Source organism: Lyngbya sp. CCY1209 (assembly GCF_055795065.1).
The window spans coordinates 1-43,148 of sequence record NZ_JAYFER010000599.1; the positions used below are offsets into that span (position 1 = coordinate 1).

Consider the following 43,148-nt stretch of genomic DNA (forward strand, 5'->3'; position numbering starts at 1 on the left):
TCAACCTGGACATCGGCTCAACGGCGCAACCCGACCCCGTGTCTGAGTGATGACAAGATAGAGAACTGTATCAAGGCCCACCGGAGACAGCCACTCAACGCGAACGGTCAACCAAACCGACTGGTGGGGGTCAACAATATCGGCCCCGAACTTCCTCGCTTGAAACGGGAACGGATGCGGATAGAAGCGATCGTCGGCAACCGACTCCGATTCAACGAGATGACCCTGAAAGTGGAGATTGACGGGGAACCGATGGACATGGAATGTCCCGAGATGGAATTGGCCGAGCGGTTCAATATTGAGATGAAGGGGACGGAACGACAGAAGGACGCGATCATCTTGGCGATCGCCAAAAAGAACAGTCATCACCCGTTCCAAAAATATTTACTGGAATGCAATCAGAAGCACAAAGACACCCGCATTTTAGAGGGGATCGCCGAACGGTATTTCGGGACAAATGACCCCATCCATCAGGAGTATGTGAAACGTTTTCTGATCGCGATCGTCGCCAGGGTGATGCGGCCCGGTTGCAAGCACGACACCGCTTTTATCCTCCAGGGGCCGCAGGGGTGGAAAAAATCAACTTGGTTCAGAAAATTGGTTGGCGATCCGAACTTCTGCGACGACATGGGGGATTACACCAACAAAGATGAACTGCTCAAGTTTTTAACCCATGTCCTGACAGAGTGGGCCGAACTGGAGACACAGATCGGGCGAAAGCAGGTCAGCCAGTTAAAGGCTTTTTTGGCAACCGAAACCTTTTCAGTTCGCCCCCCTTACGCCCGACGATCCAGCGAATTTTCGGTTCGGGGGGTGATCGCCGGTTCAACCAATGAGTCTGAATTCTTGACCGACTCAACGGGAAACCGCCGATTCTGGGTTGTCCCCGTGCTAAAACCTATCCCTATCCCCCTACTGGAGTCAGAACGCGATCGGATTTTTGGCGCGGCTGTTGAACTGTTTTTGCAGGGTGAGCGGTGGTGGTTGACCCCAGAGGAGCAAAAGCTATCCGACCTGGCAAACCAACAGTTCACAGAGCTTTCGGTCTTGGAGCAATACGTTGCCGATTACTTGGACGGCAAGACAGAGGCGACGACGATCGAGATACTAAGCTATCTGAAAGAACAAGAAATCCCGGTCAGCTTTGGGGACACTGCAAAAATGGCAGGGCCTTACATCAGGAAGGCGGCGGAAAAGGCAGGGTGGAAGCCAGACAGGTTCTACCGGGGGGGGAAATGGGTGCGCGGGTACAAATGCCCCCAACTTATCTCCACCAACGATCCATCGATCCATCAACGATCCATCAATGGATCGGCGATGGATCGTCCTGAAACTCCCTTGCGGCAGATGGTTCAGGACAACGATCCATCAGATCCATCAAAAACGGCAGACAGTGTAAATTTAAAAAACGATCGCGCCGACACCCCCGATCGTACCGACACCCCCCAGAGTGAACCGACGCGATCGCGGTCCGACGATCCGTCCACTGTTGGGGGCGATCGCGCCGGTGACACCCCGCATCTGATTTCCCGTACCTCCCATGACGAATATGTGAAGGCTTTTCAGGAAATCTTTAAAGACTTGGCGGGACAAGGGAAAAAACGAATCGGACGAAAACAACTGCTGCTCAGATTCAAAAAACCGGGTGACGCAGAAGCCGTCCTAAAGGAACTGATAGACATCTGGCGATTGCAGGAAATCAACGGCTACATTTACCCCGTCCCACCAACAAAACGACGGGATTGGTTCTCCGTTGGCAAAGAAGTTGTCATCATCAAAGACGGTGACAAACTCAAAGGTATAATCGGCGAAATTACCGAAGTCGTCAACGAGAGGACTGTCCGGCTGACAGCAGAACATCAGTCTTTTCAATATCCGGTTAAAGACCTAAAACCCCGCAGCAGTTAACCCCGATACATAACCCCAACAATTATAGCCATGACAAAAACATCTCCCCCTCGCCACAAGGGGAAGGTGAGCGTCAGCTTATCCAACGGTTGCCTCAGACTCTCCCTTCCCCGGTTTCTATTTGACGGAAAACAAAAGTACCTTTACCTGGGATTACAGGACACCCCGGAGAACAGAAAGATCGCCCAAGCCAAAGCCCAGAGAATTGAAAGCGACATTATTTATGAACGCTTCGATTACACCCTGAAAACTTACAAACAACAGGCCCCGACCCCTCCAAAGGAAGTCAAACGGCTGACCCTGGTACAACTGTTTAAGGATTACATCCACGCCCGAAAAAACACCGTCAGGCCCGGAACTTGGAATAACGGCTATCGGGTGATGTGGAGTCATATCAAGCGATCGCCGTTCTGTCATGCAGAGATATCAACCGTCATCGGCCAGGACGTTTTCGACTGGGCGATCCAGAACTTAACCCCCGACACCACCGCCCGACTGATGACCCAACTCAACGCCGCCTTCAAATGGGCGATCGACAAAAAGCTGGTGGATGGGCCGTCACCGTTCGCCGGGTTGAGTGCCAAAGCCAAAAAGCTGAACAGGCTGAACGAAGACAACGACATCAACCCATTCAGCAAAGATGAACGCGATCGCATCATCCAGTTGTTTGAATCGGAGCCACGATTCAGCCACTATGCCCCGTTCGTCCGCTTCTGTTTCTATACCGGCTGCCGTCCCTCAGAAGCGATCGCCCTCCGATGGTCCGACGTTGACCCCGACCTGACCCGACTGACTTTTAGCAGTGCGATCTTGATCGCACAGGGGGGGCGCAAGCGCTGCAAGGGACTCAAGACACAGCCGCGCCGCGAGTTCTCCTGCAACGGACAGGTTCAAAAAATTCTCACAGATGCGCGATCGCGGTGGGACTCAGAGATCGTGTTTCCCAGCGTCACGGGCAAGCCGATCAACACCAGCAACTTCAGAAAGAGGCAGTGGAAAGCGGTTTTAGAAATATTGGGGATTGAGTACAGGAAACCCTACCAGATGAGGCACACCTTTATAACTCTCTGCCTCGAAGCCGGTGTCAATCCCAAAGACTTGGCGGCCTGGGTCGGGAACTCGCCAGAGATCATTTACCGGCACTATGCGGGGAGACAACGAGGCCTGTCCGTCCCCGAATTGTGATGGGTTTTGACGATAATTTGACGATAAATTTACCCCTTGAGTATTGGGAAAAAGCCGGGAGAATTTACGCAGTCGGAAGTGTGGCGGGTGACAGATTACGGATTCGTAATCGAGCGGTCGGGGGTTCAAATCCCCTCATCGGCTTGTGTTTCACGACTTTTGAGGCGATTTTTTGAGGCGATTTTGAGGCGATTCGCCTCAAACGCTGGAAATGCCGTCCTACAGGGATTTACGGCCGACCGACCGATCGCACGATCGCCGAGTCGCAAAAGCGAACCCATTACGTCCACGCCATTGTCATCCCACTTCCATTTGTTGTCTATTCTGTCTAGAGTTTATTTTTTATATCTTGAAATCTTTACGGTAACTGGGTTTCAGCGGAATCATGCGTGTCTAAAGTTAGATCTAGAGTTGTCTAGTATTTCCTGAAACCCTTGTGGCGTATAGGTTTTAGGGGGTCTATAGTTGTTGAGTGCAGCAAAGGCACTGGCTGGCTGACCGATCGCGAATCAGTGAGTGGTGCGGTGAAGTTCACAGCAGTTGGTGTAACCTGTGGCTCCCGACAAGAACTGCCCCAGTGTCAAGACACAAAAAAGCTACTGTGCGAAGTCCTACTTTTCACACACTAATTGCTATCTTACCAGATAAAAAATAAGAACTGAAAGCCCCCTGGAGAGGAAGGTAGGGGTGTATATATTTGCGCTACATATTGATGATTTTAACTGTTGATACTAGAGATTGTGGCGGATTGTGGGGGGAGTTGTGGGACGAAGAAATGGGCATTTCCGAAGCCGTAATACAAATGTAGCACTCCAATTGTGTAACACGGGGGCTGAAACCCCCATTCTTCCGTGACTGATAAGAGTTGTGAAGTTGTCCAAACTGAAATTTTCTCAAAAGCTGGATTTGAGTATTTTTGCCTGATTTCTCTCGGATGCTGGGTTTGAGTGTTTTCGTTGCTCTTTCTCTCAAATGCGGGATTTGGATACTTTTGACTTCCCGAGATTTCTGTTGTGGAGTTAACGCCGTGGAGTTTCACGATCGCACCACTGGTGATTGATTGGTGGTTAATGGTTCACGATCGCACCTCATTGATAGTTGATGATTGATTGGTGATAGCGAACTTGACGATCGCACCACCGTAAATTGGCTGACGTTGATCTGCGAAACGTACCGATCGCGCCATTGGTACTGGTGGTGGCTGACGCCATGCGCCGGTTGGAGACGGAAGACAAATCGCTTTCGCCCATACCGGGGAAACCTGCAAGCCCGTGGGCGATCTTTCCGTCCCCCGGACGGCGTAGCTAACGAAATCCCCGGTGCGGAAGGGACGATCGCCCTCGGATCGTCTCCCCTTCTCCCCTGGAAATCGCCGTTTCGGGGGCCGTTTAAACACTCGTTATACACTGTTGCATTCTTTAATTGAATAAGTTTTGTAAAACAACTGGTAATGTCGTTCGATTTGGGGGTAAGCTGTAAAACAAGGTATTACTTCACCCCCAATCCCATGACCCAAAATACCGTCACCGTCCGCCTGCCGGATGACCTCTACGGCCACCTTCACCGATACGCCCGGGATGCCCACATCACCAAAACCGAAGTCGTCCTCGCCGCTCTTTCCCAGTATTTGGGGGTCGAGCGGGTATTGCTCTCGACGCGGGTGGCTCAATTGGAAAGGCGGGTGCAGCGGTTGGAGTCGAAACTGTAGCGCGATCGCGATCGCCCTCAACCCCGCACCGCGAAGCCTTTGAAAAAACCGAAAACCCCGCCGTCATTTCTCCTCGCCCCTCATGGAAATCAGCCAGCTCAAACCGGATGTCATCGTCACCGGAACTTCGTTTCCCGAACCCGTGCAGATCGTCACCATTTCACAGTTGGGGGCTTCCTTCAAGCTGACGGGCAGGGGGGTACACAGCAACCAATTTTACCAGCCCATCCTCGACGCCGACAAAATCGCCGCGCTGTCCGCGAGTCCGGAAACCGAACCCTTCGACGGCGACCCCCGCCGATTTCGGATGGGGGTCGAAGCGCTGCGCTGGGGACTCGCCCACGAATACGACCCCTACTTTTCCCTGGCGGTCGCCAGGGTGGACCCCCTCCCCCACCAACTCGAAGCCGTCTACCACTATTTCCTCAAACTCGCCCGCATCCGCTTCCTGCTGGCCGACGACCCGGGGGCGGGCAAGACCATCATGGCGGGTTTGCTCCTCAAAGAACTGAAAATTCGCGGCTTGGTGGCCCGGACGCTGATCGTCGCCCCCGCCAACCTGACGTTCCAGTGGCAGCGGGAACTCAAAGAAAAGTTCCGGGAAGATTTTGAAGTCGTCCGGGGCGACACGCTGCGGGCCAACTACGGCAGCAACCCCTGGCAGGAAAAAAATCAGGTCGTCACCTCCGTCGCCTGGGTGTCGCGCATCCAAGATGCCAAGGACAGCCTGCTGCGCTCCGAATGGGATCTGGTCATCGTCGATGAAGCCCACAAAATGAGCGCCTACAGCAGCGACAAAAAGACCCTGGCCTATCAACTGGGCGAACACCTGTCGGAAATGACCGACCACTACCTGCTGATGACCGCCACCCCCCACAAAGGCGACCCCGACAACTTCCGGCTGTTCCTCGAACTCCTCGATCGCGACATTTACGGCGACATCAAAAGCCTGGAAGAAGCCATGCGCCGCAACAGCGCCCCCTTCTACCTGCGCCGCACCAAGGAAGCCCTCGTCACCTTTCCCGACCCCAAAACGGGCCGGTCGAAAAAACTCTTCACCAACCGCAGGGTCGAGACCATCGCCTTCGAGATCGACAGCGACGAAATAGATTTCTACGACAACCTGACCCGCTACGTCGAAGATCAATCCCTGGCCGCCGCCGCCGACGATTCGGCCCGGGGGCGGGCGTTGGGGTTCACGATGGCGATGCTGCAACGGCGCTTCGCGTCGAGCGTCTACGCCGTGCGCCGCAGCCTGGAACGGATGCGAGACAAACGGCAGAAGATCCTCGACGACCCGGCGAGCTATCGCCAGGACAAGATCAATCAGAAGTTGCCGGAGGGGTTCGAGGAGCTCCCCGAGGCCGAGCAGAACCGCATCGTCGGCGAGTTGGAATCCGTCGTCGCCTCCGTCAACCCCCAAGACCTGCGCGACGAAATTGTTCGACTCGACAAGCTCATCAAAGAAGCCAACTATTTGGAAAAGCGGGAAGTCGAATCCAAGCTGGTGAAATTGAAAGAAGTGATCCGGCAGGAGAACCTGTTCTCCGATCGCAAGATGAAACTGCTCATCTTCACCGAACACAAAGACACCCTGGATTTCCTGGTCGGAAAGCTGCGGGACTGGGGACTCTCCGTCACCCAAATTCACGGCGGCATGAAGATCGGCGATCGCGACACCCCCAACACCCGCATTTACGCCGAGCGGGAATTTCGGGAAGAGGCCCAGGTTCTGGTGGCGACGGAAGCCGCCGGGGAGGGCATCAACCTGCAATTTTGCTGGCTGATGATCAACTACGACATCCCCTGGAATCCGGTGCGGCTCGAACAGCGCATGGGCCGGATTCACCGCTACGGGCAGGAAAAGGATTGCCTGATCTTCAACTTCGTCGCCAACAACACCCGCGAGGGCCGGGTGCTGGGGAAACTGTTTGAACGCATCCGGGCGATCGAGGCGGATTTGGACCCGGAAAATACCGGCAAGGTGTTCAACGTCCTGGGGGACATTTTTCCCGCCAACCAACTGGAGCGGATGATCCGGGAGATGTACGCCAGCAACCAAAGCGAGGACACGATCAAGCAGCGGATCGTCGAACAGGTGGACCTGAAGCGGTTCCGGGAGATCACCAATTCCGCCCTGGAGGGTTTGGCGAAAAAAGAACTGAACCTGTCCGCGACGGTCGCCAAATCCGCCGAGGTCAAAGAGCGGCGGCTCGACCCCCGCGCGATCGCGGACTTTTTCCTCCAGGCGGCGCCGGTGGTCGGCATCCGCCCCAAACCCGCCGCCAAGGACGGCCCGGTTTACAAAATCGGCAAAATCCCCCGGACGCTGTGGCCGACGGGCGATCGCCTGGAATCCCGCTACGGGAAGCTGGGGCGGGACTACAAGCACGTCGCCTTCGACAAAGCCCTGCTGCGGGACGACCCGACCCTGGAATGGGTCACGCCGGGACATCCCCTGTTTGAATGCGTCCGCGAAAGCGTCCTCGACGCGGCTCTCGACGACCTGGGCCGGGGGGCGGTCTTCTTCGACCTGCACCGCCGGGAACCCGCCCGGTTGGACATCTTTTCCGCCGCCATCCAGGACGGGCGCGGGCGGACCCTGCACGAGCGCCTGTTCGTCGTCGAGGCGGAGGTGGGGGGCACCCTGGCCGTGCGCCAGCCCACCCTCTTCCTGGATTTCGTCCCGGCGCCCGAAGGCACTCGACCGCCCGAGGGCGAGGAGTTGCCGGGGCGGGAAGCCGTCGAGTGCGCCCTGGTCGAACAGGCCCTCGAACCGTTTTTGAAGGAGGTTCTCGATCGCCGGGAACCGGAAATCGACACCATGTCCCGCCATCTGGAGATCAGCCTGCGGGCGATCATCGATCGCGTCCAGTGCCAGTTCGCCGAATTGATGGCCCAGAAGGAATCGGGTTCCAAGGAGGCGGGACTCGACGGGCGCCTCAAGCAGATGGAAGACCGCCTTTTCACCCTGAACGGGCGGTTGGAACGGCGGCGGGAGGAGTTGAAGCAGGAGCGCAGTTTCACGATCGCCGACATCCGGCTCCACGGGCGGGCCTGGGTGCTGCCCCACCCCGACCGGGCCTCCCCGGAGATGGCGGGGATGGTCGCGGACGCGGAAATCGAGCGCGTCGCCGTGGAAACCGCGATCGCCTTCGAGGAGAAAGAGGGTCGGGCGGTGAAGAGCGTGGAATCGGAAAACCGGGGCTTCGACCTGATTTCCCGCCGCCCCCACCCGGAAGACTCCCAGACCGCGATCGCCGTCCGGTTCATCGAGGTCAAGGGGCGGGCCGGCATCGGGGAGGTGGCCCTGACCACCAACGAGTACAAGACCGCCCAGCGTCTCGGGGAGGACTACTGGCTGTATGTGGTGTTTGACTGCGCGACTCGCCCGACGCTGCACGTCATCCGAGATCCGGCGCGTCTGGGTTGGCGCCCCGTCACCCAAATCGAACATTATCAAATCGACCCCAATCAAATTTTGGAGCTAGAGCAATGAATGACCAACGGAATGTGCTTAAATCTAAATTTAAAGAATCTCACCGTTACAACAATTTCGGCAATGTTTTGATTCAAATTCACGTTCAAGGATTTCGGTGTCATGCCAACACGGTGATCGATATCAAAAATCCGATCACTGCTTTTTGTGGATTAAATGGGGTCGGCAAATCAACTTTAATTCAATTGATAGCTGTTGCCTACAAGGGGAAGCTCACACAAGATACATATTACATCAGCAAATTCATTAATATTCATAAGTTTGACCCCAAACCTTTTCGAGACGATGCGAAAGTTAGCTATCAGTATTGCTCGGCAGACAATAAATCTCAACAGACAACTATTTCAAGGCGAAGAAATGGAAGTTGGAGCAATTACGCCAGAAGACCCTATCGAAAAGTATTGTATGTAGGTGTCGGTTCTTATTTGCCCAAAGTTGACACGTCAGATTTTACCGTCCGCTATCCCCAAGGAATTCAATTGATTGAATCCCAGCCGATCAATAAAGCAATGCAGAAGTGGACGTGTAAAATTTTAGGAAAAAATTATGATGAAATTTTGGCTCATACATTTCAGTTTAGACGAAAACGGGATATTATAAACTCTGTCAAACACGAAGCAATTGAATATTCGGAGCCACATATGGGGTATGGAGAAGCTCGCAGTCAATATCTAGTCAGACATATTGAAGCATTGCCCGAAAAAAGTTTAATCTTGCTCGAAGAACCGGAGATATCCCTGCATCCCAGCGCTCAATATCAATTGGGATGTTATCTTGTTGATGTTAGTGTAAGGAAAGGTCATCAGATTTTTTTGACGACTCACAGCGAATCATTATTGTCGTCACTTTCGTCGGATTCAATCATATGTTTAAAGAAGACGAATGAGGGCGTAAAAACAATCCCCGGATTAACTGCATCACAATCATATAGTCTGATGTCAGAAGGGTACTCAAAAGCTCTGACAATTCTTGTTGAAGACAAAAAAGATCAATCTGTAGCTCAGTGCATATTGACCGAAGTTATTAGAACTATTGACCCGGAATTCTTAAGTTTTCTTGGGATTTTTCCGGTGGGGTCTTGTGAAACTGTAAAAACTGCCATCGAAGCCTTAAAAGATACTAATCATAAGTTTGCAGCAGTATTAGATGCCGATCAAAATCCGACTCCAGATAACAATATTTTTGTCCTTCCTAGCCACAACAAAAAAGCTCCAGAAGTAGAAATATTTTGCGAATCACCACAAGTTGTAGAATATGTATACAAGAACTATGAAGTAAAACTCGATGATTTTCTTGCTGCTATTAAAGGAATCGATCATCACTACTGGTTTGAAAAATTGGCTCAAAAAATTTCTATAAAAGAAATAGCTTTAGTGAGTGAACTTTCAAAAGTTTACGTTCAAACTTTATCAGAAAATGAACGATCTAGTTTGGTTCAACAATTAAAAGAGGCTACATCTCCTCCGAAGCCAGCTCAGAAAAATTCCTCAAACAACTAAGATAACCATGACATCCTACCCCAAACGCCTGATCGAAGTTGACCTGCCAATCAAGCGGATTTCCGCCCACGCCAGACGGGAAAAATCTATCCGTCACGGGCATATTTCCACCCTGCATATTTGGTGGGCGCGGCGGCCTCTGGCGGCTTGTCGGGCGGTGGTCTGCGCGGCTCTGTGGCCCGACCCGGCGGACGAACTTTGTCCCCGGCAGTTTCGGGAGGAGGCGGCGAGGCTGATGGTGGAGTTTGCCAAGAAAGCCGCGGCCGATAAAAAATTGGCGGACTCCTGCGAGACGGAAACCTGGAACCGCTGGCAGGTGTTGGCGAAACCGGAAAATCGGTTGGACCCCGGCAAACCGGAACATTTGAATATCCTCCGCCATCGGCTGTTGGACTTCATCGCCGATTTCGCCAACTGGGACAATTCCACCCAACCGGACTATTTGGAAACGAGTCGGGCTTTAACTCGGGTCGCCCACGAGTCTTTGGGGGGAATTCCGGGGAGTCGGCCCCTGGTGGTTGACCCGTTTGCGGGCGGCGGGGCGATACCGCTGGAGGCGTTGCGGGTGGGGGCGGATGCCTTCGCCTCGGATTTGAACCCCGTGGCAGTGTTGTTGAACAAGGTGGTTTTGGAATATATCCCCAAGTACGGACAGCAGTTGGCCGATGAGGTCAGGAAGTGGGGGGAGTGGGTCAAGGAAGAAGCCGAGAAGGAGTTGGGGGGATTTTATCCCGAGGACGAGGATGGAAGTACGCCCATCGCCTATCTCTGGGCGCGAACCGTCGTCTGCGAGGGGCCGGGATGCGGGGCGGAAGTGCCGTTGATGCGGTCTTTGTGGTTGGCGAAGAAAAAGAATAAATCCGTGGCGTTGAAGTTGATTCCGAGGCCGGAAGAAAAGCGGGTGGATTTTGAGATCGTCGAAAATGTCAAGGCGAAGGACGTGGGCGACGGGACGGTAAAACGGGGGTCGGCGACCTGTCCCTGTTGCGGGTTTACGACTCCGGTGGCGTCGGTGCGGAAGCAGTTGAAAGGGAGACGCGGGGGGGCGGACGATGCCCGGTTGTTTTGCGTGGTGACGACTCGGAAAAGTGAGAAGGGGCGGTTTTATCGGTTGCCCACAGAAACAGATTGGGATGCGGTGAGACGGGCGAAGGAGGAGTTGGAAAAGCGCAAGCGAGAACATCAGGGGGAGTTGAGCTTAGTGCCAGATGAACCGACCCCGAAAGGAGGAGGAAGCGGTGCAGGTCGGGCATTTTCTCAACGAAACTATGGAATGGATAAATTTGAAGATTTATTTACTTCTCGTCAGGCTTTGGCGTTGACGACTTTGGTGAAGCTGGTCAATGAAGTAGGGAAAAAGTTAGCCAATACTGAAGATGAAGGATTGGCGATCGCTGTTCAAAGTTTTTTATCTCTGGCAATTGACAAACAAGCAGATTACTTGTCGTCAATTTGCATTTGGCATCATCAAAACAGGGAAAAAGTAACCCATACATTTGCAAGACAAACAATTCCTTTTGTATCAGATTTTGTCGAAACTGTTTTTTTTGGCTCCGGCTCTGGAAATTGGAATGGTTTGTTCAAGTGGAGTCTCTTGGCAATAGAAAAAACTCAAAAAATTGTGACTACTGCTCAGATACAAGGAGTCAGTGCCATAACTCATCCCTTGCCCGATAATTTTTCCCAATGTTTTTTTTCAGACCCCCCTTACTATGATGCCGTACCTTACGCCGACTTATCTGATTTCTTCTATGTCTGGCTCAAGCGAACGCTCCCCCCATCTCTTAGTGTTTCTTTTAAGGATGAAATCACTCCCAAAGATGACGAATGCATTGTAGATGAGGTCAAAGGTAAAGATAAAACATACTTTGAAACACAAATGGCGAAAGCGATGGCGGAGGGATGCCGAATATTATCTGACGATGGTATCGGTGTCGTCGTCTTCGCCCACAAATCCACATCCGGCTGGGAAGCCCAACTACAGGCGATGGTCGATGCGGGTTGGACGATGACCGGTTCCTGGCCAATTGATACAGAAATGGGAACGAGACTCCGCGCTCAAAACTCAGCCGCCCTCGCCTCCTCCGTTCACATCGTCTGCCGCCCCCGCGACGGAGACGAAATCGGCGACTGGCGCGACATCTTACAAGAACTCCCCGGGCGCATCCACGACTGGATGCCCCGCCTCGCCAGCGAAGGAGTCGTCGGCGCCGACGCCATCTTCGCCTGCCTCGGTCCGGCCCTGGAAATTTACTCCCGCTACCCCAGCGTCGAAAAAGCCTCCGGCGAAATCGTCACCCTGCGAGAATACCTGGAAAAAGTCTGGGAAAGCGTCTCCAAAGAAGCCCTCGGCATGATTTTCGCCGATGCCGACGCCACCGGATTCGAGGAAGATGCCCGCCTGACGGCCATGTGGCTGTGGACTCTTTCCACCGGAACCCCCGACGGCGACACCGCCGACTCGGAGGATGACGGCGACGGCGACGACGACGCCCCCAAAAAAACCGCAAAATCCGGCGGCGGCTACAGCCTCGAATTCGACGCCGCCCGCAAAATCGCCCAGGGACTCGGCGCCCACCTGGAAACCCTCGCCCACCTGGTCGAAATCAAAGGCAAAACCGCCCGACTCCTCCCCGTCTCCGAACGTTCCGCCCACCTGCTGGGCAAAGACGGGGGGAAGGCGCCCGCCAAAAAGCGATCGTCCAAAAAAGACCAACAACTGAGCCTTTTCTCCACCGCAGAAACCGGGGAGGCGGATGCCGACTGGGGCGACACCGCGATCGAAACCCCTGGCAAAACCGTGTTAGACCGCATCCACCAAAGCATGATTTTATTCGCCGCCGGACGCAGCGAAGCCCTGAAACGCTTCCTCGTCGAGGAGGGCATCGGCGCCGACAAGCGTTTCTGGACCCTCGCCCAAGCCCTCTCCGCCCTCTACCCCCCCGGAAGCGAAGAAAAACGCTGGGTGGACGGGGTTCTGGCCCGGAAAAAAACCTTGGGATTTTAGAGACGTGAGGGGAAGTTATATCTTTTTTTTCAATCGTAAAATTGCAGAACACTTTGCGGAGGTCAAAACAGATGGATTCACGGCAACTGAGAGAAAAAGCGTCGAACCTTTTCGACCAGATGAAATGGGAAGAATCGATCGAGTATTACACCCAGGCGATCGAACTCGATCCGGACTACGGCGAGGCTTACCGGGGTCGGGGGGGGGCTTACTCGAATATAGGTCAACATTCCCGAGCCCTGCCAGATTTAGACCGCGCGATCGAACTCAACGACCAAGATGAAAAGGCTTTTTCAAACCGAGGATTGGTTCATTTGGCATTGGAAGATTACGACCGAGCGATCGCGGATTTTGACGCGGCGATCGTCCTAAAGCCGGACTACACAAGAGCTTTCTTCAATCGGGGGGTTACTTACTTTCAAATGAAACAGTACGACCGGGCGATCGCGAATTTTGACGCGGCGATCGAACTCGACAGCAACGATTCCCGGAGTTACTACAACCGGGGGGTTTGTTATTTAGAGTTAGAGGAATATAAAAAAGCTCTGCCCGACTTCTACCTGGCGACGACGTTGGCACCGAATGACAAAAATATTTACTACAAAAAAGCCGCGACCCACCTGCGATTAAAACAATATCAAGCGGCGTTCGAGGACTACAGCAAGATCGTCGAACTCGATCCGACCGAACAGGCCGCATACTGTCTTCGAGCCCAAATGTGGGCAAACTCGGGTCAATATACAGAGGCATTCGATGATTGGAGTCAAGTCATCGAATTGAACCCGGGACATGACGAAGCTTACACGCAGAGAGCCTTTTGCTGCATTCAAATGTTCCTGAATCCCGCCATCGCCGACCTGCAACAAGCCGAAAAAATTTACATGGAAACCAATCAGAAAGAAAAGCAGGAAGAAATCCGAAGCCTGATCGACTCTTTAAATCAAATAAAGTTCTAATATTTTTTCACAACAAATGACCGGCACTTTCACCATCAATTCCACCGGTCGCTCGAAGATTTTGTAAAAGTCATCCAACCCCCAATCATGCCGTTAAAACCCTGGCACAAAATCGAAGGACTCACCCCCCGCGAAGACCTGCGGGAGGGCAAACCCCAAGATACGGCCGAATTCGCCGTCCACCTCGACCAAGTGCGAGATCGTCGCGCCCCGGCGGACTACCAAAACCCGGAACGGTTTTTCGATCGCACCTACCTCACCAAATCCCTGACCGAATTCGCCGCCCTGGTGGTGCGCCGCCTCTCCGGGGAAACCGCCCAAACCCCCGCCATTTTCAACCTCTCCACCCAATTCGGCGGTGGCAAAACCCACGCCCTCACCCTCCTGTACCACCTCGCCAAGCAGGGGTCGAAGGCCGACCGGTGGACGGGAGTTCCCAAAATCCTCGCCAAAGCCGAAATGGAGTCCATCCCCGAAGCCGCCGTCGCCGTCTTCGTCGGCACCGAATTCGACTCCTTGTCCGGGCGGGGGGGCGACGACGGCACGCCCCGGCGGCAGACACCCTGGGGCGAAATCGCCTACCAACTGGGGGGAGAAGCGGCCCTGGCGGCGGTGGCGGAACAGGAGAAGCAGTTTATCGAACCCAAGGGCGACGTGATCCGGCAATTTCTGCCCGACGACAAACCCTGCCTGATTTTGATGGACGAAATCCTCAACTACGTCAGCACCTACCGGCAGAAGGGCTACGGCGATCGCCTCTACAACTTCATGCAGGCCCTCTCCGAAACCGCCCGGGGTCAAAATAACGTGGTGCTGGTGGTGTCCATTCCCGCCTCCGAAATGGAGTACACCGAAGCCGACGAAGCCGACGAAAAGCGGTTCAAGAAAATGCTCGACCGCCTGGGCAAGGCGACCATGCTCTCGGCCGAGTCGGAGACCTCCGAAATCATCCGCCGCCGCCTGTTTGAATGGAACGAAAAAGCCGTCACGGCCGACGGGAAAATCATGCTGCCCACCGATGCGATCGCCACCTGCAACGAATACGCCGACTGGGCGATCGAGCACCGCCAACAGCTTCCCAGCTTCCCCGTCGATGATGCGCTCGAAGCGTTCAAGGCGACTTATCCCTTCCACCCCTCCGTCCTCTCCGTCTTCGAGCGCAAGTGGCAGGCCCTCCCCCAATTCCAGCGCACTCGGGGCATCCTGCGGCTGCTGGCGCTGTGGGTCTCGAAAGCCTACCAGGACGGGTACAGGGGTAGCCGACGCGACCCGCTGATCGGCTTGGGAACCGCCCCCCTGGACGACCCGAACTTTCGGGCCGCCCTGTTCGAGCAGATGGGGCAAGAGCGCCTGGAAGGAGCCATCACCACCGACATCGCCGGCAAAAAAGAAGCCCACGCCCTCCAACTGGACGAAGAGTCGGTGGAGGCGATCAAAAAGGCGAGGCTGCACCGCAAAGTTGCCACCGCCATTTTCTTTGAATCCAACGGGGGGTGTACCCGCACCGAAGCCACCCTCCCGGAAATCCGCATGGCTGTGGGCGAACCGGATTTGGACATCGGAAACGTGGAGACGGTACTCGAAGCCCTGTCGGCCGAGTGCTACTACCTGAGCGTAAACCGCACGAAATATTACTTCAGCATCCACCCCAACCTGAACAAAATTCTTGCCGACCGCCGCGCCAGCGTCCGCGACGAAGCGATCGACCGCCGGGTTCGGGAGGCGATCGAAAAGCAGTTCGCCCCCGGGCGGGGACTCGTCCAGATCGTCCCGTTTCCCGACAAACCGGGCGACATCCCCAACCAGCCGACGCTGACCTTGGCCGTGCTGGCCCCGGAACACGCCGGGTCTGAGGAGGAGACATCGAAGTTTGTCGATGGGATGATCCGGGAGGTGGGGGCGTCGGCGCGGACTTACAAGAGCGCGTTGATGTTCGCGATCGCCGATTCGGACGCGACCCTGCGGGCGGATGCCCGGAAGCTCCTCGCCTGGGAAGCCATCCGAGAGGAAGAGTCCGACCGCCTGGACGAAACCCAGCGAAAACAACTCGCCGAAAGCTTGAAGAAAGCCGAGCGGGACCTGCGGGAAACGGTCTGGCGCTCTTACAAATATGTGATGCTGCTGGGCAAAGACAACCGGATTCGCACGGTCAACTTGGGGTTGATCACGTCGAGCGCCGCCGCATCCCTGCCCCGGTTGATCGTCGATCGCCTCCAGCAAGACGGGGACATCGAAGATGCGATCAGCCCCCGATTTTTAGTCCGCAACTGGCCGCCCGCCTTTCGGGAGTGGAGTACCAAAGCCATCCGGGATGCCTTCTTCGCCTCGCCGCAGTTCCCCCGCCTCCTCGACCCCGATGCCGTCAAAACGGCGATCGCGCGGGGGGTTCGGGACGGACATTTCGCCTACGTCGGCAAGGTGGGCGATCGCTACGACCCCTTCGAGTTCAAGAGTTCCCTGTCAGACGACGACGTGGAACTCTCCGAAGATGCCTTCGCAATCCAAGCTGAAGACGCGGAAGCTTACCAGCAACGGATTACCGACCCGCCCCGGCTGAGTGCGATCGTCATCTCGCCGGACAGCCCGACCCTCGAACCGGGACAAAAGCAGACCTTCACCGTCCGGGGAGAAGACCAATACGAGCGAGATTTTCCCGTGGCGGAAGTTCGATGGGGCGCGACGGGGGGAGAAATCACCGCCGAGGGCGTCCTGACGGCCGGGGAAGATGCGGGGAATTTCACCGTCACCGCCGCCGTGGGGGATATCCGCGCCACCGCCCCGTTTTCAGTCGGGAGGGTTCGCGAATCGGCGCGGCCGGAGTCGGCAAAAGTCGGCGAAAAAAGCGGCGATTACGACACCGCAACGGGCGACCCCGTTTCTCGGTCCCGGTCGCTGGAGTGGACGGGGGAAATTACGTCCCAGAAATGGATGAATTTTTATATGCGAGTTCTGTCTAAATTTGCCAACGAACAAGATTTAAAGTTGACGCTGCAAGTTCACTTTTCGGTGGAGGGAGACATCACCGAACAGCAGCGCGAAGAGACCCGGGTCGCCTTGGAGGAACTGGGCTTGTACAGCGAACTCGAATCTTGACATTTTCCAGTTCAAGGGGATGGGGGTGTCAACGTGGGATGACGGTGCCGGGGACAGAGCAATCCCGCGATCGCGCCTCACTCCCAACCCGAGAACCGCGTCAGCTAACACCGTTCATGTGGCTGGAAAATCCACCACCATCGACAACCATCAGGGAGAACCCAACTATGAACTTTATCTTTTTACCCGAAGGAATAACTGCATCTCTCAACCCCATCCTGACCCTCATCGCCCACAAACCGGAGGCGATCGTCGGGTGCGTGTTGCTGGCAGAAAATGAACCCGAATGCCTGCCACCCCAGTGGTTTATCGACGCGACGCTGGCGGACAACCCGGCAGAGGAGCTGTCGGAGCGAGAAGCAGATGGCGAAAAATTGGGCAGTCTGAGCGTCTTTCTCATCGTCAAAGAACCCGACAGCCTCCTTCAACTGACCGTCTTAGCAGCGGTCAACTGCTGCAACCTGAACGTCAGCGGTGCGGGGGGGAGAGGCGGTAAATCTATCCTGAAAGCCCTCGCCCAGCAGAACATCAGAACCTACCCCGCCGAGGTAGCTTGTCCGCCTCACTACTCAGACGATTCCAAATTACGTGAAGCAATGAAAAAAAAATTCGACCGGGGATTCGGTGTCGTCGCCAAAGATTGGCTACCCGAAAGCTGGGGATTTGAGCCTGTCAGCTACAGCAATTTTTAGGCGATCGCATTCAATCTCAACTTAACTATTGGAGGAACATCCAACCATGCAACAATTGAAATCGGCAGTCGGAATGGACTATACAAAACTGAGAGACTTGCTCTCCCAGAAGCAGTGGCGGGAAGCGGACAGGGAAACGAGGCGGGTCATGCTGGCAGTTTCCAAACGGCCGGAAGATGGGGGATTGACCCACAAAAATATCAATGATTTCCCTTGCGAGGACTTGCGAACGATTGACGGATTGTGGGTCCAATACAGCAACGGCCGGTTCGGCTTTTCCGTTCAAAAGGAAATCTATTTTAACAATGGGGGCCAGCTCGACGGCAAATGTCCGAACAATAAAGTGTGGTATCGGCTGTGCGAAGCTGCCGGGTGGCGGGTGAAGGGAACCTGGCTTTACTACGACGATTTAACCTTCGATACGTCGGCCCCACGCGGCCATCTCCCCTGCATCACATCTTGGGTGATGGATCTCCCCGTCCCCCCAATTCTTTGGTTTGTCCTGTGGGTCTTGGCTGGCTTGATCGGCGGGGGAATTGCGGGGGCGATTCTGTTGGCACTTCTATGGTTTGTGCAGTGGGTGATTTTGTGGATGTTGACTCGATTTCTCAGGGCGATCGGCATCCTGCGATTTCCCATCCGGAGTTTTTGGTGGAAACTGCCCGTCGGTGCATCGATACGCAGAGTTTGTTTGGTGTATGCCTCTCTGTTTCAGCGAGTAACGGCTTGCGGTCTTTGAGGAAATGGGAAAACAACGCACCTGTACCCCAAACGATGTTGGCCCGACACCACCCCTGCTATGAACGAACTCACCCATTCCCACCCGCCTTAGTCGCATCAGACGACTTACTCGCGATCCACGAAGCGCATCTATCGCACCCAATTTCCCACCCGAGAACAACGTCAGCTAACGCCATCCGAGGGGACGGAAGATAGCCAATCGAATATCCATGAATCAGGGAACAAAGCCATGCCACTGAGAGCCATTTTAGACGGACGAGAACTACTCGCCCCATTGCTATCCGATGAAGAATGGAATGCATTGAAACGCGGGAAAGCCAAAGTCACCTTGCCCTGCTGCGAAGCACGGGGGTACTTGAGAACATCGACACGCGGCATCAAGCACTTCGTCCACCAAAAGAAGGGCGAATGCACGTCCAAACCAGAAACGTGGCAGCACCGCCTTTGCAAGACGGAAATCGCCCGAGCCTGTCAAGCGATGGGTTACGACGTGAAGACGGAGGCGAGTGGAGAGAATTGGAGGGCAGACGTACTGGCGACCAAACAGATCGACGGCAAGTTGGTCAGGGTCGCCTTTGAAGTCCAGTGGAGTCACCAAACGCTGGAAGAAACCGAACGGCGACAACGGAAGTATGCCGAAGACGGGATTCAATGTTACTGGCTGTTCAAGAAGTTTCCGACTTCTGAACCCAGAAGAGACATCCCCATGTTTCAATTGTCGGTGAACGAATCCGAACAGCCCCTCGTCATTACCGACCGAAAATCCATGTATTCATTTTCCACAGCGGACAATCGGCGATCGTCAAAGTTGTCCGATTTTATCGCAGACATTTTATCCGGCTATTTTAAATTTTGCGAATCCTACCGATTTGAGAGGCAACAGAAGATTAGAATTCGATTCTTCCCGGTCAACTGTTGGAAATGCCGTCAAAAACATTATATTTATCACATTCAGAATCAACCCTGTAAAACACGCTGTGGCGAAGATTTTGACTTGCAGCAGGTCGCAATCGACCCTCAATTTCTCCCCGAGATTGTCGCCAAAGCCCGCGAATGTTTGGAGACTCCAAAAGCCAAACGCCACAAAATCAACATGGGCGCGATCAAACCCCGATACAGCAAGACCGTCGGGGATTCATACACTTCATTCGGCTGTCCTCGCTGCGGCGCAATCTTCGGCAACCACTTCTACTTTGATGAAATTTGCAACCTCGAATATGAGGAGACGGAACGCATCGACTTTGCCACAATTGTCGATCTCTCCTTGGAAGATAAAGACATTCCGCACTGGTGCTATTCCCGAACTCGGCACTTCTGTTGCAGTCCCGATTCATAGTTACACCAGATGATCAACCACGCGATCGCGCCCAACTCCCAACCCGAGAACGGCGTCAGCTAACACCATCCAAGGGAACGGAAAACTGCTCATAATGGCGATCGCCACCTGAAACACCAGCAAACACCAACGATTTGAGGTCTGAATGATGAATTCCGAATCCGACATCCCCATACAAAAGCCAGTTTCTATATGGAAACGTCCCATGTCCCTGAAACCGGGAGAACTGCTGCAAGGGGTGGCAAAAGGTGGAATTGCCGTCATATTCCAGAATTGGGAAAATGCGGGTGCAAGTGCGGTAGACATCCTCAAATCGCTGGACATCAATCCAAATGAACCCAGTGCGATCGCGTGGTTGTTGGTACAGCGATCGCTAATCGGAGCCATGTTGGAATTAGTTAAGGAACGATCGCTACAAACTGAACTTGACCCCCAGGAACTTCGCCAAACACTTGACCGTGAGTTAGAGAATCATCAGGAGCTGCCCAGGACGTTCTTCGATCGCCCCAAAGATCTCGATCTTCTTGACGCTGTTCGACAGCCCTACCAATCCTGGCTAGAATCTCAAGGTTTTGAACCCACGCACTCTGCCAACCTAGCCAAACGCCTGCCCAGCTATTTCGTCTTCGCCCTCCACCGAGAGTGGCGATCGAATCCCGCGACTTACGCCATTCTCACAAAAGAGCTGGACACGCCATTTGCCGAAGCGATAGACAGGGAGTTGGCTTGGAAACATTATTTAATTTGGTTGCAGCGTCGGGTGAATGAACCCATGTTTGAGGAAAGTTTCGGACTGGCAGATGTGTACATTCCCTTGCGGGGCTACTATGAAAAAAAATCATCCGAATCGCGAGAACCAGAAAATTTGAAATCCCCAAAAAAAGAGCGAGTCGCGATCGACCTGCACGAAACCCTCACCAATTGGGTAAAGAGGGCAGATAAAGAGGACGCGATCCGAGTCATTTGTGGTGGCCCCGGCAGTGGCAAGTCATCTTTTTGTAAAATGTTTGCAGCAAAACTGGCACAAGATGAAACCACACGAATCCTGTTCATACCACTCCATCACTTGAAAATACGCGACGCTTTGCAAGATGCAGTTCAAGATTTTATAGATACCGATTTGGATAACCTTCTGCCCCCCAATCCATTAACTAAGGAACACCAAGAATCCCAGGTATTACTCATCTTTGATGGACTGGATGAACTGGCAATGCAGGGAAAAGCTGCTTTTCAAGTCGCCCAAGACTTCATTACTGAAGTTCAAAGCAATCTCAACCGTTACAACCAAACAGAAGCAAAAATTTTAGTATTGATGAGCGGTCGGGATATTGTCGTACAGCATAATCAAACTTATTTCCGCAAAGAAGGTCAAATCTTACATCTCTTGCCCTATTCCCTAAAATCAGAAAAAGAATGGGGAATCTCATATATTGATGAACAACAGTTATTGACGACAGACCTACGCCAAGTTTGGTGGAAAAAATATGGAGAGCTGAAAGGGAAAGTGTATCAAGGTTTGCCCCCGGAATTAGATCGAGGAAAATTAGCCGAGATTACGGCTCAACCTCTACTGAACTACCTGATCGCCCTCAGCTATGACCGTCAAAGATTGGATTTTTCTGAAACCAACAATCTTAATTCGATTTATAGCGATTTACTCGATCGTGTCTTTGAGCGTGACTGGGAAAATTATCGGCACCCAACGCTAAACGCAATTGACAAGAAAGATTTTATTCGCATTCTCGAAGAAATCGCCATTGCCTGTTGGCATGGCAATCGTCGAACGGCAACAATCGCGCAAATAGAAAATCGCTGTAACTCTAAACTTCAAAAACTTTTAGAGGTCATGCGCTGCAACGATTCTCAAAGTGGAGTTACCCAACTGTTGACCGCTTTCTATTTCAGGCAAAGCGAACAATATGCGAGCGATGCCACGTTTGAATTCACCCACAAGACCTTCGGAGAATATCTCGCGGCTTGTCGGATTGTTTTACAACTCAAAAACACTCATGAAGAATTTCATCGGAAGCAAGACGACCCGGATAAGGGGTGGGATGAAAAACACTGTTTATCTGAGTGGGCTAAACTTTGCGGCCCTTCTGAAGTCGATCAATATCTCTTAACTTTTTTGAGGGATGAGATGGCACTACAAGACCCGGAAGAGGTGAAGCAGTGGCAACAAACCTTGTGTCAACTCATCGACTATATGCTGCGAAAGGGAATGCCAATGGAGAAGCTCGATCCCCGTCCCTCCTATTTTGAAGAATCTTACCAAGCCCGCAATGCCGAAGAAGCTCTCTTAGCCGCGCTCAGTAGCTGCGCTTATGTGACCGAGATAGTTTCAAATATCAAATGCTTCCAGCAACAGCCTGATGCGTTTGGCAATTGGCTGTCAAAATTGCAAGGACAGCGAACGAGTTCAAAGAACCGAACAGCCTTGATGTGTCTCAATCACCTGAATCTGAGTGGCGCTATACTTTTAATTAAAGACCTCTATAATTCCAATTTCACCAATACAAATATTGAATATGCAGAACTCAGAATTGCAAATCTTGGAGGTGCAAATCTTGAAGGTGCAAATCTTAAAAATGCAGCATTAAGAAGCGCAAACCTTGAAAATGCAAACTTGACAAATGCAAATCTCGAAAAGACAGAACTTAGTGGTACAAAGCTAATGTTCGCAAAACTCGGAAATGCAAACCTGAGAAGTGCAAACCTCGAGTTTGCAGATTTAAGGAATGCAAATCTAAAAGGTGCAGACTTTACCGATGCAAGATTATATCGTACAAATTTTCGAGATGCAAATCTTAGTTATGCAAATTTTAGAAATGCGGATCTTAGAAATGCGAACCTAACTGATGCACGCAAGTATCACGCAAATTTTCAAGATGCTATCTTGCCCGAGAATTTTAATCCTTGAAAAAATTTAATCGATTACTATCAAATCAGAAAACCAGAAAACAATCAATCTAAACTGACATCTTCAACCACCTTGCCCTGTCAGCTAACGCCATCCGAGGGACGGAAAATCACCCGAAAGCGCAATGGGTACACTTTGCGGATCGCCCCACAGGAAACCCAAAACCCCCACCTGCAAGAACATACGGCACTTTTCAAAGTCGATGAGAGACGCTGGAAAATTCAAAGTCCCCCTTGCTAAGGGGGATTTAGGGGGATTTTTTCGACTCAATCCCCCCTCTCGCCCAAAACCCGATCGCGGATCTCGATCAGCACCTCCTCGCCGATGCCCAAATCTCGGGCTAACTGCGTCAGCGTCCCCTCATTCGTCTTCTCCCCCTTCGCCAACGCCCTAATAAACGCGATCGCCAGACGGTTCCCCTCCTGATCCGGATTCTCATACTTCTGAGTCCCCAGGGGGGGCGGAGTCTTGGTGGCGATCGCGTACTCCAGCAGGAACCCCGCCAGATTCGCAACCGATCGGTTCTCAAAATTCGCCCGCCTCACCAACTCCTCATAAACCCCAAGCGGCAGCGTCACATGAACCTTTTTGCCCCTCGGCGGAGTTGAGCCAGTCATATTCCAACCTTCATCCAAACTTTCGCAAACTCCCCTCAATGGTACTATTTAGCGCCCATCGGGGTACACGCTCCCCCACTCCATCCCCAAACGGGAAACAAATAAAACCTGAAAGGGTATTGACAGTACCTATATAGGTACACTATAGTCAATCATGTTCACCCCAACCCCTTCAGAGCGGGGCGAACCATCCACCCGAAACCCAACTCACCGCCATGACACAACCCCTCACCGCCGAAGTCGTCCCCGCCGTGCGGCTCAAACAGGGGAGCGATCGCGGCCCCTACATCGAACGCCGACAACTGGCCAGAAACCTGGGCAGAAGCCCCACCACCCTCAACAAATGGGAAAAATGGGTCATCTACCACGTCCCGGACTACCGCCGCTGGTACGTTCCCAGAGCCGCCTTCAACCTCTACCAAGCCTGGGTACTCGAACAGGTCAACCAATTCTACGAATCCCTGCCCCGCAGCGCCCCCGCCGCCGCCATCGCCGACTACATCCAAAACAACGCCAGCCAACTCACTCAGGAGCAATACTTCAATGAACTCGCCCAAACCCTCCAAAGCGACCGCAGCAACCGTATCGAAGTCGCTTAAAGTCCCCGAATCCCTCGTCCTCAAAATCGCCCTCGATCGCGGCTTCAACCCCGACACCCTCGCCCCCGACGAAGTGACCGCCATCCGACAGGCGATCGAACAGAGTCGAAACCAGACGACCGAGCGGAGTCGAAGTCAAGACCCCCACCGCAACACCCTATCCGGCGAGCCCGCCCCCCCCGCCGACGGCCAAGACCTTCTCAACCTAGAAGAAACCGCCGCCACCCTCAAACTCTCCCCCGAAGAAACCACCGCCCTCGTCCGCTCCTTCGGACACGACCCCGATCGCATCCCCCGATCCGAAGTCCTGGCCCTCCTCGACATCAAAGACGAAGCCCTCGCCCACCTGCACGACCGCGATCGCCGCATCGAAAAAGCCCGGGCCCTCGACAGCATCACCGCCGGGAACGCCGCCGAAATCCTCGAAATCGCCCACCGGCGCGGAGAACGCCTCGGAGATGCCGCCTCCAAAGTCGAACAAACCGCCTTCCTCAACGCCCGCCTGCGGGGACAACAATCCCTCTACCACCTGGAAACCGCCATCGACTCCAACGCCAAAACCGGGCTGCTGACGGAGTTCGAGGAACGGGGAAACGGCCTGTCCCCCGACGACCTGATCCGACAAATGGGGGAGGAAGCGACCCGGCGACGCAACCGCGCCGACACCCTGCGACGGCAGCAAACCGCCGAAGACTGGACGACCCGACTCAATCCGTAGAATCCCGCCTCCAAAACATCGAAGAAGCGATCGCCCGACTCCAACACCAACTCGATCGCGCGATCCGCGACAGCGCACCCCACCACCCAGACAACATCCGACCCATGAAACACCTGCTATCCCATCTGCAAACCCTGTGGCGCGAACTCAGCGCCGCCCGATCCCCCGCCCTCGAATTGCAGTTAACCGGGGGGATGTTCTGACCCGCCCCTTTCCATCTCAGCCCCCACAGGAGGTCAAAATAATGGCTTGGTACGACAGCATCGGCAACTTTTTCGGCAACATCTTCAACCTCGGCGGGAACTCCCCCACCGGAGGGTACGACATCGCGGGCGACCATTCCAGCGTCCCCAATTCCATGATCGACGGGAGCTACCGCCCCACCTCCCCGGCCGGCCCCGGCGTTTACCTCGACGCCTCCAGCCAACTGATCCGGGCCTGGGAAAGTCGCGGCTGGGCCTGCGACGACGGCTTCATCGCCGAACTCCAGGCGATCGACCGGGAGGGAAAAAAAGTCGCCGCCAACTCCGGCAAAGCCCGGAAACTGCTCAAATCCATCACCCGATCGGAAACCACCATTTCCAAAAACGCCACCGCATCCATCCTCACCACCGCCCAAGGAACCGCCAAACAGTACCGGCACAACGAAAAACTCCTGACCGGGTTGGACAACGTAGCCGCGAACATGGCCGTCACCCGCGCCACCCGCGACCTGGAAATCGCCAAAGCCCGGGAACAGAAACGACTCCGACTCGAACGACGGCGGCAGTCCATCCGGGGCAACTCATCGATGGGACTCCCCCATCCCCGCACGGTTGCGCCCGTGCGCTTCGGACAGAGAACCAACTGAGGAGGTGAACGACCGTGGCACGTTTTGGAATGTTCGGCGGACTGCTGCTGGTGGGCGCCAGTTCCGGGCAACTGCTCACCCTGCTGCTCAGGGCCTCCGCCATCGGGGGGTGGCTCTACTTCGGCATCGTCGCGATCGCCCTCCTGTCCCTGAGCCTGGGAGTCGCCCACCCCGACCGCCTGGGGGGACTGTTCGCCACCTCCCCCCTCATCTTCAAACTCGGCGCCATCGCCCTGACCGCCACCGCCGCGATCGGCCTTCTGTGGGGGATCTTCTGATGATTTCGACCCGAGACTGGCAGCAAGCCTTCCTGCAATGGCTCTCGGACCACGAAGCCTCCGTCTGTTCCCTCGTCAGCATCGGCATCGGCACCGCCGGACTGTGGTGGGCCTCCCTCAACCCCGGCATCAACCCGAACCGCTTCTGGGGGGTCGGCATCGGCTGGCTGGGGGGAACTGCCGCGATCGCTTACTCCATCCCCGGCATCCGAGAAACCGAACGCAGCCTGATCCGCCGCGACATCGAGGACGGATGCTTCGACATCGTACAGGTGAGCGAACTGGCCGAATGGGAAAACGAATTCCTCCCCCCGCCGGACATCGGATGCGGCCCGGACATCGCCTCGCCCCCACCCCAGGCCGAAATCGGGGAAAGCCGGGAGATCGACTTCTACAACCCCGCCGACATCCCGGACGAAGCCTGCGGAATCATCCTGGGCGGCAACTCCGGCAGCGCCAAAACCCTCCTCGGCGCCGGCCACCTGGCGGGTTTGCTGACCCGAGATCGACCCGCAGAAGTCATCGTCTTGGACCTGCACGCATCCCGAAACCCCATTTGGGAACAGATGGGCTACCCCCGAATCGTAGACGACCCCCGAGAAATCTTCGCGATCGCCCGGTGGTTCATCGACGAAATCGAACGTCGCAAGCGAACCCTCGCCCACCCCATCGTCCTTCTCATCGACGAAGTGAACGACACCCTGAGCGAATTGGAATACCTTGACGAAATCGACCCCCTGCCGGGAAAACGGAAGCGGTCCAAGATCTTCTCCTACGCCCTCCGCAAACTGGGAAACGCCCGCAAATTCGACATCATCCTCATCGCCTTCATGCTGTCCCACAACACCGAGGCGATCGGCATCGACGGCAAATTTCGCAATAACTTCCTGCTCATCTTGACCGGCAGTTCGGCCCGCGCCGAAGGCGAAACCAAACTGAAACACGCCACCCCCGAATACCGATGGCTGCAAACCGCAGCCTACCCCTGCGTCGTCAGCGGGTCCGCCCCCTTCCAGTTGATGGAACATCCCACCCACAAGCACCACACCGTTTACCGCGCCAAAGGCAATGCGCCCCAGCACCTCATTCACCCCCACTTTCTCAACCTTCGCACCGTACCCGACTTCAACGAATCAGCCGAACTAACCCCGTCCGGAACCCGGAAAAACCCCAAAGGCGACCCCAACCCGAGGGCGATCGACCTGGAAAAACCCCCCCTCAACCCCAACTATCCCGACCTGTCACCCGAACAGATCCGCATCCTGGAGTGGATTGTCAACAACGGCGCCGAAGCCAGACTCGGCGAACTGATGCGATCCATCACCATCACCACCAACGGCGAGAAATGGACAAAAGACAAATTCCTCATCGCCGTGCGGTGGATGGAAGACAAAGGCTACCTGACCTCAGAACCCGACGGAACCAGCCTTTGGCTGCGAGTCACCCCGACCTGATCTCAACCGTGGTGTGGTGCCGTGGTCGCCCCATCCAGAGCCACCTCTGGGGGCTTCCTCCAACTCGCCACACCACGCCACACCCCCATCGAACCCCCGCCATGAAAAATATCACCGAGACAAACCAGCAACCGAGAAAGTCATCCCGGTTCGGACTGTTGAAAACCCTGTTCGTCAGTTCCATCGCACTCGCTTCCTTCGGAGCCATCATATTCGGATGGAGCGACAGGAAGAAACCCGCCCCCGTCGAGCCTTCTTTCACCCAACATCCGGAAGAACAGCCACCACCCAAGCTTCTGATTCCCGGCAATGCCAATCAAGTGATCTGCACCCTCAACGGCGGTAAGGAAAGCTGCTTTGCAGACGACTACTTGCCCTGTCAAGCATTTCGTATCGTAGACGGCGAATCCAAATGCATTCACCGCAAGTCAGCCGACACCCCGGCATCCGAACCGACAGCCGAACCCAACACAAGCAACCCGGAAAAAACTTGCTCCAGCGGACGTTTATTCAACGGAAGTTGCTGGGAAAAACACCGATAGTACAGAGTCGATCGCAGCTCCAGTAGAGTTCACCTAGTTTGGTACACAGCATTCAGTGTGAACATTCCAGGAGTACACAGCATTTGCTGTCTTCTAAACAAGAGGTCGAAATTCAAATGCTAGATTCGATTTTTCCACAGATTTACGCTGCCCAAAACTTGCGGAGAACCCCCATGTATACTGAGAAATCAAAAATATGAATTTCAGAGAACCCCCATGTATACTGAGGAATCACAAAAACCCCCATGTATACTGAGGAATCACAAAAAAAATTTTCGATTTATATCCGTTACGTATCTATCATGTTTGTGTTATTGCATAAAATCAAAAATATTGCTAAACTGAGAATCATCCCGCCAGACATATATCGAGGAGAGGGAAATGGCAAAACAGAGGAGAGTCGCAATAGAAAACTTCAACTGTCGGATGACCACAGAGGACTTCGACAGGCTGAATCTCTATGCCGCACTGAGGAAAGTTCCCGTCGCCACCATCATCAAAGAGTGGATCGCCCAAATACCACTGGGTGAAACAGAAGCCCCCCAAGCCACCGAATTGGACTACAGAGCCAGAGGAGGACACGGCGAACGCTTTGAGTACCTGAGAGCGTACCGCGACAAACAGCGCCAGAAGTGCGCTTGAGCAAAAAAAACGGGAGGTTGGTAGCCTCCCCAAAAATTAAAACTTTTCGAGCGACCTATTGAGGTCGCACATATTCATGTTAAAACGAAATACTTTGCAAGGGCAAGCTTTTCTTTGCCCATCACACGCCTATTGTACCCCCAACCAGCGGTGGAAAGTAACGGTACAGCGTTTGTTAATGGCTCCCGGATTGAGCAAAGGCGATCGCGTTATTCTGACGAGCCTGCTTGACCGAATTTCCAAGGCAGACCAGGCAAATCGACCCTTTCAGCCCTATCCCAAGCACATCGCAGACATCGAGAAAATTCAGAAAAAGCTGGGAGGTGTGCGATGAACAAGCCTTCTACCCAAGAACTAATCGCGGGACTCTCCCAGATTCCCGACAGCTTCATCCTCACCCCCGTCAGAGGCAGCAAAGCGCCCTACCGGAAAAACTGGCAACACGAGAAACCCTGCGATCGCGACACCATCGAAAAAGACATCGAAACAGGACGGGCGAAAGGCTACGGACTCAGAACGGGCGCTATCTCCGGCGGAATCGTAGCCGTAGACTGCGACGGTGAACCCGCCCATAAACTGGCCGAATCGTCGGGGGGATTGCCACCGACCGTCAGTTTCACCAGTAACAAGCCCGGACGCGCCCAATACCTGTACCAGATTCCCGAATCGGAATGGGGCAACGTCGAAACCCGCAAAATCAAGACGGGACAGAAAGGCGACGACGGCAAAGAGGTGTTGCTGGAATTGCGGTGGAATGGCTGCCAGTCGGTGTTACCGCCATCAGTTCACCCCGAAACCGGACAATATCAATGGATTAACTCCCCAGGGGAAACCGCGATCGCCGAAGCCCCCCGGTGGGTCATCGAGCAAATGCGGGACAACACGGGGCGGACGGAAACTCCCCTGCTCAACAGCATCACTTCTGACGACATCCCCCTCACCATCTGCCTCGCGATCGAAACCCGGAATCTGATCGAATCCGGGTCGCCAGACGGACGGCGTGGCGACGACGCGATCCGGGTCGCCCAAGACCTTTTGGGGACATATGAACGGCTGCAATACCTGGGGTATCCGGTGAAAGACCGCCCCGAAGATCTGTTCGAGCAATATTGCGATCGCTGCAATCCGCCACTCGAACCAGAACGGCGCAAGTCAACCTGGAAATCGGCTCAACGGCGCAACCCAACCCCATGCCTGAGCGATGACAAGATCGAGAACTGCGTTCGAGCCTATTGGAAGCAACTCGCCGACCCATCGGGGGTTCGCGGCGGAAAACCATCTCAGAGCGACAGATCCTTTTCCCTCATCAAAGGGGGCAAAGACAACGATTTGGAGGAAGCGATCGAACAAGTCATAGAGTCCGGCGCAAGTGGCGCCCAGTTAAAAGCCACTCTCGCCAAAATCGCACAAGCGACAGGTATTTCACCGACAGAGGTTTACAGAATTTACCAAGCCCGGATTGATGAAATAGAGCAGGAAGAAACCAGAGAAGAATGCAAGCAAGCAGTCGAGGAACTCCTGAGCTTCCAACACAACAGCCTTGAAGTCGAGAAATTTCTGCCACCGGCACTGCACCCCATCTTCCAAATCTATCGAAGGATGGCACTCAGACCCGAGATTGCCTTAATGCACCTCATAACGGCAACTGCCTCGCTGCTGCCACCCGAGTCAAGGATTGACTTACTTGACTACACCAACCACAGCGAACCTTTCATCCTCTTTACTTTGGTCTGTGCCGTACCGTCCCAGCGGAAGACACCAGGACTCAACCAAATCATCTCCAAACCCTTCAAGCAACTACAGAAGGAACTCAACGAACGGCACGAACTCGAACATCGGGACTGGAAAAAGCGCCAGAAACAGGCGGAAGATGCAGACAAACAGTTTGACGAACCCGAGCCACAGTTGAGACTCCTGGCCATACATAGGGCAACTCAAGCCGCACTGCGTAACCTACTCGCCCACAATCCCCGGTGGGGGTGTCTCCTAGTAGCCGATGAGTTTTCGGGAGAAATGAGGAACATTCAGAAATCCTACAACCAAGGATTTGCCGAGGACATTCTCAGCCTCTACAACGGTGACGGACGCATTGAGGCGAAAGCCGAGGAAATCGCCAGCAACACGACCCACTCCAACTTCAACCTCTGTGGGAACATCCAACCCGAAGTATTCGAGGAGTTCTCCAACGGACGGAACGACGCCTCCGGCTGGTGGTCAAGGTTCTCCATCATCCGCCAACCCATATCCCCCATGCACATCCCCGAGACGCGGGCGGAACGAGAGAACCTCCCAAAACTCAACGTCCAGGAAACACTCGTCGAGTTTTACCGCCAACTGCTCAAAATTTCGGAACCCGTGCAACTGCGACTGTCTGAAAAAGCCCAAGACTACTTCGCCCGGGTTTACAACAGAGCAGATGTCCGTAGAGTAGAATACGCGGAGAAAAACCCGGCGATCGCCTCCCAATGGGGCAAGCTCCCCGGAAAGGTCGGACGAATTGCGGGCAACCTCCACATCATCCACTGCCTCGGACAGGGACAGCCCATCACTGAGGAAATCAGCCCCTCAACCCTAAAACTAGCCGTAAAACTAGCCAAGTTCCTGATCAATGAAATCACCAGTGTCTACGCCGAAGCGGACAAGGACAACCACGAAGCACTCCTCTCCCATATCGTCACCTTGTCCCAGAAACGGGGAGCGGTCAAAGCCAGCGACTGTCAGCAGCGGATACGATCGCTCAGAGGAGTGAAACCCGACCAAATTCGCGCATACTTCGACAAACTCGCCGAGATAGGCCTCGGAACCATCGAAGGGTCCGGCGCTCGAAGGAAATTCAAAGCGGATGAGTCTGCCGACCCCAAAATTCTAGACGCCAGACCGGACTCTAGACCCACTCTTGACACCGACACCGACACGCCAGAATCCCCGCCAGACAAGGAACCTAGCCCCCACTCTAGACCGATAGACACAATAGACGCACCCGCAGATCCGAAAACTGGTGCGACTTGCGGCGAGCGGAGTCGAACCGCCCCCAAACCCGACAACACGCTCACCGCCACAGACCGCAACGGACAGGCGATCGCAGTTGGGGACACCGTGACCTACCTCTCCTCCGATGACCCCAAATGCCCGTGGAATGGCAAGCAGGGAATTATCAAGGAAATCCACCCAAAAAACAACGGCAAGACGTTCGTCGAAGGAAAGTTCCTCAGTCGGCAGGACAGTCCCTTCTACACCCCATCCACCAACCTGGAGCGGTTTGAAGACACGGGACAAGCCTTGACGACTTAGCCCCCCACCGGAAACACCATTTCAATCAAAAACCATGAAACAGACTTCCCCACGCCGCAAGGGGAGGGTCGGAGTCTCCTGCGACAAAAACAGGCTCAGACTGTCCCTACCCAGACAACTGTTCGACGGAAAGCAGAAGCGCATTTCCCTCAACCTCACCTGCACCCCAGCCAACCGAAAAATCGCCGAGGAAAAAGCCCGGTTCATTCAAGAGGAAATCGAAGCCGGCCGCTTTGACTACTCCCTGGAACGGTACAAAATCAAAGCGAATCCCGAACCCCCACCCGGTAAACCCACGCCCAAACACGCCACCCTCAGCGGTCTGTACCAACGCTACATCGACACCAAAAAGTCAACAGCCAGCCCCGGAACCTGGAAAAACGGCTACTTGGTCATGTCGCGCCACATCGAGCGATCGCCATTCCGCGACACCGAGATAACTGCCATTCTCGGACAGGAGGTGTACGACTGGGCCATCGAGAAACTCACCCCCGACACCACATCCCGGTTGATGACCCAACTCAACGCCTGCTACGAGTGGGCGATCGATCTGCGACTCGTCCCCGGCCCATCTCCCTTCAACCGCTTGAGCAGAAAAGCCAAGAAACACATCAAAAAATCGAAAAAAGGAGACATCAAACCCTTCACCACCGACGAACGAGACGCCATCATCCGAGCCTTTGCCGAGAGCCAATACTCCAGCTACCTGCACAACTACGTTCGCTTCTGCTTCTTCACCGGCTGCCGTCCCTCAGAAGCGATCGCCCTCCGATGGTCCGACATCGCCCCCGACCTCACCCAATTGACCTTCCAGAGCGCGATCGTAACCGGAAAAGGCGGTCGAAAACGGTGCGACAAACTCAAAACAGAACCCAGCCGCGAATTCCCCTGCAACAACCAAGTCCAAGCCATTCTCAGGGATGTCCGAGAGCGATCGGTGTACCGTCGAACGTCGGACTCAAAAATCGTGTTCCCCAGCAAGAGGGGAGTCATCCTCGATATCGGCAACTTCCAACACCGACACTGGAAACCCATCCTGGCCGACCTGGGCATTGAATACCGCAAACCCTATCAAATGCGCCACACCTTCATCACCCTATGCCTCGAAGCCGGGGTTGAGGTCAAAGATGTCGCCCACCTCGTCGGCAACTCACCCGAAACAATTTACAAGTTCTACGCAGGCAGAAAGCAGGGGTTATCAGTCCCCGAACTTTGAGGCGAATTTTGAGGCGAATTTGAAATTCCTCCGGGACTGTCGCCAGCCCCAAATCCCTACATGGAAAGAGTTTCAGCCTTTTTTTTTAATTCGATTCGTAATCGAGCGGTCAGGGGTTCAAATCCCCTCATCGGCTTCAATCTATCGGGGTTTTGGGGACTCGCCCAACCGGTTTTGACGATCATTTGACGATCATTTGACGATCCGATCTTCAGGGATCGTCAAACCGAAACCGACCCCACCCCCCATCGGCGCGATCGCCCCCACCATCACTTCGATCGCTCCCCGGCACTTCCACACCCCCCGACGATCGGCCACGCTTTGTAAGAACTCCCCCCGGGGCGATACCCAACACCGCCGATCGCCGATCGCCCCCCTACCCCCGTCCGTCACTCTTATCAATGTACATTGATACCCGGGCGGTTTTTTGAATGATTTAATAATCCCCACCCCGGCGAAACTGGGGTGGGGTGCGTCTCAATATGTGTCCGGTTTTTGGGAGATGTATCGGGACGGGTCGGGGCGATCGCGGCTATCCGTCCCAACACAAAAATCAGCCCCCCCCAACCTGCTGGAACTTACCCAACACTGCTAGAGTCCCTTTTAATGCCCGCCCTGGACTACCCCCCAAAATTTTCACGATCGGCGACCGCCACGCCTCGGACGGTTAGCTTCAACCCCCATCAGATTGAGGGCCTTTTCTATCTCATCCTTGATCGCGCCGCCGTTCCCTGCCTTCACTTCAAAGGCGGACTGGAGGGCATCAATCACCTGCTGGAAGATCGGGTCGGGCGTCGGGTCACTTTGCGGCCGCCCGTTGCCGTTGCTGTTGGGTGCCGCCTCGATCGCTTCCCCCCGATCCATCTGTCGGGCGATCGCCAGTAGCGCGGGTGCAAATTCGGCGGGGACCCGGATCGGGACGGTCGGGGTGTGGTCCCATTTCGGTTGTTTTAACCCACTGGTGTCGGGGTTGTAGTTAGCCATACTGCTCATAGCTCTATCTTTGTACATTGATACATCTATCATTGTACATTGATACGGGTCAAGCGTCCCTTGTCGGGGTGTTGGGTATCGCCCTACGATCCGTCACACCACCCGGTTGCTACCTGGCAATATTACCCAATCAATGTACATTGATACGCGGACGGGCGATCGCCTTCACGTCAGACGTGCCAACTGGCAACAGTTCCCCAACCGCGTCTGTCCGTGTCGCTGGCGGTGGTGGTGTCGGTTCATCCATTTTTGTTGTGTGGGGTCACACCCCTACCCCTAATTTACATATTCAGCCATTTTGATGGATCTGATGGATCGTGAGGTCTGTAACGCCTACGGTGAGCATTTTTTGGGTACGATCCATCAAGCAAATTTTGATGGATCATTGATGGATCTGATGGATCGTTGGTGGGCAAAAAAATGGCCCCCGGTCTGGTGCGATCGGGGGTTGGTGGGGGGTAGGGATTTGCACTCAATGTCCTATATGTTAGGACTCAATTGAGTGCAACGACACGATTTTTGGCTTAAGGAAACAGCCAGAAGTCTTGAGAATAGAAGACCGAAACAACGGAGAGGGTGGGATTCGAACCCACGAGGAGCTTACGCCCCTAACGGATTTCGAGTCCGTCGCAATCGACCATCTCTGCCACCTCTCCAATAGGGCAAGTCAGTCTACAATTTTAGCACGGATTTTGGGAAATAGCAAGAGCCACGGTGGCGGAGGAAGCCATTCCCCATTCCCCATTCCCCATTCCCCATTCCCTACTCCCTACTCCCTACTCCCTACTCCCTACTCCCCACTGCCCACATCAGCCGTCAGGGCGGGGGAGAAGCCTTCGTTGGGAGTCCATTGCAAGGCTCCATCTCGGGCGGTCCAGAAGAGTTGAATTTGGCGACTTTCGAGGGCTTGGGCGGTTTCGGGGCTGACGGTGTTGGAGGAGGCGATCGCGACTTTGGGGTTAAGGGTTTCAAGGAGATCGGGGGCCAAATAGTCGCCGGACCACCAGAGTATGTCGATTTCCGATAAATTGTCATTTTGGGTGAGCAACTGGGATTGGTCTTCGAGGGAACTTAGCCCGAGTAGCAGCCAGCGCCGATCGCCCAATATCAACTCCAACACCGGAATGGTCGCCTCGATCAATTTGACCCGAGTCGCCCCCAATTCCAAGGGATTTTCCAGTTGCAAGGACAAATACAGGCCGTTGCGGGCGGCGAGAGTTTCCTGGATGGTGTCGGCACTGAGTTTGAAGGCATCTTTGGGGGCGGGGGTGTCGTAGAAAATCCGGACGGGCAATTCCTCCAAAAGCGGGAGCCAGCCGATATTCAACCGCAGTTCGGGGTGGGTGGCGATCGCCCAGTCGATCTGGTTGACCCCCTGCTCGATCAAAAAGGGCAGTATCGTATATTCCACCGTCTTTTCGTCCCCGCTGTTGAGCAACAGGACGCGATCGCGATCTTGAACCACCAAAATCGGCTTGTCGGCGGCGGCCAGCACCGTGACGCGAAATTGGGTGAATTGGGCGTAGGCCACCGGAACCGCCACGATCGCGATCGCGACCAGGACGCTCGCCGCCACGGGATAAAATCCGATGCTCCGGCGTCGGCGATGCTGTTTTCCCCGACTCCGCGCCTCCCGCAGGCTTCCCCAGGCCCACATCGCCACATTGATACAGTACAGGGCGATCAGTTGCACCAGCGACAACCCCCCCACCGCCACCGAATTTCCGGGCAGATTGCCGAACCATTCCACCATCGAAATCAAGCCCTGCAGGGGGTAATACAGCGCCAGAGCCATCTGAGAAGCCCCCCAGGGCCAGACGAGGGCAACGAGGGCCGTCAGCATTCCCCCGAGCGTGATGAGGGTGACGAAGGGGACCGCCAAAATATTAACCAAAATGCTGTAGGGCGACACCAGGTTGAAGACGTAAATTTGTAGGGGGAGCGTCCAAACCGCCGCTGCCACGGGGACGGCGATACCGGTGGCGATAACCGGGGGGAGCCACCGGAGCGATCGCATCAGCGGCGGGACTGTCACCAACAGCCCGAACGTCGCCAAAAAGCTGAACTGAAATCCGAGATTGTGAATCAACAGCGGATTCCACAGCAGCAGCAGCACCGCCACCCCCAACAGCACCGCGAGTGGGCGCACCCGCCGGTCCATCACCAAACCCACCAACGCCGCCACCCCCATCAGCGCCGCCCGCAACACCGAGGGCGATCCTCCCGTCAATCCGACGTAAAATAAAAGTGCGATCGCCCCGATCCCCAACCGCAAACCGGGCGCCAACCCCACCGTCAGCGCCAAAATCACCCCCAGCAGCAGGGAAACGTGAAACCCGGATGCCGCCAGGGTGTGGGCCAACCCCACCTCCACGAAGCGATCGCCGATATCCGGGGGAAGATCCACCGCCCGCCGCCCCAGCACCATCCCCGCCAGCAGCGTCCCTTTCGGCACACCCAACCGATAAACCTGGGCGCGGAGAATCCGCTGTCGCACCCGCCACCATCCCCAGGCCTGCTCCTCCTTTTGCACCAGATAGCGCCCGTACATCCCCGCAAACGCCCCTCGCCGCGCCAGATAGCGTCTGAAATCGAAGCCGCCGGGGTTGAGCGCCGCCTGGGGCGTGTAAAGCGTCCCCGTCACGGCGACCGTTTCGTTGGGGTGCAGGCCCGTCCCCTGCAAAACCGGCACGGTGACGTAGAGTTTCCCCGACACGGGTTTGCTGACTTCGATGGGGCTCTGAGTGCTGGTAATTTCGTTAATTTCCCTCGTCCGCAGCCAAAATTGGGTATTGCCGGAACGGGTGAGGCGGGGGGAACCCTCCACCTTTCCCCGCACGGTGATCAGCAGATCTTCGACTTTGCCCCCCGACACAATATATTGGCTGATATCGTCGGGCGCCGGTTCGGGGGTTTGCATCTGGAAATACAGGGGGGCGAGGACACCGACCAATCCCACCCCCAACCACGCCATCGGCTGGATCGGGGGCCGGGGAACCGCCTCCGGCGGGGGGGCGAGGGCGGAACCCCGCTTCCGCCCGATTTGGGTTTTCGATCGCCGGGAAGAAGCCAGACGACGCCGTCGCAACTGGTACTGCCACAGAGTCGTCAGGACTGCCATTCCCACCCCCACCCCCAGGAGGACGTAGCCCCCCCAGGGAAATGGGGCAACGAGCAATCCGAGAATGTAGGCCAACCCGAGGGCGATCGCTGCCGTCTGATTCATCGCGATAGATTTAGATGGACAAGCCCAATTTTAAGCCCAAGACCGTGTGGACCACCATCAACAGCAAAGCGACGCTGCCGATGTAGGCGTGGGCCATCCGCCACCCTTCCCGATCGCCCCCAAATTGACTCAGGGAGATAGCGCCGTTGACTCCCAAGAGCCCCAAAACGGCCGTACCCGTCCAAAAGTGGGGACTTTCAAAAATCGGTTCCCCCTGCATCACCAGAGACAACAGGCCGCCGATAAAGCCCAAAGCCATAAATAGAAACATCCACGGCGCGAGTTGGCGGTGTCCCGAACGGCTGGCGATCGCGGCCTCTTTGTCCGCCGCCAAACGCCCCCGCCACCCGGTATATCCGACAAAACTCCCCATCACGAAAATGACGATACCCATCATCACCGGGTGTCCCCACTCGATGACAGGTTCCGGCAGGTTGAAACCCGCAAAAAAATCCGCGATCGGCTCCAACAAAGCCCTCACATCCATGTTTCCTCTCTCAGCATCAATTTTGTCGATCCAGATTATAGTATTTTTTGAGATTCTCGCAGTTTTCGGCCTCGGAGTTGAGAGCGGAAAATTTCACCACTCCAGGCACTCCAGGACACGGAGAAATCACTCACCTCAATCCCCCAAATCTTGAGCCAATTCTCGGTTGATAGGAAATAACAAATCTGTGAAATCTGCGTAATCTGCGGATGATATGACACTCCATCCCATCTCAAATCACCTCCCGACTCTCATAATAATCCCCCGACTTCCCCCCACTTTTACTCACCAACCGGATCGAACCAATTTCGATCGACTTTTCCAACCCCTTCGCCATGTCGTAGAGGGTGAGGGCGGCGACGGAAACGGCCGTCATCGCCTCCATTTCCACCCCGGTTTCCGCCGTCGTCACCACGGACGCCTCGATCCGGTAGCCGGGAAGTTGGGGGTCGGGGGTGAGGTTGACGTCAATTTTGCCCAGGGGCAGGGGGTGGCACAGGGGGATCAGTTGAGCCGTCTGTTTGGCTGCCATGATGCCGGCGAGTTTGGCCGTGGTGAGGACATCGCCCTTGGGGGCATTGCCCGCCGCGATCGCCTCCAGGGTTTCCGGCAGCATCCGCACCCACCCCGCCGCGATCGCCCGCCGCCGGGTTTTGGCCTTTTCCGACACGTCCACCATCCGGGCTTCACCGCTCGAATCCAGGTGGGTCAGGGGTTGGGGATTATTTTCGGAAAAATTGTTTGTCATTTGGAAAACCTGTGCTATTATAAGAACTCGGGCAGTTAAACGCCTGCTCGGGCTTGTAGCTCAGTGGACTAGAGCACGTGGCTACGGACCACGGTGTCGGGGGTTCGAATCCCTCCTAGCCCGTTTCCCTTTTAATCCTTGTCCTGCAACGGTTTACAGCACTTGACTCAAGGCGCTATAACCATTTGTCAACTTAAAAGTTACTCATAACCTATTCCTGACATAGGTTCAATAATTGGTCAATTGTTGATTAATCAGTCAATTTTGACTCAAAAATCAAAACTCAAGTGCTTGCGGGTGAAATCACCCGGATTGATCGGCTTGCCCGTCACGCTAGGGAACACCAGTTCTGAATCCCCCCGCGATCGCGCTGAGGTGAGAAGATCTCGGAGGAGATTGCCACAGGGGAACGTCCGGCTCGGTTCGGTCTTGAGTCCCTGATAACGCTTGCGTCCCCCCTTCCCCGCCAAGATTGCGCTGTTGAATGTCAGTTCGGACAGGTCGGGGGCGACATCCGACCATCTGAGGGCGATCGCTTCGGACGGGCGACAGGCGGTACGGCGATCGCTGAATGTGGCGCAACGTCACCAGGTAGCCATTTTTCCAGTTCTCTGGCGTTTTGGTCAGCCTCAAACTGTGATATTTTTGCTGACCGTCATACAGTCGGCTCTTTGATCTGTGGGAGGGAATTGGCGGGAAACAGATCCGGGGCGTCAGTGGCACGATCGCCGCCGACGGTGGACGGGGAGGCGGAGTGCGATCGCGGCAGTTCGCTTGAACTGATGACGCGACAAGCGGGAGTGACTGGGGAACGTCAACCAACATCTGCTGGATTACCCATTCGGAGGCGTCGGCGATCGCGATTTCCTGTGGTAACTTAATCCAGGGGAGCCGATCCGGGTCGGACTGTCTCCGGCGACCCGTCCCCGCCGATTGGAGGCATCTGGCGGGGGGTGATGGCGCGTCTGGCGGTTCGTTTCGGGTCGGGTGGGGAAATGTTCGGTTGAGGGAGTCCCGCCGTGTGGGGGTCGTTTGCCGTCCGCTCCGAGAGCGATCGCGCGGCTGTTCTACGGGGTTACGGAAACCCGTAGGCTTTCCCCCGAAGCAAGACGTTTTTTTTCGGGTCACGATCGGATAGCGATTGCACGGATGTACAACACAGCTACGGAAACCCAATTGGTTTTCCGCCGGATGCACGGAGTTTTTTTGGGGCTCGCTTCGGGTTCCAAAATGTCCTCACCCGCAGCGGGCGATCGCGGGAGCCGGTTCGGTCCATATCCGGCCCCCGTGCGGCCCGTCATTGTCGTTGAAAGCAAAACTGAGTAATGGGGATGAAAGAAAGGATAAGAGGAAGCTGAAAAAGAAGAATTGGTGGACGAATCAGAATAACAGCCCACCTGCCTCCGTTTCTACACCAACCCCCGATCGCACCAGACCGGAAGTCATTTTTTTGCCCACCAACGATCCATCAGATCCATCAATGATCCATCAAAATATTGAGAAAAAACAACTCCCGTTGACCCCGTTCCTATCAATGTACATTGATAAGATAGCCGTTATGGTGAGGGGGCGATCGCGGATCGGCGGTGTTGGGTATCGCTGCGGGGTGAATCTTTGGCACCCGTGGTTGACCGTCGCGGGGCGTGGAAGTGTCCGGGAGCGATCGGGATGATGGTGGGGGCGATCGCGCCGACGGGGGGCGGGGTCGGTTTCGGTTTGACTATAACCCCGGAAATTATCGCCAAATTATATCCAAATTATCGCCGAAGGTGATTGGGTATGGGGCTGAAACAACGGAGAGGGTGGGATTCGAACCCACGGAACCTTTCGGCTCACTCGATTTCAAGTCCCACGGTGTCAAAACGCCACATTTCCGACGGCGTAAAGCTTTTCAAGTTTGCTCTGTTTAAATGATGTTTAATTGCACATCAATTGCACATCAAAACGCCTTAAAGTTCGGGGACTGAAAGTCCTTTTTTCTTCCCCGCGTAGTTCTTATAAATCGTTCCCGGCGAGTTCCCCACCAAACGGGCCACGTCTTTGACATCAACCCCGGCTTCAAGACATTGGGTGATAAAGGTGTGTCTCATCTGGTAGGGTTTCCGGTACTCAATCCCCAACTCTAAAAGGACGGGTTTCCAGTGTCTCGCTCTGAAGTCCCCGATCTGGATCGGCTTGCCCGTTTTGCTGGGAAACACGATCTCCGAGTTCGATCGCGATCGAGCTTCCTTGAGAATGTCCTGAACCTGTTCGTTGCAAGGGAACTCGCGGCGCTTCTGGGTTTTGAGTCCTTTGCAGCGCTTGCGCCCTCCTTTCCCTGAGACGATCGCCGTGGTGAAAGTCACTTTGGAATAGTCGGGGGCAACGTCAGACCACTGCAGGGCGATCGCTTCGGATGGGCGACAACCTGTAAAAAAACAGAAAAGAACGTATAGAAGATTGTGACTGTGCCGCGGGTCCGTTCCAAAACTTTGGATGATGCGATCGCGTTCGTCCTTGCCGAATGGGTTGATGTCGTCGTCGTCGTCCGACTTCTTAAGTTTTTTGGCCTTTGTACTCATCCCATCAAATGGCGACGGTCCGTTCGCCAACTTTTTGGCGATCGCCCATTTGAATGCGGCGTTGAGTTGGGTCATAAACCGGGCGGTGGTATCGGGGGTAAAATGCTGGATTGCCCAATCAAAAATGTCTTGGCCGACAATCGTTGATATGTCCGCATGGCAGAACGGCGATCGCTCGATGCGTCGCAACGTCACCAAGTAGCCATTGTTCCAGGTGCCCGGTCTTACGCGACTTTTACGAGTTTGGATGTAATCATCGAAAACTTTTACCAGGGTTTGAGGTTTGAGTCGTTTTTGGGGGGTCGCTGTCGTTGACTTGTATCGTTCCAGTGTGGGGTCAAAGTTGCCAAAAGCTATATCAGCTTCAATCGTTTTGGCTCTTGCCTCTGCAATTTTTCGGTTCTCTGGAGTTTCTTGCAAACCAAGGTATAGATGTACCTGTTCATTTCCAAACAGTTCGCGAGGAAGGGTTAGCCTGAATCTGCCTCTGACACAAGACACCCCGACTTTTCCCTTGTAACGAGGGGTGGATGCTTTTTTCATAACTGTTATTGATGGGGTTAATTTTCGGCGTTAAATATCACCGGGTTTTAGGTCTTTGACCAGGTACTGAAAAGACTGTCTTTCGGCTGTAATTCGGACGGTCCTCTCGTTGACGATTTCGGTGATTTTGCCGGTTATGCCTTTGAGCTTATCGCCATCTTTGGTGATAACAACTTCTTTGCCAACAGAAAACCATTCTCGCCGTTGTGTTGGTGGGACGGGGTGAATGTAGCCGTTGATTTCCTGCAATCGCCAGATGTCTATCAGTTCTGTCAGGACGGCTTCGGCTTCACCCCATTTTTTGAATTTGAGCAGGAGTTTTTTTCGTCCGATTCGGTATTTACCTTGTCCCGCCAAGTCTTTGAAGATTTCCTGAAAAGCCTTCACATATTCGTTACGGGAGTTACAGGATATCAGATCGGGAGTAGCGCGATCGTTTGTTTCAAAAACTGCCTGTCTGCCTGTCCTGCCTGTCCCCTGTGTCTGGAAGTCTTGCTGTGCAGGCGTTTCAGGGGGGACACCCTGCCTGTTCTCTGCCTGTCCCTGCCTGTCCTGCCTGTCCCCCTGCTGGATAGAGTGGATTCTTCTGTACCCAGATCGCTTGATGCTGTTTCGCTTCCAGCGCCCGTGCCTGAAGCCGATACCCGTCATCACTTTCTTGATGTCTCGCTCAAGGCGACTGAACTCGCCGATCTTGTATTTTTCATCTTCTTTGGTATCAAGCCATTCCTTGATCTCTTCAGTCCAAACCTCGTCCCTATCTGCGACAAACTCCTCAATCAGATCGTGTAGGTAGCCGCGATCGGTGAACTCCTCATTGAGTAGGTTAGCTTGCTGCTGTTCCTCGCGGGTGAGATGGAATCGGTAGCCTTGTTTATAGAGGTCAACTGCTTCACCCCAAACCTGATCGCGCTCTTCATCCACCAAGTCAACCGGAATGGGTTGTGAGACGGGGATGACCATAAACCGACGCGCCCCCGTCTCATCGTGGTTGAAGTCGGTTCGGTTGGTGGAGCCGACTAATACACTCATGCGGGGATATGGTGTCGATCTTTGGGCGTAAGGGGGGCGAATATTATCCGTTTGGGTTGTGATAAAAGCCTTGATTTTTCCCGATGTACTGCGATTGATATTGTTTTCCACTTCAGCCCATTCTGTCCAGACGGATTGGTGCATTTTGAGCCGTTCATCTTTGTCTTTAAAATCTCCCATGTCATCGCAGAACAAGTTATCGCTGACCATCTTTCTGAACCACGTTGATTTCCCCAACCCTTGCTCGCCGTGCAGGATAAATAGGGTATCAAATTTGCACCCGGGTTTGTAGGCTCTGGCGACTGTTCCGACCAAAACGCATTCTAAATAACGCTGGTGCAATGGGTTTTCCGTTCCGAAATAGCGTTGTGCAGCTCCTGCGATCCGGCTGACCCCATCCCGCTTCCTATGGCAATCTTCCAGGTAATTCAGGAACGGGTCAAAGCTGTTTTCTTTGGCGACATCAAGGATGATTTGATGTTTGACTCTCAGACTCCCTTTGATCTGAATGTTCCCCTTCTTTGCCAGGTCAATTTCGGGGGCATCGGGGTTGAGTGGTTCGCCGTCAATTTCAACTTGTTTGAATCGGGTGTTGTATTGAATCCTTCCACCAAAGGCGCGCTTGATATTTTCCAGGTCTTTGAGAATTTGCAGGGTTTCCTTTTCCACCGGGGCGCTCGTCTCCTGCCGAAACGACGGACCGATCGCGTTGAGTGGCTGTCTCCGATAAGCCTTGATACAGTTCTCTATCTTGTCATCACTCAGACACGGGGTCGGGTTGCGCCGTTGAGCCGATGTCCAGGTTGA

Annotated in this window: 34 protein-coding genes and 2 tRNA genes; 23 read left to right on the top strand and 13 right to left on the bottom strand. The window is 54.6% G+C overall.

Going from position 1 to position 43,148, the window contains the following annotated elements; translation table 11 throughout:
• Positions 1–252 precede the first annotated feature (252 nt).
• Positions 253–1,908 carry a virulence-associated E family protein gene (locus AC0QHF_RS22245; protein WP_324706443.1) on the top strand — a complete coding sequence of 552 codons (1,656 nt, stop codon included), beginning with the start codon at positions 253–255 and terminating at the stop codon, positions 1,906–1,908.
• Between the two features lie 30 nt (positions 1,909–1,938).
• On the top strand, positions 1,939–3,093 hold the full coding sequence (locus AC0QHF_RS22250) for a tyrosine-type recombinase/integrase (protein WP_324706444.1): 1,155 nt from the start codon (positions 1,939–1,941) through the stop codon (positions 3,091–3,093).
• Between the two features lie 1,088 nt (positions 3,094–4,181).
• Here the strand turns inward: AC0QHF_RS22250 and AC0QHF_RS22255 are convergent.
• Positions 4,182–4,343: a hypothetical protein gene (locus tag AC0QHF_RS22255; RefSeq protein ID WP_324706445.1), complete on the bottom strand. Its 162-nt coding sequence runs from the start codon at positions 4,341–4,343 to the stop codon at positions 4,182–4,184.
• A 257-nt stretch (positions 4,344–4,600) separates the two neighbouring features.
• On the opposite strand from AC0QHF_RS22255, the gene AC0QHF_RS22260 reads away from it, so the two are divergent.
• From AC0QHF_RS22260 to AC0QHF_RS22300, 9 genes are all read left to right on the top strand, one after another.
• Entirely contained in the window at positions 4,601–4,801 is a 201-nt protein-coding gene (locus AC0QHF_RS22260) for a hypothetical protein (RefSeq protein ID WP_324706446.1), read from the top strand.
• An 82-nt stretch (positions 4,802–4,883) separates the two neighbouring features.
• Positions 4,884–8,300, top strand: a complete 3,417-nt coding sequence (locus AC0QHF_RS22265) for a helicase-related protein (protein WP_324706447.1) — start codon at positions 4,884–4,886, stop codon at positions 8,298–8,300.
• The gene (locus AC0QHF_RS22270) at positions 8,297–9,799 is read left to right on the top strand and encodes an ATP-dependent nuclease (RefSeq protein ID WP_324706448.1); all 1,503 of its coding nucleotides are present in this window, start codon (positions 8,297–8,299) and stop codon (positions 9,797–9,799) included. Before AC0QHF_RS22265 ends, AC0QHF_RS22270 begins: the two co-directional genes overlap by 4 nt.
• Positions 9,800–9,806: 7 nt before the next feature.
• Positions 9,807–12,806 carry a DUF1156 domain-containing protein gene (locus AC0QHF_RS22275; RefSeq protein WP_324706449.1) on the top strand — a complete coding sequence of 1,000 codons (3,000 nt, stop codon included), beginning with the start codon at positions 9,807–9,809 and terminating at the stop codon, positions 12,804–12,806.
• Positions 12,807–12,877: 71 nt separating this feature from the next.
• The gene (locus AC0QHF_RS22280) at positions 12,878–13,762 is read left to right on the top strand and encodes a tetratricopeptide repeat protein (protein ID WP_324706450.1); all 885 of its coding nucleotides are present in this window, start codon (positions 12,878–12,880) and stop codon (positions 13,760–13,762) included.
• Between the two features lie 87 nt (positions 13,763–13,849).
• Positions 13,850–16,855 (top strand): ATP-binding protein, encoded by a 3,006-nt coding sequence (locus AC0QHF_RS22285; protein ID WP_324706451.1) that lies wholly within the window; start codon positions 13,850–13,852, stop codon positions 16,853–16,855.
• 167 nt (positions 16,856–17,022) lie between these two features.
• Entirely contained in the window at positions 17,023–17,547 is a 525-nt protein-coding gene (locus AC0QHF_RS22290; protein ID WP_324706452.1) for a hypothetical protein, read from the top strand.
• A 46-nt stretch (positions 17,548–17,593) separates the two neighbouring features.
• Positions 17,594–18,286 carry a GUN4 domain-containing protein gene (locus AC0QHF_RS22295; RefSeq protein WP_324706453.1) on the top strand — a complete coding sequence of 231 codons (693 nt, stop codon included), beginning with the start codon at positions 17,594–17,596 and terminating at the stop codon, positions 18,284–18,286.
• A gap of 231 nt (positions 18,287–18,517) precedes the next feature.
• Positions 18,518–19,624 (top strand): competence protein CoiA, encoded by a 1,107-nt coding sequence (locus AC0QHF_RS22300; protein WP_324706454.1) that lies wholly within the window; start codon positions 18,518–18,520, stop codon positions 19,622–19,624.
• On the opposite strand, the gene AC0QHF_RS22305 is transcribed toward AC0QHF_RS22300, so the two are convergent.
• Positions 19,625–19,831, bottom strand: a complete 207-nt coding sequence (locus tag AC0QHF_RS22305) for a hypothetical protein (RefSeq protein ID WP_324706455.1) — start codon at positions 19,829–19,831, stop codon at positions 19,625–19,627.
• Between AC0QHF_RS22305 and AC0QHF_RS22310 the strand changes: the two genes are divergently transcribed.
• Positions 19,830–22,544, top strand: coding sequence for a pentapeptide repeat-containing protein (locus AC0QHF_RS22310; RefSeq protein ID WP_324706456.1), 2,715 nt, complete (start codon positions 19,830–19,832; stop codon positions 22,542–22,544). The genes AC0QHF_RS22305 and AC0QHF_RS22310 overlap by 2 nt on opposite strands.
• Positions 22,545–22,810: 266 nt before the next feature.
• On the opposite strand, the gene AC0QHF_RS22315 is transcribed toward AC0QHF_RS22310, so the two are convergent.
• Complete coding sequence (locus tag AC0QHF_RS22315; protein ID WP_324706457.1) at positions 22,811–23,161, bottom strand: ribbon-helix-helix domain-containing protein; 351 nt, start codon at positions 23,159–23,161, stop codon at positions 22,811–22,813.
• Between the two features lie 215 nt (positions 23,162–23,376).
• Here AC0QHF_RS22315 and AC0QHF_RS22320 point away from each other — a divergent pair, with 215 nt between their 5' ends.
• The 9 genes from AC0QHF_RS22320 (at position 23,377) to AC0QHF_RS22360 (ending at position 32,751) form a co-directional block, all read left to right on the top strand.
• The gene (locus tag AC0QHF_RS22320; protein ID WP_324706458.1) at positions 23,377–23,760 is read left to right on the top strand and encodes a hypothetical protein; all 384 of its coding nucleotides are present in this window, start codon (positions 23,377–23,379) and stop codon (positions 23,758–23,760) included.
• Positions 23,705–24,478: a hypothetical protein gene (locus AC0QHF_RS22325; protein ID WP_324706459.1), complete on the top strand. Its 774-nt coding sequence runs from the start codon at positions 23,705–23,707 to the stop codon at positions 24,476–24,478. Before AC0QHF_RS22320 ends, AC0QHF_RS22325 begins: the two co-directional genes overlap by 56 nt.
• A gap of 244 nt (positions 24,479–24,722) precedes the next feature.
• A complete protein-coding gene (locus AC0QHF_RS22330) occupies positions 24,723–25,328 on the top strand; it encodes a hypothetical protein (RefSeq protein WP_324706460.1) in 606 nt (201 codons plus the stop codon).
• Positions 25,329–25,342: 14 nt separating this feature from the next.
• On the top strand, positions 25,343–25,606 hold the full coding sequence (locus AC0QHF_RS22335) for a hypothetical protein (protein ID WP_324706461.1): 264 nt from the start codon (positions 25,343–25,345) through the stop codon (positions 25,604–25,606).
• The gene (locus AC0QHF_RS22340) at positions 25,606–27,060 is read left to right on the top strand and encodes a hypothetical protein (RefSeq protein ID WP_324706462.1); all 1,455 of its coding nucleotides are present in this window, start codon (positions 25,606–25,608) and stop codon (positions 27,058–27,060) included. The genes AC0QHF_RS22335 and AC0QHF_RS22340 overlap by 1 nt, the downstream gene beginning before the upstream one ends.
• Before the next feature lie 101 nt (positions 27,061–27,161).
• On the top strand, positions 27,162–27,602 hold the full coding sequence (locus AC0QHF_RS22345) for a hypothetical protein (RefSeq protein ID WP_324706463.1): 441 nt from the start codon (positions 27,162–27,164) through the stop codon (positions 27,600–27,602).
• Positions 27,603–28,028: 426 nt separating this feature from the next.
• Positions 28,029–28,244, top strand: coding sequence for a hypothetical protein (locus tag AC0QHF_RS22350; RefSeq protein ID WP_324706464.1), 216 nt, complete (start codon positions 28,029–28,031; stop codon positions 28,242–28,244).
• 330 nt (positions 28,245–28,574) lie between these two features.
• Entirely contained in the window at positions 28,575–31,535 is a 2,961-nt protein-coding gene (locus AC0QHF_RS22355; protein ID WP_324706465.1) for a DUF3987 domain-containing protein, read from the top strand.
• Between the two features lie 34 nt (positions 31,536–31,569).
• Positions 31,570–32,751, top strand: a complete 1,182-nt coding sequence (locus AC0QHF_RS22360; protein ID WP_324706466.1) for a tyrosine-type recombinase/integrase — start codon at positions 31,570–31,572, stop codon at positions 32,749–32,751.
• Between the two features lie 192 nt (positions 32,752–32,943).
• Here the strand turns inward: AC0QHF_RS22360 and AC0QHF_RS22365 are convergent, their stop codons facing one another.
• Entirely contained in the window at positions 32,944–33,069 is a 126-nt protein-coding gene (locus tag AC0QHF_RS22365; protein ID WP_324706467.1) for a hypothetical protein, read from the bottom strand.
• Positions 33,070–33,387: 318 nt separating this feature from the next.
• Positions 33,388–33,735 (bottom strand): hypothetical protein, encoded by a 348-nt coding sequence (locus AC0QHF_RS22370; RefSeq protein WP_324706468.1) that lies wholly within the window; start codon positions 33,733–33,735, stop codon positions 33,388–33,390.
• Between the two features lie 142 nt (positions 33,736–33,877).
• Here AC0QHF_RS22370 and AC0QHF_RS22375 point away from each other — a divergent pair, with 142 nt between their 5' ends.
• A complete protein-coding gene (locus AC0QHF_RS22375) occupies positions 33,878–34,024 on the top strand; it encodes a hypothetical protein (protein ID WP_324706469.1) in 147 nt (48 codons plus the stop codon).
• Positions 34,025–34,312: 288 nt separating this feature from the next.
• Here AC0QHF_RS22375 and AC0QHF_RS22380 read toward each other — a convergent pair.
• The 4 genes from AC0QHF_RS22380 to moaC all read right to left on the bottom strand — a co-directional run bounded on the left by AC0QHF_RS22380 (position 34,313) and on the right by moaC (position 38,205).
• A tRNA-Ser gene (locus tag AC0QHF_RS22380) sits at positions 34,313–34,400 on the bottom strand.
• A 134-nt stretch (positions 34,401–34,534) separates the two neighbouring features.
• On the bottom strand, positions 34,535–36,970 hold the full coding sequence (locus AC0QHF_RS22385) for a ComEC/Rec2 family competence protein (protein WP_324706470.1): 2,436 nt from the start codon (positions 36,968–36,970) through the stop codon (positions 34,535–34,537).
• A gap of 10 nt (positions 36,971–36,980) precedes the next feature.
• Positions 36,981–37,457: a DUF4079 domain-containing protein gene (locus AC0QHF_RS22390; RefSeq protein WP_324706471.1), complete on the bottom strand. Its 477-nt coding sequence runs from the start codon at positions 37,455–37,457 to the stop codon at positions 36,981–36,983.
• Between the two features lie 232 nt (positions 37,458–37,689).
• A complete protein-coding gene (gene moaC, locus AC0QHF_RS22395; RefSeq protein WP_324706472.1) occupies positions 37,690–38,205 on the bottom strand; it encodes a cyclic pyranopterin monophosphate synthase MoaC in 516 nt (171 codons plus the stop codon).
• A gap of 49 nt (positions 38,206–38,254) precedes the next feature.
• On the opposite strand from moaC, the gene AC0QHF_RS22400 reads away from it, so the two are divergent.
• Positions 38,255–38,328 (top strand) — tRNA-Arg (locus AC0QHF_RS22400).
• Between the two features lie 210 nt (positions 38,329–38,538).
• On the opposite strand, the gene AC0QHF_RS22405 is transcribed toward AC0QHF_RS22400, so the two are convergent.
• From AC0QHF_RS22405 to AC0QHF_RS22420, 4 genes are all read right to left on the bottom strand, one after another.
• Positions 38,539–39,333 (bottom strand): hypothetical protein, encoded by a 795-nt coding sequence (locus AC0QHF_RS22405; protein ID WP_324706473.1) that lies wholly within the window; start codon positions 39,331–39,333, stop codon positions 38,539–38,541.
• A gap of 428 nt (positions 39,334–39,761) precedes the next feature.
• A complete protein-coding gene (locus AC0QHF_RS22410) occupies positions 39,762–39,950 on the bottom strand; it encodes a hypothetical protein (protein ID WP_324706474.1) in 189 nt (62 codons plus the stop codon).
• 204 nt (positions 39,951–40,154) lie between these two features.
• Entirely contained in the window at positions 40,155–41,309 is a 1,155-nt protein-coding gene (locus tag AC0QHF_RS22415; protein ID WP_324706475.1) for a tyrosine-type recombinase/integrase, read from the bottom strand.
• A 30-nt stretch (positions 41,310–41,339) separates the two neighbouring features.
• On the bottom strand, positions 41,340–43,148 hold a 1,809-nt coding region (locus tag AC0QHF_RS22420), incomplete at its 5' end, for a virulence-associated E family protein (protein ID WP_324706476.1).

What these genes read in the sequence shown, in the direction of transcription:
- AC0QHF_RS22245 (WP_324706443.1), top strand. Translation starts at nt 253, where the DNA reads ATGGACATGGAATGTCCCGAGATGGAATTGGCCGAGCGGTTCAATATT.
- AC0QHF_RS22250 (WP_324706444.1), top strand. Translation starts at nt 1,939, where the DNA reads ATGACAAAAACATCTCCCCCTCGCCACAAGGGGAAGGTGAGCGTCAGC.
- AC0QHF_RS22255 (WP_324706445.1), bottom strand. Translation starts at nt 4,343, where the DNA reads ATGGGCGAAAGCGATTTGTCTTCCGTCTCCAACCGGCGCATGGCGTCA.
- AC0QHF_RS22260 (WP_324706446.1), top strand. Translation starts at nt 4,601, where the DNA reads ATGACCCAAAATACCGTCACCGTCCGCCTGCCGGATGACCTCTACGGC.
- AC0QHF_RS22265 (WP_324706447.1), top strand. Translation starts at nt 4,884, where the DNA reads ATGGAAATCAGCCAGCTCAAACCGGATGTCATCGTCACCGGAACTTCG.
- AC0QHF_RS22270 (WP_324706448.1), top strand. Translation starts at nt 8,297, where the DNA reads ATGAATGACCAACGGAATGTGCTTAAATCTAAATTTAAAGAATCTCAC.
- AC0QHF_RS22275 (WP_324706449.1), top strand. Translation starts at nt 9,807, where the DNA reads ATGACATCCTACCCCAAACGCCTGATCGAAGTTGACCTGCCAATCAAG.
- AC0QHF_RS22280 (WP_324706450.1), top strand. Translation starts at nt 12,878, where the DNA reads ATGGATTCACGGCAACTGAGAGAAAAAGCGTCGAACCTTTTCGACCAG.
- AC0QHF_RS22285 (WP_324706451.1), top strand. Translation starts at nt 13,850, where the DNA reads ATGCCGTTAAAACCCTGGCACAAAATCGAAGGACTCACCCCCCGCGAA.
- AC0QHF_RS22290 (WP_324706452.1), top strand. Translation starts at nt 17,023, where the DNA reads ATGAACTTTATCTTTTTACCCGAAGGAATAACTGCATCTCTCAACCCC.
- AC0QHF_RS22295 (WP_324706453.1), top strand. Translation starts at nt 17,594, where the DNA reads ATGCAACAATTGAAATCGGCAGTCGGAATGGACTATACAAAACTGAGA.
- AC0QHF_RS22300 (WP_324706454.1), top strand. Translation starts at nt 18,518, where the DNA reads ATGCCACTGAGAGCCATTTTAGACGGACGAGAACTACTCGCCCCATTG.
- AC0QHF_RS22310 (WP_324706456.1), top strand. Translation starts at nt 19,830, where the DNA reads ATGTCCCTGAAACCGGGAGAACTGCTGCAAGGGGTGGCAAAAGGTGGA.
- AC0QHF_RS22305 (WP_324706455.1), bottom strand. Translation starts at nt 19,831, where the DNA reads ATGGGACGTTTCCATATAGAAACTGGCTTTTGTATGGGGATGTCGGAT.
- AC0QHF_RS22315 (WP_324706457.1), bottom strand. Translation starts at nt 23,161, where the DNA reads ATGACTGGCTCAACTCCGCCGAGGGGCAAAAAGGTTCATGTGACGCTG.
- AC0QHF_RS22320 (WP_324706458.1), top strand. Translation starts at nt 23,377, where the DNA reads ATGACACAACCCCTCACCGCCGAAGTCGTCCCCGCCGTGCGGCTCAAA.
- AC0QHF_RS22325 (WP_324706459.1), top strand. Translation starts at nt 23,705, where the DNA reads ATGAACTCGCCCAAACCCTCCAAAGCGACCGCAGCAACCGTATCGAAG.
- AC0QHF_RS22330 (WP_324706460.1), top strand. Translation starts at nt 24,723, where the DNA reads ATGGCTTGGTACGACAGCATCGGCAACTTTTTCGGCAACATCTTCAAC.
- AC0QHF_RS22340 (WP_324706462.1), top strand. Translation starts at nt 25,606, where the DNA reads ATGATTTCGACCCGAGACTGGCAGCAAGCCTTCCTGCAATGGCTCTCG.
- AC0QHF_RS22345 (WP_324706463.1), top strand. Translation starts at nt 27,162, where the DNA reads ATGAAAAATATCACCGAGACAAACCAGCAACCGAGAAAGTCATCCCGG.
- AC0QHF_RS22350 (WP_324706464.1), top strand. Translation starts at nt 28,029, where the DNA reads ATGACCACAGAGGACTTCGACAGGCTGAATCTCTATGCCGCACTGAGG.
- AC0QHF_RS22355 (WP_324706465.1), top strand. Translation starts at nt 28,575, where the DNA reads ATGAACAAGCCTTCTACCCAAGAACTAATCGCGGGACTCTCCCAGATT.
- AC0QHF_RS22360 (WP_324706466.1), top strand. Translation starts at nt 31,570, where the DNA reads ATGAAACAGACTTCCCCACGCCGCAAGGGGAGGGTCGGAGTCTCCTGC.
- AC0QHF_RS22370 (WP_324706468.1), bottom strand. Translation starts at nt 33,735, where the DNA reads ATGGCTAACTACAACCCCGACACCAGTGGGTTAAAACAACCGAAATGG.
- AC0QHF_RS22375 (WP_324706469.1), top strand. Translation starts at nt 33,878, where the DNA reads ATGTACATTGATACGCGGACGGGCGATCGCCTTCACGTCAGACGTGCC.
- AC0QHF_RS22385 (WP_324706470.1), bottom strand. Translation starts at nt 36,970, where the DNA reads ATGAATCAGACGGCAGCGATCGCCCTCGGGTTGGCCTACATTCTCGGA.
- AC0QHF_RS22390 (WP_324706471.1), bottom strand. Translation starts at nt 37,457, where the DNA reads ATGGATGTGAGGGCTTTGTTGGAGCCGATCGCGGATTTTTTTGCGGGT.
- moaC (WP_324706472.1), bottom strand. Translation starts at nt 38,205, where the DNA reads ATGACAAACAATTTTTCCGAAAATAATCCCCAACCCCTGACCCACCTG.
- AC0QHF_RS22415 (WP_324706475.1), bottom strand. Translation starts at nt 41,309, where the DNA reads ATGAAAAAAGCATCCACCCCTCGTTACAAGGGAAAAGTCGGGGTGTCT.